Here is a 57671-nt window from a genome sequence, read left to right as displayed (position 1 = left end):
GCTGGCCACCGACATGAGCGGCATCCAGTTTCGCCGCCTCAATGCCAGCAAAGGCGCCGCCGTGCGCGCCACCCGTGCGCAGGCCGACCGCATTCTCTATAAAGCCGCCATCCGCGAAATGCTCGAAAACCAAGCCAATCTCGAGCTTTTCCAACAACAGGTAGACGACGTCACCCTCGAGGGCGACCGCATCAGCGGCGTCATCACCGCTATGGGCGTGGAATTTAAAGCCCGCGCCGTGGTGCTTACCGCCGGCACGTTTCTGGCCGGCAAAATCCACATCGGCTTGGAAAACTACGCCGGCGGCCGCGCGGGCGACCCTGCCGCACAAGGCTTATCCGGCCGCTTGAAAGAATTGCAACTGCCGCAAAGCCGCCTCAAAACCGGCACGCCGCCGCGCATTGATGGGCGCACGATTGATTTTTCCCAACTCACCGAGCAGCCCGGCGACACACCCGTGCCGGTGTTTTCCGTGCGCGGCCATGCCGCCATGCATCCGCAGCAAGTGAGCTGCTGGATTACCCACACCAACGAGCAAACCCACGATATCATCCGCTCCGGCTTCGACCGCAGCCCGATGTTTACCGGCAAAATCGAAGGCGTGGGCCCGCGCTATTGCCCTTCGATTGAAGACAAAATCAACCGCTTTGCCGATAAAGACAGCCACCAGATTTTCCTAGAACCGGAAGGGCTGTCCACCCATGAGTATTATCCAAACGGCATTTCCACCAGCCTGCCGTTTGATATCCAGCTCGCCCTTGTGCGCTCGATGAAAGGCTTGGAAAACGCCCACATCCTGCGCCCCGGCTATGCCATCGAATACGATTATTTCGACCCGCGCAACCTCAAAGCCAGCCTCGAAACCAAAACCATTGCAGGCTTATTTTTCGCCGGCCAAATCAACGGCACCACAGGCTATGAAGAAGCCGCCGCACAAGGCTTGCTGGCGGGTGCCAATGCCGTGCAATATGTGCGCGGGCAAGATCCGCTGCTGCTGCGCCGCGAGCAAGCCTATTTGGGCGTGTTGGTAGATGATTTGATTACCAAAGGCGTAAACGAGCCTTACCGCATGTTTACCAGCCGCGCCGAATACCGATTACAACTGCGCGAAGACAACGCCGATATGCGCCTCACCGAAGCCGGCCGCCAAATCGGCCTCGTTTCCGACGACCAATGGCAGGCCTTCGAGCAAAAGCGCGAAGCCATCGAGCGCGAAATCCAGCGTTTGCGCAGCACTTGGTACACTCCCGCCAAGCTGCCCGAAAGCGAGCAAGAGCGCGTGTTCGGCCAAAAATTGAGCCGTGAAGCCAATCTGCACGATTTGTTGCGCCGCCCCAATCTCGATTACGCCGCCCTGATGAGCCTGCCCCAAGCCGCGCCTGAGCAAGCGCTGGCTGCCGAAGTGGCCGAGCAAGTGGAAATCCAAGTGAAATACCAAGGCTATATCGATCGCCAAAACGAAGAAATCGAAGGCCGCCGCGATTTGGAAACCCTCAAACTGCCCACCGATATCGACTACAGCAAAGTGAAAGGCCTCTCCGCTGAAGCCCAGCAAAAGCTCAACCAGCACCGCCCCGAAACCGTGGGTCAGGCCGGCCGCATCTCAGGCATCACCCCCGCCGCCGTGGCGCTGTTGATGGTGCATTTGAAACGCGGCTTTAAAGAAGCCCGTCAAAATTAAAGCCGTAAACCAAAAGGCCGTCTGAAAAAGTTTCAGACGGCCTCTCCTTATATTAGGGTCTGTTCACAATTCATCTCGTGGCAATCTTTTGGCTCAAAAACGCGCCTGCCGCGTTGAAAATGCTCGCAAGGTGTCCAACCTTGCTGCGCTTTTCGCCTTGCAAGCGCGCTTTTGCGCTCAAAATCTTACGCACGGATGAAATGTGAACAGACCCTAGCGGAATGCATAAAAAAAGTGGCACAACGGGTAGGTTGGGTTGTAAACCCAACGTTTCAGCGGGTAGGTTGGGTTGTAAACCCAACAAATCTACAGGCCGTCTGAAACCTTGGCTTTAGCAACCCAAGCTACTCCGTTATAGAGTGTGGTTTTGCATCACTTTTTCTTGCATATCAATATATACATACGCTTACGGCTTTCGGCATCATGCCCGCTCAATGCTTGCGTTCGGTGATAAATTCGGCCAGGCTGCGCAAATGGGCGGCTTTTTCGCCAAACGGCGCGAGTGCCGCCACGGCTTCGGCCACCAGCGCTTCGGCATAAGCGCGCGCTTGGGGCAGGCCCATTAATTTCACATAAGTGGGCTTGTCGGCATCGGCATCTTTGCCGGCGGTTTTGCCCAGCGTGGCGGTGTCGGCTTCACAATCGAGCACATCGTCTATCACTTGGAAAGCCAGGCCTATCTTGCGGGCATAATCATCGAGCCGCGCCAGGCCTTCGTCATCTACATCGGGGCAGCTCAGCGCGCCCAGCGCCACGGCGGCGCGGATCAGCGCGCCGGTTTTGAGGCTGTGCATCTGTTCGAGCGCAGCCTGATTCATGGCTTTGCCGACGTTGGCCAAATCAATCGCCTGGCCGCCGGCCATGCCTAGGCTGCCCGAAGCCTGCGCCAGCGTAGAGAGCATGCGCAGCTGGCGCGCGCCCGGCAGGCTGGTGGGGCGGCTGAGCAGCTCGAATGCCAGCGTTTGCAAGGCGTCGCCAGCCAGCAGGGCGGCGGCTTCGCCGTATTGCACATGGCAGGTGGGCTTGCCGCGGCGCAGGCTGTCGTTGTCCATTGCGGGCATATCATCGTGCACCAATGAATACACATGAATGCATTCCACCGCCGCCATCGCCTGCGCCACCGCCGCTTCATCGGCTGCGCCCAATTCGGATGCAGCCAGCACCAGCAGCGGGCGCAAGCGCTTGCCGCCGCCGAGGGTGACATAGCGCATGGCTTCGTGCAGCCCTTCGGGGCTTTGCGTTTCGGGCGGCAGCGCGCGCGAAAGCACCAGCTCGGTTTGCGCTTGCGCGCGGGTTTGCCAGCTGTGCAGATTATTCGGCTTCAAGGCTGAGCTCCTTTAATCCGCCCTCATCGAGCACGTGCAATTTTTGCTCCACTTCGGCCAGCTTGTTTTGGCAATATTGCACCAGCTCGTTGCCTTCCTGATAGGCGGCCAGCGCTTCTTCGAGCGGCATTTCGCTGCTTTGCATGGCTTGGGTGAGTGCTTCGAGGCGCTTGAGGGCTTCTTCGAAAGATTTGGGGGTGGCTTTTTTCATGATCAGGGCTTGGGTTGAACAAAGGCTTGATTGTAGCATTTTTTGGCCGCGCTTTTTGCGGCGCAACTGCGTGCATAAAAATTTGCCGCCGCATAAAACACAAAGGCCGTCTGAAACTTTTTCAGACGGCCTTTGCTGCGCGGCGCATCAACGCTTGGCTTTAAAGCTGAGCAAATGCTGCTGTGTGGCAAGCCAGGCGCCGGAAATGCCCAGCGCGGTCACCACGGCGAGCACCATCAGAATTTCCCAGGCGTGGAAAAAGCGCCATTCGATGTTGAGGCCGTAGGGGCGGAAAATCTGATTGATCAACGGCTGGCTGGCGCGCATCAGCCAGGCGCACAGGCCGATGCTGATGGCGGCGGAAAGCAGGCTCTGCCAAGCGGCTTGATAAAGAAACGGGCGGCGGATAAACGAAGCGGGCGCGCCCAAAAGCTTGGTGATTTCGATTTCTTCTTTGCGGCTCAAAATCTGCAAACGGATGGTGTTGTGCGCCACCAGCACGAAAGCCACGCTCAGGGTGATGGCCAAAAACCAGAAAATCCGATGCAAAAAGGCATTAATCTGATAGAGCGTTTGCATCCATTCGGTGTCGAGCCGCGCGGCTTCCACCATCGGCAATTCGCTCAAATCCTGCTGCAAAATCTGCATGGCCTCGGGCGCGGTGCCGGCGTCGGGCGTAACGATAAACACATCGGGCAGCGGATTGTCATCGAGCATCGACACCAAATCCTGCGCGCCCATGCTTTGCTGCAATTCTTGCAGCCCTTTTTGCTTGCCGATAAATTCGCTTTTGCTGATGCGCGCATCTTCGGCGAGCAGGGTTTTTACTGCTTCGTTGTCGACTTCATCGGCGCTCAATTCCATATAAAGCGTGATTTGCGGCGCTTCGTTGAGCTTGCCGAGCACGGCCTGGCCGCTTTGCACGCCCAAATAAAGCGCCAAGGGCAGCGTCATCGCGATGGCGAGCATCAGCAAAATCAGCAAAGTGGCAAAAGGCTGACGGATAAAGTGGCGCGCGGCGTTGCGGGCGGATTCGAGGTGGAGCGAGAGATAATGTTTCATGCGGCAAACCTGCCTTCCTGCAGGCGCAAAATGCGGTGGCCGTAATCGGCCATCAGTGTTTCGTCGTGCGCGGCCACAATCACGGTGGTGCCCGCTTCGTGAAAGGTTTTGAATAATTCCATAATGTCGAGCGCATAGGCGCGGTCGAGGTTGGCGGAAGGCTCGTCGGCAATCAAAAGGCTGGGCTGGTGCACCACCGCGCGGGCGATGCACAGGCGCTGCTGCTCGCCGCCGGAAAGCGTTACCGGGTCGGCACCTTCGCGCCCGGCCAGGCCCACTTTTTCAATCGCCACGCGCGCCCGCTTTTCGGCCTGCGCCCGGTCGTAGCCGATGATGCGCAGCGGCAGCAGCACGTTTTGGATCACATTTCGGTCAAACAGGATTTTGTGGTCTTGAAACACAATGCCGATGTGTTGGCGCAAAAAGCCGATTTGGTTGTCGTTCAGGCTGCCGATATCTTGATTGTTCATCCACACCTTGCCGGTGGTGGGCTTGGTGATGCCGGCAATCAGCTTGAGAATGGTGGATTTGCCGGCGCCGGAATGGCCGGCCACGAAAATCATTTCGCCTTTGTCGATATTGAAACTGACATTTTTCAGCGCGTGAAAGCCGCCGGGATAGGTTTTGGAAACTTGCTCGAAACGGATCATGATTGTGCTCGGTGGGTGGGTTTCAGACGGCCTGTTGTTCGGACAAACAGGCCGTCTGAAATAAAGTGAGACCGATTATACAGAATATTGTTGCATGATTCAGCGGGCAATATCTGTATAATATGCACGATTATGCGCGGCGCTGTTGAGGCCGTCTGAACCATTGTTGAAAGAAAATTATGCTTACCCCCGAAGAAGTCAAACAAATGATTGCCGCCGTGGCGCCTTGCGAACACATCGAAGTAGAGGGCGACGGCCACCACTTTTTCGCCCACATCGTGTCGAGCGCCTTCGAGGGCAAAGCCCGGCTGGCGCGCCACCGCCTGATTAAAGACGGCCTGGCGGATAAATTGGCCAGCAACGAATTGCACGCGCTCTCCATCACCACCGCGGCTACGCCGGCGGAATGGGCGGCCAAGCAGGGCTAGGGTCTGTTCACATTTCATCACGCGGCAAGTGTTGGCTCAAAAGCGCGCCTGCTGCGTTGAAAATGCTCGCAAGGTGTTCAACCTTGCTGTGCTTTTCGCCTTGCAGCCACGCTTTTGCGCTCAAAATCTTATTCGCGGATGAATTGTGAACAGACCCTAATCATTTATCTGCGCAAGCGTTCAGACGGCCTGTGTGCATGCAGGCCGTCTGAATTTTACCTGTCACAAAAACGCAATCCGTTTAAAATCCATTATAATTTACCGTTTCATTTCCCCCATTTTTGTGCACAGGCCGTCTGAAAGCCTGCGCCGCGCTACGAAAGACATTCTGTGGACAAACTCAAAATTACCGGCAACGGCCCGCTCAACGGCGAAATCACCGTGTCCGGCGCCAAAAATGCCGCCCTGCCGCTGATGTGCGCCGGCCTCCTCACCGAGGGCACGCTGCGCCTGAAAAACGTGCCCATGCTGCGCGATGTGAAAACCACCCAAAAGCTGCTGCAAGGCATGGGTGCGCGCGTGCTCACCGACAATATCGCCGAATTCGAAATCAACGGCGGCACGGTGAACAACACCATCGCCCCTTATGAATTGGTGAAAACCATGCGCGCCTCGATTTTGGTGCTGGGCCCCACGCTGGCGCGCTTTGGTGAAGCCCAAGTGAGCCTGCCCGGCGGTTGCGCCATCGGTTCGCGTCCGGTAGACCAGCATCTTAAAGGCCTGGAAGCCATGGGCGCGGAAATCGTGATTGAGCACGGCTATGTAAAAGCCCGCGGCCGCTTGAAAGGCGCACGCGTGGTGATGGACATGGTCACCGTGGGCGGCACCGAAAATCTTTTGATGGCCGCCACCTTGGCCGAGGGCACCACCGTGTTGGAAAATTGCGCCATTGAGCCCGAAGTGGTCGATTTGGCCGAATGTTTGGTGAAAATGGGTGCCAAAATCAGCGGCATCGGCAGCGCCACCATGACGGTGGAGGGTGTGAAAGAATTGCACGGCGCCGAGCACAGCGTGGTGCCCGACCGCATCGAAGCGGGCACGTTTTTATGCGCCGTGGCGATGGCCGGCGGCAAAGTGGTGTTGCGCAACGCCGCGCCGAAAACCATGGAAGCCGTGCTCGACAAGCTGGCCGAAGCCGGCGCGATTATCGAAGCGGGCGACAACTGGATCGCCATCGACATGCAGCAGCGCCCCAAAGCGGTGGACATCCGCACCATGCCGCACCCGGGCTTCCCCACCGATATGCAGGCGCAATTTATGGCCATGAATGCCGTGGCAGAGGGCAGCGGCAAAGTGGTGGAAACCATTTTTGAAAACCGCTTTATGCACGTGCCCGAGCTCAACCGCATGGGTGCAGACATCGCCGCCGAGGGCAACACCGCCATCGTGAAAGGTGTGGCCACGCTCTCGGGTGCCACCGTGATGGCCACCGATTTGCGCGCATCGGCCAGCCTGGTGATTGCCGGCCTCGTGGCCGAGGGCGAAACCGTGGTGGAGCGTATCTACCACCTCGACCGCGGCTACGAGCATATTGAAGAGAAGCTGGGCAAAGTGGGCGCGAAAATCGAGCGCGTTGCCTGATTCAGGTGAAGTAAAACACACCAAACAAGGCCGTCTGAAAATTTTTCAGACGGCCTTGTTTTTTAACCCGCATCGGTACGGTTTAACCGTACACAGGCAAGCTTTCGGCAGCCCGTAGGTCGAATTCTCGAATCCGACGCTTGTTCTGATGGTGCTGTCGAACTGCTTTTATTTTGTCATACCAATCCAAAAAAATAACCTAACTTCGTTGTCTCGCCTTGCCGTACTATCTGTACTGTCGCAGGCTCGCCGCCTTGTTAGCTTACCTTTTTGAATGGGTATTACGCCGCTTTTGGCGGCTAATAGTACTGACGGCTTTCAGACGGCCTTGTTTTTGCCAAACCGTTAAGGCCGGTATTCCGGCAACACACCATTGGGCAGCAGCTGCCACACATAGCCCGTGTGTTTCTGCTTGCCGGCCACATTGCCCGCTTCGTCGCCATAGCCCCAGAAATAATCCACCCGCACCGCGCCTTTAATCGCGCTGCCGGTGTCTTGCGCCATCAAGAGGCGGTTGTGGGCGAAATTGCTCACGGGGTGGGTGGTGGCCACGAAAAGCGGCGCACCCAAGGTGATGTAGTGGCGGTCGACCGCGCCGGCATAGCCGCCCAAAAGCGGTGTGCCCAGCGCGCCGATGGGGCCTTCATCGTTGCCCGGCAATTGGCGGAAGAAAATATAGCTCGGGTTTTGCCCCAGCACTTCGGCCAGCTTTTGCGGGTTTTGCTGCATATAGGCTTTGATGCCCTGCATGGTGGTTTGCCCCAAAGGCAGATAGCCTTTATCGGCCATATAGCGGCCGATCGATACATAAGGATATTCGTTTTTATCGGCAAAGCCTAAGCGCACATATTGGCCGGAGGGCGTTTTCAGGCGGCCCGAGCCTTGAATGTGCAGGAAAAACAATTCCACCGGATCATCGGCATAGCCCAAAATCGGCGCTTTGCCGTTGAGCGCGCCGCCGTTGATTTGGGTGCGGGTGTAATAAGGCACAAATTGGCCGCCGGCAAAGCGGCCTTTGAGCGCGCGGGTGCGCTCGCTAATCGGAAATTTCGACAAATCGGCGCTATAAGCGCCGGCGGCATTGATGCTGCCGCTGTTGGGGCCGGTTTGCTGCACCCGCACCACGGCTTTGCTGTTGCGCAGATTGGCGGGCAGATCCACCGAAACAAAATCGTTGGGCACGCCGTAAATCGGGAAACGCGCTTTGGCCGTTTGCTTCACATCACCATGCAGCACCGGCTCGTAATAGCCGGTGATGGTGCCGCCGAGCTGGCCGTTGCCGCTCACTTGCCAGGGCGTGAAATATTGCTCGAAAAAGGCTTTGGCGGCGGCATCGTTGGCCGGGGTTTGCGCGGCTTGGGCGCACACATTCTGCCACGCCGGCTGCGCTTTCAAGCGGCCGCAGCCGAGCTGGAAGGCGCGCAGGCTGCTGCTGAAATTTTGCTGCGGCCATTGCGGCAGCGTTTGATGCGCCACCACTTTATAGGCCGCGCCGCCGCCGGGGGCGATGCTGTGCCCCAAAGGCAGCGGCGTGCCCGCAGGCAGGGGCGCGCCGGGTGTCACCGGCGGCACGGGCATGGTGGTGGGCGGCACGGTTTTTTTGGTGCCGCAGGCGGCCAGCACGGCGGCGGCCAGCCCCATCAGGGCAAAACGGTAAAATTTGGCAACATTCATATGGGTGTCTCGAGGCCGTCTGAAAAGCGTTCAGACGGCCTAAATAAAAAAAGAATAACGATTCAGAAAGACCGCGCCAAAGCGGCGCGGTTCCCTGCAGAAAGGCCGTCTGAAGCGCGGTTGGGCGCATTCTAGCATAGAATCAACACCCTAAAATCAGCCATCGCCAATCTTTGCACAAGCGTGCCTAGGCTAGCCTAGGGTCTGTTCACATTTCATCACGCGACAATATTTTGGCTCAAAAACGTGCCTACTGCGTTGAAAATGCTCGCAAGGTGTTCAACCTTGCTGCGCTTTTCGCCTTGCAGCCACGCTTTTGCGCTCAAAATCTTACTCGCGGATGAATTGTGAACAGACCCTAGCCGCCATTTGCTACAATAAGCGCTTTGTTTTCCGCAAGGCAAAGCCGCCATGAGCAAACCCGTTTCCCCGATGATGCAGCAATATCTCGGCATCAAAGCAGATCATCAGGATAAGCTCGTGTTTTACCGCATGGGCGACTTTTACGAATTGTTTTTCGATGATGCCATAAAAGCCGCCAAGCTTTTAGACATCACCCTCACCACCCGCGGCCAGCTCGATGGTGAGCCGATTAAAATGGCCGGCGTGCCTTATCACGCCGCCGAGCAATATCTGGCCAGGCTCGTTAAAATGGGCGAGAGCGTGGCCATTTGCGAGCAAACGGGCGAAGTGGGCGCCACCAAAGGGCCGGTAGAGCGCAAGGTTGTGCGCATCGTCACCCCCGGCACGCTCACCGATTCCGCCTTTCTGGAAGACAAAGAAACCAACCGCATCGTGGCCGTGTGCAGCGTGAAAAGCGACAAAAAACACATCGGCCTCGCTTGGGCTTCGCTGCAAAGCGGCGAATTCAAAGCCAAGCTCACCACGCCCGATAAACTCGCCGACGAATTGGCACGCCTGCAAGCGGCGGAAATCCTGCTGCCCGATGCCGCCAATGCCCCACCTATTCAAGCAGCCAACATCACGCGGCTGAACGCTTGGCAATTCGCGCCCGACAGCGGCACAAAGCTGCTCACCGACTATTTCGGCAGCCAAGATTTGCGCGGCTTCGGGCTGGACGAACAAACCCACGCTGCCGCCATCGGCGCCGCCGGTGCGCTGCTCAACTACATCCGCCTCACCCAAAGCCAATTGCCGCAACACCTCGACGGCCTTTCGCTCGAAACCGAAAACCAATACATCGGCATGGATGCCGCCACCCGCCGCAACCTCGAAATCACCCAAACCCTTAGCGGCCAAAAAGCGCCCACCCTGTTTTCCGCGCTCGACCAATGCGCCAGCCACATGGGCAGCCGTCTGCTCGCCCTATGGCTGCACCACCCGCTGCGCCGGCGCGAGCATATCCGCGCCCGCCAGCAAGCCGTGGCCGAGCTGCAAAACCATTATGCCGACTTACAAGGCCGTCTGAAAAACCTTGCCGACATCGAACGCATCGCCGCCCGCATCGCCGTGGGCAATGCCCGCCCGCGTGATTTGGCCGCTCTGCGCGACAGCCTGTTGCTGCTGGCAAATGAAATCGAATTGCCCCAAAGCCCTTCCGCGCTGCTGCACACCCTGCAAGCCGTGTTCCCCGCCACTTTGCCCATTGCCGAGCAGCTGCAAGCCGCCATCTTGCCCGAGCCGGCCGTGTGGCTGCGCGACGGCGGCGTGATTAATCACGGCTATCATGCCGAATTGGATGAGTTGCGCCACATTCAAAACCACGGTGATGAATTTTTGCTGGCGCTGGAAGCACGCGAGCGCGAGCGCACCGGCCTCTCCACCCTCAAAGTGGAATTCAACCGCGTGCACGGCTTTTACATCGAATTATCCAAAGTGCAGGCCGAGCAAGCGCCCGAAGATTATACCCGCCGCCAAACCCTCAAAAACGCCGAACGTTTCATCACGCCCGAGCTGAAAACTTTTGAAGAAAAAGTGTTGGCCGCGCAAGACACCGCGCTCGCGCTCGAAAAACAACTGTTTGATGAAATATTGAAAAACCTGCAAGCCGCCCTGCCACAATTGCAGCAAGCCGCCAAAGCCGCCGCCACGCTCGATGTGCTCGCCACCTTCGCCCGCCATGCCCAAGAGCGCGGCTACACCGCGCCCGGGTTCGCCGACTATCCCGTGATTGAAATCGAGGGCGGCCGCCACCCCGTGGTCGAGCAACAAGTGCGCCACTTCACCGCCAACCACACCGCGCTCGACCACAAACACCGCCTGATGCTGCTCACCGGCCCCAATATGGGCGGCAAATCCACCTATATGCGCCAAGTGGCACTGATTACCCTGCTTGCGCACACCGGCAGCTTTGTGCCCGCCGAAGCCGCCAAAATCGGCCCCATCGACCAAATTTTCACCCGCATCGGCGCTTCCGACGATTTGGCCGGCAACCGCTCCACCTTTATGGTGGAAATGAGCGAAACCGCCTATATTCTGCACCACGCCACCGAGCAATCACTGGTGCTGATGGACGAAGTGGGCCGCGGCACCTCCACCTTCGACGGCCTCGCCCTCGCCCAAGCCATCGCCGAGCATTTGTTGCAGAAAAACCAATCGTTCAGCCTGTTTGCCACCCACTATTTTGAGTTGACCAAATTGCCCGAAGCCCACTCCACCGCCGTGAATATGCACCTGAGTGCGCTTGAAGAAGGGCAAGACATTGTGTTTCTGCACCACATCGAGCCCGGCCCCGCCAGCAAAAGCTACGGCATCGCCGTGGCCAAACTCGCCGGCCTGCCCGCCCGCGCCCTCAAGGCTGCCCACAAGCATTTAGACGCGCTCGAGCAGCAAGCCGCTGCGAATCAGCCGCAAATGGATATTTTCAACACATGGCCGTCTGAAAGCGAAGAGAAAGAAGATGAAGCTGCAACCTACGCAGATGAACAAGCCGCCGCCGCGCCAAATCCATTGCTGCAAGCTTTGGCAGAAATCCAGCCGGATGAATTGTCGCCGAGGGAGGCGCTGGAAGCCTTGTATCGCTTGAAAGGTTTGGAAAAAGAATAAATAACAAAAAGGCCGTCTGAACGTTTTCAGACGGCATTGATTAATCATTCTATCCATTATCCTATGAATTTATATTTCAACACCGATTTGGCTAAAGGCTATAAAAGCCCCGCTCAAATTGCCCGCGTGCTCACCGAAAACTGGTTGGGCGAAAACGCCTATTGCCCCAGTTGCGGCTGTGCACACATCACAAAAGCGGCAAACAACCGCCCCGTTTTAGATTTTGACTGCCCCAATTGCGCCGAGCAGTTCGAGCTGAAAAGCAAACAGGCCAAATCAGCGGGAAAAGTCATTAACGATGGCGCTTATGCCACCATGCTGGCGCGCATTCAAGCGGCAGATAATCCCAATTTTTTCTTTTTAAGCTACAACAAAGCCGATTATTCCGTGCGGCAATTGATGCTGGTGCCGAAACATTTTTTCACGCCGGAAATGATTATCCGGCGCAAACCGCTGCCTGAAACCGCAAAACGCGCGGGCTGGATCGGGTGCAACATCAATATCGGCGCGTTGCCAAACAGCGGCAAAATCCTGCTGGTGGACAAAGGCATCGTGATGCCGTCTGAAACCGTGCATCGGCAATGGCAGCAAAACCTGTTTTTGCGTCAACAAAAAAACGAAGGCAAAGGCTGGTTGCTGGCGGTGATGCGCTGCGTAGAGGCGCTTCCCGAGCAATTCACCTTGGCGCAAATGTATGCTTTTGAAAATGTGTTGCAACAGCAATTTCCCGCCAACCGCCACATCAAAGACAAAATCCGCCAGCAATTGCAATGGCTGCGTAATCAAGGCATCATCGAATTTTCAGCGCGCGGGCAATACCGCAAAATTCCCCAATCCAAATCTTGAAGGAATCACCATGGCGCTTTTTCAAATTGAAATCCAAGAAACCCTTCGCCGTGTGGTCACACTGGAATCTGAATCACCGGCTCTTGCTTTGGCACAAGTCAAACAACGCTATCAGCAAGAAGAAATTGTTTTGGATTGGCAGGATTGGGTGGATACGCACATTCAAATCAGTCATGCAGATTGAAAGTAAAAGGCCGTCTGAAAGATCAATCTTTCAGGCGGCCTTGATTCATATTCTTATGCATATCTGTAAATATTCAATATATTCAAATAATTATTTATACCAATCCTAAAAAATAATATACAAACAGGCCGCTCGTAGGTCGGATTCTTGAATCCGACACTCGTCCGCAGAACAAGGCACGCACATCGCTTTGGCCGATGGCCAAACTACGCGGTTGGTGCTATCGAATTGCTTTTATTTTGTAAGGTTATTTTTTTGAATGGTTTTACTTCTCATAAACATGCAGCACCAGCTGCCCGTCCTGATATTCGCCCACATAAACATCTTGTTGTTTGATATTGGATGCATCGAGCGCGCCGGCCACCCAATCGCTGTCTTTGCCCACCAATTCGAGAATGTCGGTGTCGGGCCGGCCTTCGATAACCAGCGGGTAGCGCAGGCCTTGTTCGCCGTATTGGATGGCCAAGAGCTGGCCGTTTTGCTTGAGCACGGCGCGTTTGACGCTGTTGACGCGCACGCTTTTGGGCGGCACGTTTGGGGCGGCAGTGACGAAATCGAGGAAAACCACCATGCGCGAGGGGGTGTTGGCATAGCTTTGGCTTTGGGTGTAATAGGTGTATTGCATTGTTTTTAACATTGCAAATGCTTGAATAGGCCGTCTGAAAAGATTTTTTAATGGGTTGAAAGAAATTTTGTGCAAATATTTTCGAGATTGATAACTTGTTCATTTTTAATCGAGCACGGCTTTACAGCCCGGCGGCAATCTGTCAGGCTTGCGGCTGTGTTTGTTTGATTTTTTACCGTGATAGCGCCATGACCGACTCATCCAATAAATTTTATTCCCTTTTCTTTTCGGTGTTTTTCCTCTTTGCCGGCTTCGGCCTGTTTTTGAATTCGGCGGGGGTGAAGCTCGCGCAGATGGGGGTGAACAACACCGCCATCGGTGCGCTGAATGCGGCTTTTTTTGTGGGCGCGGCGCTGAGCGCGATGGCGGCGCACCGGGTGGTGTCGGGCGTGGGGCATATCCGCGCCTTCAGCGTGTTTGGTGCGGTGTTTGCCATTGCGGCGCTCGGGCATATGATGACCGACAACTTATGGGCATGGGGCGTGTTGCGGGTGGTGTTGGGCTTTTGCTATTACAGCCTGCTGATGATTGTGGAGAGCTGGTTTGCCGAGCGCAGCATGGCGGCGGCGCGGGCGCGGGTGCTGGCTTTTTACAATGTGGTTTACTATGTGGCCTTCACCGCGGGCATCGCGCTTTTGAGCCTGAAGCCTTCGAGCAATGATATTTTTACGCTGGCGGCGATTTTGGTGATGGCGGCGATGCTGCCGGTGGCGCTCACGCGGCTCAATGCGCCGCAGCTGCCGCCGCGCCAGCGCGTGAGCCTGCCGCGCCTGCTGGCGGTGGCGCCTTTGGCACTGGTGGGCAGCTTTATCGCCGGCCTGCTGGTAAACGGCTTTTTCACCATGGCTTCGGTATTTTTGCTGCAACAAGGCTTCAGCCTGCGCCAGATTGCGTTTTACCTGATGATTGCCATGATCACGGGCTTTGCGGTGCAGCTGCCGATTGCGCGCTTTTCCGACCGCTACGGGCGGCGGCGGGCGATTTTGGTGTGCGCGCTTTTGGCGGCCGCCGGCGCGCTGACGGGCTTGGGGCTGATGATGGCGGGCATTGAGGGGGCGTGGCCGCATTATGTGGTGGCCGCTTTATTCGGGCTGGGCTTGTTTGCGCTTTATGCCTTGAGCGTGGCGCGGGCCAATGATGAGCTGCCCAACGACATGAGCACGGTAGAGGTGAGCCGCAGCCTGCTTTTCAGCTACGGCATCGGCTCGCTGGCCGCGCCGCTCTTGCTCGGCATTGTGATGCAGGAAGCGCACCGCTATGGCTTTTATGTGTTTTTTGCGCTGAGCGCGGCGGTGCTGGCGCTGGTGGCGTGGCGGCAGAAAACGGTGCCGCAGGCGCAGCGCAGCGTGTATGTGAATATACCGGGCGATGCGGGCCCGATTATCGGCGACCTCGACCCGCGTAACAACGAGGGCGTGATGCGCCCCTTTGATGAGGCACAGGCGCAGGCTTATGCGGATGAGTGGACGCAGGAAAATCCGCAAGATTCGGACGATAAGCCGGGTTGATGCGGGTAATGCCTGTTTGTGTTTGATGGGTAAAACCCAAGGCCGTCTGAAAGAAAAAGGTTTCAGACGGCCTTGCTTATTTACCGATGCAAAAGCGCGAGAAAATCACGCCCAGCAGATCATCGGCGCTAAATTCGCCGGTGATTTCGCTGCAAGAAAGCTGCGCTAGGCGCAGGTGTTCGGCCAGCAATTCGATTTGGGTGTTGCTGCACAGGGCGGCGTTTTCCAGCTCGACTTGGGCGCTGTGCAGGGCGTTGAGGTGGCGGCTGCGGGCGAGAAACAGGCTTTCGCTCTCGCCCTGCCAGCCGATTTCGGCCAGCAACGCCTGCTTGAGCAAATCAAGCCCTTGATGCTGCTTGGCTGATAATTTAATCAGCGTGTCGGCGCCGCTGGCGGTTTGGATGCCGTCTGAAAGCATTGCGGCCGCTTCGCCGCTGAGGTCGATTTTGTTGTGGATTTCGATTTTTTTCAGCCCCGCCGGCAGGCTTTGTAAAATGGCGCGGGTTTTGGCGTTGATGCCTTCGCGCGGGTCGATCAGAATCAGCGCCACATCGGCTTCTTGCACGGCTTTGTGGCTGCGCTCGATGCCGATTTTTTCCACCACATCATCGGTGTCGCGCAGGCCGGCGGTGTCGATAATGTGCACGGGCACGCCGTCGAGCGTGATTTGTTCGCGCACGGTGTCGCGGGTGGTGCCGGCAATGTCGGTAACGATGGCGATGTCGTCGCCGGCCAGCGCGTTGAGCAGGCTGGATTTGCCCACATTGGGCGCGCCCACCAGCACCACATTCATCCCTTCGCGCAAAATCGCGCCCTGCTCGGCGCTGGCGAGCACGCTGTGCAATTGCGTTTGCAGGGCTTTGAGCTTGCCTTTGGCATCGGCCGCTTCGAGAAAATCGATGTCTTCTTCGGGAAAATCGAGCGTGGCTTCCACCAGCATGCGCAAGGTAATCAACTCATCAACCAAGGCGTGAATGTGCTGGGAAAACGCGCCTTTGAGCGAGCGCAGCGCCATGCGGGCGGCCGATTGGCTCGAGGCATCAATCAAATCGGCCACGCTCTCGGCCTGCGCCAAATCGAGCTTGTTGTTGAGAAAAGCGCGTTTGGTGAATTCGCCGGGCTCGGCCGCGCGCGCGCCCAATTCGAGGCAGCGTGCCAGCAGCATCTGCATCACCACCGGGCCGCCGTGGCCTTGCAGCTCGATGACGTCTTCGCCGGTGAAGCTCGCGGGCGCGGCAAAATAAAGCAGCAGGCCGTTGTCGATCGGCAGGCCGTGGGCATCGGAAAAATCGGTGTAGAGCGCGGTGCGCGGCACGGGCGTTTTGCCGCCGGCGAGGGTTTGCGCCAAGGGCAGCAAATGTGTGCCGGACAAACGAATCACGCCGACACCGCCGCGCCCGGGGGCGGTGGCAATGGCGGCAATGGTGGGGGCGGGGGCAGACATGGGGCTTTTCCGTGTAAACAATGCGGCATTATATAACAAGGCCGTCTGAAAAAGCGGTGCGGGTCGGAATGGCTGTGGGGATTTGAACTTAAAGCAAACAGGCCGTCTGAAAAGCGGTAGGTCGGATTCTCGAATCCGACATTTGGCCGTGAAGGCCAAAATATAGTGGAGTGCATAAAAAAGTGACACAACGGGTAGGTTGGGTTGAAAACCCAACAAGCCCACAGGCCGTCTGAAACGTTGGGTTTATCAACCCAACCTACACAGCTTAAAGCAAACAGGCCGTCTGAAAAGCAGCGGTAGGTCCGATTCTCGAATCCGACATTTGGCTATTGCGGCTTGAATTGAGAGATGCTATCTACGCGTTGCTATAACAAGGCCGTCTGAAAGGGTTTCAGACGGCCTGGCTTCAACTCAAGGGCAACACCCCCGAGCGCTCGAAAAACGCCCGATAAGCCGCCGCCTTGGCCGCCAGCGCCAGCGGATAAGCACGCGAGCTGGAGGGCAGGCGGCAGAGCTGCAAATGGCGGCCGTGATAATCAAAAGCCACGGCCTGATTGAGCGGCGGCATGGGCGGCGCGGGCTCGAGCAGGCTCAGCAGCGTTTCGGTGGCCTTGCCGCCGGTGGTAAACAGCCAGCGGCAATCGGGCAGCTGCGCCAGCACCGCGCCCAAATCCACCGGCTCGACAATGCGCAGAAATTTATCCGACGCATTGCCGCGTTCGCGCACGGCACGCCGCACGGTGGGGCATAAGGCAATATTGTGCGCCATCAGAAAATCGCGGATTTTTCCGGCATCAAAACGTTTTTCGCCGGCCACTTGGAAATGGCCGGCATCATTGAAAAACACCAGCCCGTAAATGCGCCACATATCGTTTTGGAAATTGGGGTAGTGAAACGCCATGCAGCGCTTGGCCGCAGCGGGCGGGAAAGTGCCCATCATCATCACGCGGGCGCGCGGCGGCAGCACCGGGGCGAAAGGGTGGGTTTCAATCGGAAAATCATTCATGGCATCAGCGGCCGTCTGAAACTGTATTTTTCAGACGGCCTTTCCAAAATAAAGTGAACAAACCGTATCTTACCTGCTTTTTGATGTAGCGCAAAAGAAAGACGGTTTTCATAATTTACTTGAATGACACCGATGTCAAACAATGATACGCTTGCGCCATCTTTTCATGCAAAGGCAAAGCCATGGCCACTATTTATGATGTTGCACAGCTTGCAGGCGTGTCACCCAAAACCGTCAGCCGCGTGCTCAACCGCGATGCCGCCGTGCGCGACAATACCCGCACAGCGGTGGAAAAAGCCATGGCTGAGCTTGGCTATATTCCTTCATCGGCAGCGCGCTCGATGCGCTCCAACCGCTCGGGGCTGATCGGCCTGATCACCGGCGCGATTTCGCGTGCGGGCGACACCTCCGTGCCCACTGGCCTGCCGGATATGTTTTTGATTCAGGGCGCGCAAAAAGTGATGGCCGCCGCCGGCAAAACCTTGATGATTGCCGACACCGGCGGCGATGCGGCGCGCGTTGAGCCCTTGATGCGCACTTTTATGCAGCACCGCGCCGAGGGCATGATTTATGTGGCCGCTTTTCATCAACGAGTGAGCCTGCCCGCGCCGCCGGCGCATTGCCCCTGGGTGTTGGCCAACTGCTTTGATGAAGCGGGCACGCCGGCGGTGGTGCCCGACGATGCCCACGGCCAAGCGCAGCTGGTGGCGCGGCTGATTGCCGCCGGCCATCGCCGCATCGCTTATCTGACGCTGCCGCCCGATGTGCCGGCCACCGCTTTGCGCGTGGGCGGCTATCGCGATGCGCTTGCGGCAGCGGGCATCATGTATGACGAAGCTTTGGTGGCGGCGGGCTATCCCGACCATCGCAACCGCAGCGAAGATTTATACGCCGCCATTGAAAAGCTGCTGATGCTGGCCGAGCCGCCCACGGTGCTTTGCTGCGGCAACGATGAAATGGCGCTGCGGGTTTACGGCATGTTGCGCAGCCGCGGCCTGCGGGTGCCGGAAGATATTTCCGTGGCCGGCTACGACGATCACCGTGCCATCGCCGAAACGCTTTATCCGCCGCTCACCAGCGCCGAGCTGCCTTATGTGCAGATGGGCACTCAGGCCGCCGTGCTGCTGCTCGAGCTGATCGAGCGCGGCCAAGCCGCCGGCAGCAATCCGCGCAAAGTACAGGGCGCTTTGGCGTGGCGCGATTCGGTTACGCAGCAGGCGCAATAGGATGGGTTTGTATTTCATTTTCAACAAAAATCCATTCCCAACACGGCATTCAAAACAAAGAACAATCAGGAGCTTTACATGAAAATCGACCCTCGCATCGCGATGACGCTGCGGCAGATTATGCTGATGAACTTTGGTTTTTTCGGCATTCAATACAGCTTCGGCCTGCAGCAAACCGCCATCACGCCGGTGTTCAGCTTTCTCAATGCCGACCCCGGCTCCATTCCGCTTTTACACATGGCAGGCCCCGTTACCGGCCTGATTGTGCAGCCGATTATCGGCGCTTTGAGCGACCGCACCTGGGTAAACGGCCTCGGGCGGCGGCGGCCTTATTTTTTAATCGGCGCCATCGGTTGCAGCCTGTGCCTGTTTCTCTACCCGCACGTTACCGCCTTGTGGATGGCCGTGCTGCTGCTGTGGATGCTCGACATCAGCAACAACACCGCCATGGAGCCTTACCGCGCCTTTATCGCCGACACCTTGCCCGAGCGCCAGCAGCCCACCGGCTTTCTGATGCAGAGCGTGTTTACCGGGCTGGGCATCACGCTGGCCAATGTGTCGCTTTATGTGTTTCAGCAATTTATCGGCGGCACCACTGAGTCGGGCATTCCTTATTGGGTGTTCGGCTCGTTTTATGTGGGCGCGGTCTGCTCCATCGGCTCGATTCTGATTTCGGTGTTTTCCACCCGCGAACACCGCCCCAGCGATGAAGAGCTGGCCGCCATGCGCGCGCAGCCGCGCGGCCTGGTTCCCGCCGTGAAAGACATCATCAGCGCCATCAAAGATATGCCCAAACCCTTGTGGCAGCTGGCTTTGGTGTATCTTTTCCAATGGTATGCCATGTTTATTTACTGGCAATACGTCACCCACAGCATCGCCAAATCGGTGTGGGGCGCCACGCCCGACAATAAAGCCGTGTATGAGCAGGCCGTGGGCTGGACCGGCTTGGTAAACGGCTGGTACAACATCGTGACCTTTATTTCCGCTTTCGGCCTGATGTGGCTGGCGCGCCGCTATTCGGCCAAGCAAGTGCACGCTTTTGCGCTCTCGCTGGCCGCCGCGGCTTTGTTAATCTTTCCGCACATCGGCAACAAATACCTGTTGTTTGTGCCGATGATAGGCTTCGGCATCGCCTGGGCCAGCATTATGGGCGTGCCGTTTCTGATTGCCGTGGCCGAAATTCCGAAAGCGCGCTATGGCGTGTATATGGGCATTATCAATATGATGATTGTGGTGCCTATGCTGATCGAAACCCTTACCTTCGGCTGGATTTACCGCACCTTTCTCGGCACCAACCCCACCCACGCCATTACCTTCGCCGGCCTGCTGATGGTGTGCGCCGCGCTGGCCACCTTGCGCATCCGCACCAAGCAAACCGCGCTGGGCACTTAACTGATATTGATGTGCAAATAAAGTGCACAGATAGTGGAATAAATGAAAAACTGATACAAGCCGTATGCAGCCAACCATACACACAAAAGCCGTTTAAAACGCGTGCGTGGCTGCGCCACACACCCTACACACGGTTTGAGATTTCTTGTTTTTGTATCCATTTTTTTGATTTCACTATATTTTGCAGAAAAGGCCGTCTGAAACGCTTTCAGACGGCCTTTTCAAGCAAGCGGGCACGCGCGTTAAGCCGCCGCACTTTCCTGCACTTTTTCCAACAAAAACGCCAACGCAAACTGCACAGCCTGTGCGCGCACTTCGCTGCGGCTGCCGCCAAAATGCGCCTGTCGCGCCCAAATATGCTGCTTGTCGGCCAAGCCGAACCACACCGTGCCCACCGGTTTTTCTTCGCTGCCGCCGCCGGGGCCGGCAATGCCGGAAATGCTGAGCGCGTAATCGGCTTTGGCGGCCAGAAGCGCGCCGATGGCCATTTCGCGCACCACTTCTTCGCTCACCGCGCCGTAAAAAGCCAGTGTGGCTTCGTGCACGCCCAGCAGTTGCGCTTTGGCGGCATTGCTGTAGGTGACAAAGCCCATGTCAAACCAGGCCGAGCTGCCGCTGGTGCGGGTGAACTCGGCCGCGAGCAGGCCGCCGGTGCACGATTCGGCGCAGGTAACGGTGCGGGCGTGTTGCAGCAGATATTCGGTGAGGGTGTCGAGCGTGTTCATATTGATTCTTTAAAATTCCATCAAATGGTTTCAGACGGCATGTTGGATAGGTTTCGCGGCCAACAAGGTTTCAGACGGCCTCTAATTTCGCAAAAGCCGTGTCCAATTCTTTAATGCCGGCTTTGCCGAAATTAATCGTGAGCCGCGCCGACTCGCCTTTGTTTACCGCTTCGATAATCACGCCGGTGCCGAATTTGGCGTGGCGCACGTTTTGACCGATGCGGAAACCCGCATAGTCTTGCGGCAAATCATAGCTTTCCACCACGCGGTTTTTGATTTTCGGCGCGTCGGCAAAGCTGTTGAAAGGCTTGATTCGGGCAGAGAGGCGGTGCAGCACGGCTTCGGGAATTTCATCCACAAAGCGCGACACAATGCCGAAATGGGTTTGGCCGTGCAGCAGGCGTTGCTGCGCCATGCTGATATAGAGGCGGCGGCGCGCGCGGGTGATGGCCACATACATCAGGCGGCGCTCTTCTTCGAGGCCGTCGCGCTCGGCCAGGCTGTATTCGCTGGGAAACAGGCCTTCTTCCATGCCGCTGAGAAACACGGCATCGAATTCGAGCCCTTTGGCGGCGTGCACCGTCATCAGTTGCAGCGCATCATCGCCTTCGCCGGCCTGATTCTCACCCGATTCGAGCGCGGCGCTGCTTAAAAAAGCCAAGATGGGAAACAGCGGATTATCGGCCGCGCCCTCGGGCAGGGTTTCGAAGTTGCTCTCTTCGGGCTTGAAGGCCACGGCGGCATTCACCAATTCGTCTAAGTTGTCCAAGCGGTCTTGATGCTCGCCTTTTTGGGTTTGGTAATATTCCACCAAGCCGCTGTCGCGGGTGACGGCCAGCATCATCTCCTGCAAAGACGACACCGCCGCCAGCGTGCCCAAGCCTTCAATCAGGCGCACGAAAGCAGCCACCTTGGCGGCTTTGGCGCCCATGCCGCAAGCGGCCTGCCACAGCGAGATGCCTTGCTCGGCGGCGGCTGCTTGAACATTTTCAATCGTGCGCGTGCCGATGCCGCGCGTGGGCATATTGATTACGCGCAGCAAGGCATTGTCGTCGTCGGGGTTCACCGCCAAGCGCAGATAGGCGAGTGCATGTTTGATTTCCTGGCGCTCGTAAAAGCGCAGGCCGCCGTAGATTTTATAGGGCAGGCCGGCGCGGAAAAGCGCTTGCTCGAGCACGCGCGATTGGGCGTTGCTGCGGTAGAGCACGGCCATTTGGCTCAAGGCCGTGCCTTCGCGTTGCAGCGCCTTGGCTTCATCGATAATAAACTGCGCTTCTTCAAAATCGGTGGGCGCGGCGATAAAGCGGATTTTGTCGCCCTCGGCCGCATCGGTGCGCAGGTTTTTGCCCAAGCGCTCGGCGTTGTGCTCAATCACGGCATTGGCAGCGAGCAGAATATTGCCCACGGAGCGGTAGTTTTGCTCGAGCTTGATGGGCGCTTCAATATCGAATTCGCGCATCAGCGCGGCCATATTGCCCACATGCGCGCCGCGAAAGCGATAGATGCTCTGGTCGTCATCGCCCACGGCAAACACGGCCGCGCCATCGCCCGCCATCAGCTTGAGCCAGGCATATTGCAGTTTGTTGGTGTCTTGAAACTCATCCACCAAAATATGATTGAAGCGCTGCTGGTAATGGCGGCGCAAAATTTCGTTGGCCTGCAGCACTTCATAGCTGCGCAGCATCAATTCGGCAAAATCCACCACGCCTTCTCGGTTGCAGATTTTGTCGTATTCGGCATAGCACTCAATCAGGCGCGTGGTGTGCGGGTCGGCCGCTTGCAGCGCGCCTGCGCGCAGGCCGCTTTCTTTTTGCGCATTGATAAAGCCTTGCAGGCTGCGCGGGGCGATGATTTCTTCGGCAATATTGAGCGCCTTGAGCATGCGCTTGATGAGCGCGAGCTGGTCGCCGCTGTCGAGAATCTGAAAAGCGGAAGGCAGGCCGGCATCTTTGTGGTGCATGCGCAAAAAGCGGTGGCAAAGCCCGTGAAACGTGCCGAGCCACATGCTGCGCACGTTTATCGGAATCATGGCCGAGAGCCGCGTTTGCATTTCTTTGGCGGCTTTATTGGTAAACGTTACCGCCATAATGCTGTGCACACTTGCTTGGCCGCTTTGCAGCAACCAGGCGATGCGGGTGGTGAGCACGCGGGTTTTGCCGCTGCCCGCACCGGCGAGCACCAGCGCCGATTGCGGCGGCCAAGTCACGGCGGCGAGCTGTTCGGGGTTAAGCCCCGAGAGTAGGGTGGTATTCATGGGCGCTATTGTAGCGTTTTTTAGCACAGTACAATGGCTTTTCAGACGGCCTTTGCAGAAGCCGGGGCGATAATCGGCAAATCAAAGCAATGGGTTTGATGGTGCTCAAGTGCGGCAAACAATCAAAAGTTTCAATTAAAATGACATTTTTAATTGCACGATTTAAACAAAACATCGGCTCCTATTCAATGCTCAACGCCGCAACAGGCCGTCTGAACGTTTTGCTTTCAGACGGCCTGTTGCTTTATGTAGTTTTTACTACTTTCTTTGCGGATAATCAGATAAATCCCCTTCTATTCGGTGCTAAGATGTGGCCTTAATTTATTAACAAACTCTTCTCATACACATAAGGAGCAAGTCATGGAAAGCAAGATCGGCTTCAAGCCGGTGCCTGCCGCCATTGCGGTGGGGTTGGCGCTGATTATCTGGTTTATCATTCCCGTGCCCGACGGGGTTACGCCGCAGGCTTGGCATTTGCTGGCGATGTTTGTGGGCGTGATTGCGGCGATTATCGGCAAGGCCATGCCCATCGGCGCGATTGCGATGATTGCGATTATGCTGGTGGCGCTCACCGGCGTGACCAGCGACAAGCCTGCCGACGCGGTGAAAGATGCGCTGAGCAGCTTTTCCAGCCCGCTGATTTGGCTTATCGGCGTGGCGATTATGATTTCGCGCGGCATTTTGAAAACGGGGCTGGGCGCGCGCATCGGCTATCTTTTTATCGCGGTGTGGGGCAAGAAAACCATCGGCATCGGCTATAGCCTGGCGCTGTCCGAATTGCTGCTGGCGCCGGTAACGCCGAGCAACACGGCGCGCGGCGGCGGCATTATCCACCCGGTGATGAAGGCGATTGCCTCGAGCTATGATTCCGACCCCGAAAAAGGCACGCAGGGGCGCATCGGCAAATATTTGGCGCTCGTGAATTACCACGGCAACCCGATTACCTCGGCGATGTTTATCACCGCCACCGCGCCCAACCCGCTGGTGGTGGATATTATTGCCAAAGCCACCAACAGCGATATTCATTTGAGCTGGGGCACTTGGGCCTTGGCCATGCTTTTGCCCGGCCTCGTGGCCATGCTGGTGATGCCTTTGGTGATTTATGCCGTTTATCCGCCCGAAATCAAGGAAACACCGAATGCGGCGCAATTTGCCAAAGAGCGCCTGCATGAAATGGGGCCGATGAACCGAGGCGAAAAAATCATGCTCGGCATTTTCTTTATTTTGCTGATGCTGTGGGCGGGCATTCCGGCGATGATTATGGGCGACGCGTGGAAAGTAGACGCCACCACCACCGCGCTTATCGGCTTGAGCCTGCTGCTGCTCACCGGCGTGCTTTCTTGGGATGATATTTTGAAAGAGAAAAGCGCGTGGGACACCATCACCTGGTTTGCCGCCTTGGTGATGATGGCCACGTTCCTCAACAAGCTCGGCCTGATCACTTGGTTTTCAGGCATGCTCGAAAGCGGCATCGGCCATTTGGGCTTGGGCTGGATGGGCGCATCGGCCTTGCTGCTCTTGGCTTATATGTATGCGCATTATATGTTTGCCAGCACCACCGCCCACATCACCGCCATGCTCGGCGCCTTTTATGTGGCCGGCATTTCGCTGGGCGCGCCGCCGATGCTGTTTGCGCTGATGATGGCCGCCGCATCAAGCATTATGATGACGCTCACCCACTACGCCACCGGCACTTCGCCCGTGATTTTCGGCTCGGGCTACACCACTTTGGCCGAATGGTGGAAAATGGGCTTTATCATGAGCGTGGTCAACCTGATTATCTTCGTGGTAATCGGCGGCATGTGGTGGAAGGTGTTGGGCTTTTGGTAAGCCGGGCGCCGCATCATATTAATATTCGATAAAAGCCCGAAGGCCGTCTGAAAGCGTTCAGACGGCCTTCGGGCTTTTATAACCATTCAAAAAAACAAGTTATACCCATTCAAAAAAGTAAGCTAACAAGGCGGCGAGCCTGCGACAGTACACCTATAGATACGCAATTAATTATTGAATATTCACATCCTCTTACCCGCAGCAGAAACCTGTTCCCTCTCCCGTGGGAGAGGGCAACAAGCCAAAGGCTTGTTTGCCGGCATCTGAAAATGTTCAACATTTAATTGCCGAATCAATAGGTTATTTTTTGGATTAGTATTAACAAGATAGCGCGCCCATGCAGCCGGGTTGCTTGATAATGTTTTATGATGCATGGTTTCAGGCCGTCTGAAAAAAAGCGGCATTTTTCCGTTACAATCAACCCACCCCCATTGAGCCGATTTGCGCCATGACCCTGCCCCGCCTGCCCGCCACTTTGCTGCTCTCGCTGCTGCCGCTCGGCTTTCTTGCCGTGATGGTGGTGGCGCCCTTGTTTGCGCTGGCGCGTTACGATGATGCGCCCTCGGCGTGGGCGTTGCTTGCCGATGATTATATGCAGTGGCGGCTGTTGTGGACGCTGTTGCAGGCGCTTATCACTTGTGTGCTGGTGCTGCTCTCAGGCGTGCCGGTGGCGTGGGCGCTGGCGCGTTTGGATTTTCGCGGCCGCCGCTTGGTGTTGCGGCTTTTGATGCTGCCTTTTGTGATGCCCACGCTGGTGGCGGGCATGGGCGTGCTGGCGCTGTTCGGGCCGCGCGGCGCGCTCTGGCCGGGCTGGCAGGACACGCCTTATCTGCTGCTTTACGGCAATGTGTTTTTCAATCTGCCGGTGTTGGTGCGCGCGGCTTATCAGGGCTTTTTGCAGGTGCCGGCCGGCCGCCTGCAAGCGGCGCAAACGCTGGGCGCGGGCGCGTGGCAGCGCTTTTTTCATGTGGAATGGCCGGTATTGCGGCCGTGGCTGGCCGGCGGCGCGTGTTTGGTGTTTCTTTACTGCTTCTCCGGCTTCGGGCTGGCACTCTTGCTCGGCGGCAGCCGCTATGCCACGGTGGAAGTGGAAATCTACCAATTAATCGCTTATGAATTGGATATGGCGCGCGCTTCGGTGTTGGTGTGGCTGGTGTTGGGCATCACCGCGCTCGCCGGCGGCCTTTATGCGCTTATCAGCCGCCGCAGCGCCGAGCGCAAAAGCTTGCGCCCGCCTCTGCCCGCGCCGGCGCAAGGATTCGGGCAAAAACTGCTGCTGGCTGCGGCCTTGCTGCTGCTTTTGCTTTGCTGCGTGTTGCCGCTTTTGGCGGTGGCGTGGCAGGCGGCGCTGGCCGGCGGCTCGTGGCGGGTGCTGCTTGAAGCCGACACTTTGCAGGCCGCGGGCAACACCTTGCGCTTCACTTTTTTGGCCATGCTGCTGGCGGTGGTGTTGGGCGTGAGCCATGCCGCGTTGGCGCGCCGCGCCGCTTGGGTGCGCGGCATCACGTTTCTGCCCTTTATGGTGTCGCCCGTGTGCGTGGCTTTCGGCGTGTTGCTGCTCTACCCGCAATGGACGGCTTCGCTGCCGCTTTTAATCGCCACTTATGCGCTTCTGGCTTATCCGTTTATCACCAAAGATGTGCTCGCCGCCTGGGATGCGCTGCCGGCCAATTATCAGGCTGCCGCGCGCAGCATGGGCGCTTCACCGTTTCAGACGGCCTGCCAAGTAACCGCGCCCTTGCTGCTGCCCGCGCTGCGGCGCGGCCTCACGCTGGCGGCCGCCACCTGCATCGGCGAATTTGCCGCCACGCTTTTTTTGTCGCGCCCCGAATGGCAAACGCTCACCACGTTGATTTACCGCTATTTGGGCACCGCCGGCGCCGACAACCACGACCGCGCCATGGTGATTACTTTGTTTCTGATGCTGCTCGCCTTGCTGGTGTTTGTGTTGCTGGATGCGGCGGAAAAGAAAAACGAGGCCGTCTGAAACGGTTTTTTGAATCGGTATCACAAGATAATGCTTTCAGACGGCCTTTCTTGATTGCAACAGGCTCTTGATTGCAACAGGCCGTCTGAACACACAACAGGAATCTTTATGCTCGCGCTCAAACACATCTGCAAAGCGTTTTCCGGCAAAACCGTGGCCGACAACATCAGCCTCAGCGTGGCCGACGGCAAGCTTTTGGCGGTGTTGGGGCCTTCGGGCTGCGGCAAATCTACTTTGCTCAACATCGCCGCCGGGCTCGTGGCCGCCGATAGCGGCGAAGTGTGGATAGGCGGCGAAAACCGCAGCCGCATGCCGCCTGAGCGGCGGCGCGTGGCGCTGATGTTTCAAGATTATGCTTTGTTGCCGCATCTGAATGTGTGGCAAAACGTGGCTTTCGGCCTGAAAATGCAGGGCGTGGGCAAACAAGAAGCGCGCCGCCGCGCCGAAGCGGCCTTGGCCGAAGTGGGGCTGGCCGCCGAACTTGGCCGCCGCATCGATGCGCTCTCCGGCGGCGAGCAGCAGCGCGTGGCGCTGGCGCGCGCTTTGGCGGTGCAGCCGCAACTGCTTTTGCTCGACGAGCCTTTCTCCAGCCTCGACACCGGCTTGCGCCGCCAATTGCGCGAGCAGACGCTGGCGCAAATCCGCCGCCAACACATCCCCGCTGTGCTGGTCACGCACGACCCGGAAGAAGCGTTGGCGCTGGCCGACCACCTCGCGCTGATGCAGGGCGGGCGCATTGTGCAATATGGCAGCGGCAGCGATATTCTTCAGCGCCCCGCCAATGCTTGGGTGGCGCGGCTGATGGGCGCAGACAATGTGTCAGCCGCGCGCTATATTCCGCAGCAGGCTTTGCAGTTTGGCCACCCGCAAGGCGAAAAATGCCGTATTTTGCAGCTGCTCGCCCTGCCCGAACATTGCCGCCTGCTGCTGCAACACCCGCACCACGGCGCTTTGGTGCTGCATTTGGGCTGGGAAACGGCCAAAGGGCTGGATTTGCACGAAGGCAGCGAATGGCCGCTGCGGGTGGATGAAGCGGCGGTGGTGCGTTTTGCCGAAAATAAGATGGTTTAGCACCCGCCCGCAGCATATAGTGGAATGCATAAAAAAGTGGCACAAAGGGCTTGTTGGGTTAACAAGCCGGCAAGCTCACAGGCCGTCTGAAACCTTAGGTTTCCAACCCAATCCACTCCGTTATTGTACGGGGTTTTGTATCCTTTTTCTTACATTCCGCAGGTGCAAACGCTGCGCTTTTTGTGGTGCAAAACCAAACAGGCCGTCTGAAACATCAAGGTTTCAGACGGCCTTTTGTTGAATGAAAAACGCATTCGCGGCTCTGCGGCTGCGCCCGCTTTACGGCATCGGCGGCTTGGCCAGCTTGGGGTTGGAATTGCCCCACACGGTGTATAAATCGGCCAGCAATGCGCCGTTGATGTCTTCGATTTCGCTCTGGCTGATTTCCGTGTTGCCTTGACGGCCAAACAGCACCGCTTCGTCACCGGCCTGAATATCGGGAAAATCGGTAACATCCACCATGGTGGTGTTCATTGAGGTTTTGCCCAGCACCGGCACTTTGTGGCCGCGTATCAGCACATGGCCTTTATTGGTAAACACGCGCCGGTAGCCGTCGGAATAGCCCACCGGCAGATTGGCCAGGCGCGAAGGGCGGCTGAGGGTGTAGGTGCGGTCGTAGCCCACGGTGCTGCCTTTGGGATAGGTGTTGATGCTGGCCACGCGTGATTTGAAGGCGAAGGTTTTGCGGTATTCGGTGCGCTCGGGAATGGAATCGCCATAAAGCAGACCGCCGGGGCGCACCATATCGAGGCGGGATTCGGGCACGGCCAAGGTGGCAAACGAATTGGCGGTGTGCAGGGTGATTTTGCTGCGGTCGAGGCGGGCGGCTTTAATCAACCAAGCGCTTTCCTGATTGAATGCGGCCAAGCCTTGGCGCACATCATCGGCATCTTCCACGGCAAAATGGGTCATGATGGCCACGGTTTGCAGGTGCGGCAGGCGGGTGATGGCCACAGCGGCGCGGCGGTTGGCACGGCTGCCCATATCGAGGCCGTTTCTATCCATGCCGCCGGAATTGAGCGCCAAATGAATGCGCACGGTTTTGCCGGCGGCGCGGGCAATTTCATCCACCCGCCGCGCCTGCTCGAGGTTGCCGATTAATTCTTCCATATCGTATTGCAGGCCGTCGCGGATTTCGGCATCGGTGGCGCTGCGCACACGCACCACTTTGCCGGCATAGCCGTGTTTGCGGATGATGCGCGCTTCTTCGTTGCTGGCAATGCCGATGCAGGGAATGCCGGTTTGCATCACCACAGGCATCAGCAAATCAATGCTGTTGCCATAAGCATCGGCTTTCATGATGGCGCAGATTTGCGATTTCCCGCCCAACTCGTTTTGCAGGGTGCGGATATTGTGTTCAAACGCCTGCGTGTCGATTTCCATCCACGCATTGCTGTTGGCGCGGCTCACGGCGGCATCGGCGGGTGTGCCCAAAATTGGCGCGGCCACGGTGGGCGCCGCGGCAAACAGCGCGGCAAGGCATAAGGCGAGCAGGGAATGTTGGCGGGGCATGGCGGGCTTTCTGATAAATGACAAAACCATAGCATACCCTAATGATTCGCCCGATTAAACGGGTGCGGCCGGCAAAAAAGCAATCCGGCGGCAGAAAATGCCGGTTACAACGGCCTACAAAAATAACATAATGCGGCACAAAAGCATTTATTTTGAAATTTTATTTTTATTATTGATAAGAGCAGAGCAATCATGCTCAAAATGCAAAATAAACCAACATATTCCGCTCTTTTAAGAAATGGCTGCAAATGCCTGTTCAGGCTAAGATAGCACCTTTTTACGCAGCCGCCGCCGTTTGGCGGCTCTATCGCTTATAAGGAAAACCATGCAAAACAATGTGCTATCGACAGAGTCGTCTACCTGGCGCAGCCGCTTGCGCGCGCTGGGGCCCGGTGTGTTGCTCGCCTCGGCCGCCGTGGGCGGCTCGCACCTGATTGCTTCCACCCAGGCCGGTGCACTTTACGGCTGGCAGCTGGCGGTGATTATTTTGCTGGTGAATGTGTTGAAATATCCGTTTTTCCGCTTCAGCACCCACTACACGCTCGACACCGGCAAAAGCCTGATTGAGGGCTATGCCGGCAAAAGCCGCGCTTATGTGTGGGTGTTTTTCTTGCTCACCGTGCCCTCGGCCACCATCAGCACCGGCGCGCTGGCGCTCATCAGCGCGGTGATTGTGAAAACGGCGCTGCCCGCGCTGCCTTTGTCGGTGAATGCATTATCAATAGGCGTGATGGCGGCCACGCTGGCTTTATTGCTGCTGGGGCATTACCGCGCGCTTGACCGCGTCACCAAGCTGATTATGATCAGCCTCACCGTGGCCACCGTGGCCGCAGCGGTGATTGCCGCCACACGCGGCCAGCAGATGCTGCCCGATTTTATCGAGTCCTCGCCGTGGAATATGGCTTCGCTGGGCTTTATCATCGCGCTGATGGGCTGGATGCCCGCGCCGATGGAAATCACCGCCATCAATTCGATGTGGGTTACGGTGAAGCAGAAAATCGCGCCGAGCAATTATAACGATGCCATGTTTGACTTCAACACAGGCTATGTGATGTCGGCGCTGCTGGCGCTGGTGTTTCTGGCGCTGGGGGCGCTGGTGCAATACGGCAACGGCGAAGCGGTGAAAATGGCCGGCGGCCAATACATCGGCCAGCTCATCGGCATGTATGCCGCCACCATCGGCGATTGGTCGCGCTTGTTGGTGGCCTTTATCGCTTTTGCCTGCATGTTCGGCACCACCCTCACCGTGGCCGACGGCTATGGCCGCATCAATGCCGAAGCGCTGCGCCTTTTGATGCGCCAAAAACAGCGCAGCAACCGCGCCGTGGGCATTTGGACTTGCTGGTCGGTGTTTTCCGGCTTGGCGGTGATTTTGTGGTTTAACAGCGCCTTGGGCGAAATGCTGCGCTTTGCCATGATTTCGGCTTTCCTCACCGCGCCGGTGTTTGCCTGGCTCAATTATTCGCTCGTGCGCAGCAGCCACCGCCATGCCGTTTCACCGGCGATGAATGCGCTGGCCATTGCCGGCTTGATTTATTTAATCGGCTTTGCGCTGGTGTTTGTGCTGGATTTGGGCGGCGTGTGGGCTTGATAGATGATGATAAGAGAGAGGCCGTCTGAAAGTTTTTCAGACGGCCTCTCTCTTTTTAATCTTCATTTGAAATGCAGCAGCATCTGGGCAGGCAGCATCATTTTGGCTGCAAAAGCCAAGCTGGTAGAATGGCCCGGAAACGCGTATAATCCGCCCACGTTGTGCTTCAGACGGCCTTTGCGGGTGTGATGTAGTGGTAGCATAACTGCTTCCCAAGCAGTTCGGACGGGTTCGAATCCCGCCACCCGCTCCAAATCCATTCAGATTTATCTTGTTTTCTGTATTATCTTCCGATTACCCTCCCCATTTATGAACCGCCCTCCTGCTCATTTTGCGCTTTACCGGCTGCGCGCCCATCTGCGTCGCGGCGGCATTGTGGCATATCCCACCGAATCGAGCTACGGCTTAGGCTGTTTGCCCACGCATCCGCGTGCCTTGCAAAAAGTAATCTGGCTCAAAAAAAGGCCGCAGGGCAAAGGGCTGATCAGCATCGCCGCCGATTGGCCGCAGCTCGCGCCATTGCTGCGGCCGCTGCCGGATGATGAGCGCACGCGGCTGCTGGGCAACTGGCCGGCCGCCAAAACTTACCTGCTCGATGCGCGCGCCCGCGTGCCGGCGGCGCTGCGCGGGCGCGGGCGCAGCAAGCTGGCAGTGCGCATTCCCGCTCATGAGGGCGCGCGCGCGTTGTGTCGCCGCATCGGTTCGGCGCTGGTGTCCACCTCGTGCAACCGCTCAGGCAAACGCGCCTGCCGCAGCGAACGCGAAGTGCGCCGCCAATTCGGCCGCGCAGTGCTTGTGATCGGCGGGCGCACCGGCGCGCGCAAAGCGCCGAGCCGGATTATCGATTGGGCAAGCGGGCAGGTGTTGCGCTGATAAAGGAGGCTCTGAAAATTCAGCGCATCAATTCATCGGTGATGCGCTGCAAAAAAGCCAGCCGCTCCGCACGCACGCTGCCCGCTTCGGCGGCCGCTTTTACGGCGCAACCGGGCTCGGCGCGGTGGCTGCAATTGTGAAAGCGGCAAAGCCCCGCCAAATGGCGTAGGTCGGGGAAATAAGCCAGCAAGCCGGCGGCATCGAGGTGATAAAGGCCGAATTCCTGCAAGCCGGGCGAATCGATCAGGCGGGTGTCGGCATTTAAGTCATACAATTGCGCGTGGGTGGTGGTGTGGCGGCCGGAATCGAGCGCAGTGGAAATGTCGCCCACGCGCGCAGCCTGATTACCCAAAAGGGCATTGGTGAGGGTGGATTTGCCCATGCCGCTTTGGCCGAGAAAAATATTGGTGTGCCCTTGCAGCACTGGCCTGAGCGCTTCGGCATTTTCCAGCGCGCTCACTTCGCACACGGGATAGCCCAAGGTTTCGTAAAAGCCCAGCTTTTCGCGCCATGAAGCGGTTTCGGGCAAATCGGCCTTGTTGAGCACGATAACCGCGCCTATGTCGGCCGCTTCTGCCGCCAGCAAAGCGCGCTGCAACAGCATTTCGCTGGGCGAGGGCACGGCGGCGAGCACAATTAGCAATTGCGTCACATTGGCGGCAATCAGCTTGGTTTTCCAGGCATCTTGCCGGTAAAGCAGGCTTTGGCGCGGCAGATAATCTTCAATCACCACTTGCTCATCGTTAATCGGTGCAATGCGCACATAATCGCCGCAGGCGAAATCAACGCGTTTTTTGCGGGTGGTGGCGTCAAACGTGCGCCCTTCGGCGGTGCGCACAATATAGCGGCGGCCATAGCTGGTGATGATTTGGGCGGTGTCGGTCATATGGTTAAGGCCGTCTGAAAGGATTGATTTTACAAGAAAGGCAGGCGCTGCGCCGATTTTTCAGACGGCCTTTTTCAAAGCCGCAATGCGCGCCTGTGCGCCCGGGTGCGAAGCGTAAAAGCGCTCATACCATTTATCGGCCACCAAGCTGGCGGCGTTGCTGCGGTAAAGCTTGGTGAGCGCGGCGGCCAAATCTTGTGCCGAAGCCGTTTCGGCGGCAAAGCGGTCGGCCTCGAATTCGTTTTTGCGCGACATCATGCTCAAAAGCGGCGAGAGCGGAAAAGCAAACACCGGCAACACCAGCATAAACAGCAACAAAGCCATGGCGTGGCTGGGATAATGCACACCCAGCCCCAAATAAAAAGCCGGGCTCTTCATCAGCAGATTGAGCACAAACAACACCGCCAAACCCAGCGCAAACGTGAGCGCCATCTGTTTGATGATGTGGCGGTGTTTGAAATGCCCCAATTCGTGCGCCAGCACCGCTTCCACCTCATCGGGCTGCATATCTTTGAGCAGCGTGTCGTAAAACACAATGCGTTTATTCGCACCCAAGCCCGTGAAATAAGCATTGCCGTGGCCGGAGCGCTTGCTGCCGTCCATCACAAAAATGCCCTTGCTCTGAAAGCCCGTGCGCGCGAGCAAATCTTCAATCTGCGCTTTCAGACGGCCTTCGGGCAGCGGCTCGAATTTGTTGAACAAAGGCGCAATCCATTTCGGAAACGCCCACAGCATTAAAAGCGAAAAGCCCAGCCACAAAGCCCACACCCACAGCCACCACCACGCGCCGCCGATGCCCATCAGATAAATCGCCGCATACAAAAGCGGCACGCCGATAAGCGCGCCCAGCAATAAGCCCTTGAGGCGGTCGCCGAAAAAAGTGGCTGCGCTGCTGCGGTTGAAGCCGAAGCGCGCTTCCAGCCGAAACGTGGCATATAAATCAAACGGCAGCGAGAGCAAACCGCTCACCAGTACAAACAACACCATCAACCACACGCCTTGCGTAATCAGGCCGTCTGAAAGCTTGGCGCTCAAAGCCGCCAGCAGATTCAGGCCGCCGCCCAGCGTAAACACCAGCAGCAGCAAAGCATCAAACCAAATGCGCCAGCGCGAAAGCCGCTGCTTGGCCAGCGTGTAATCGGCGGCGGTTTGGTGCTCGGACAGGCTCACCGCAGCGGCAAAATCGTGCGGCACTTCGGCGCGGTGGCGCAACAGCGCCCGGCTCTGCCGCAGCGAGAGCCAAAGCTGCAAAGCCGTGGAAAACACAAAGAAAAACAAAAATATCTGATAAACCGCCTGCGCACTCATCGCCTGATTCCTTCTCTATCAACAGCCGCCATTGTAGCGCAAAGCCCACAATCCCGCCGCCGATTGCCGCCCAAAGCTGGCACAGCCGCGCCAAGCTGCCTATAATAAGCCCAGCAACTTTTCATACCACTTCTCTGTTTCGGGAAGTTTGTGAATTCACGCCCTTGTTTACAAGGGCTTTTTTTTGGCCGCTTGAAAGGCAGCGAGCATGCTGGAAATTCTCTATCACGATGCCGATTGCATTGCCGTCAACAAACCCGCCGGCATGCTGGTGCACCGCAGCTGGCTCGACCGGCACGAAACCCGCTTTGTGATGCAGACCCTGCGCGACCAAATCGGGCAACACGTTTACCCCGTGCACCGGCTCGACCGCCCCACTTCGGGCGTGTTGCTGTTTGCCCTGGGCAGCGAATCCGCGCGCGCCTTATCGCAGCAATTCGAGCAAAAAAGCGTGCAGAAAAATTATTGGGCGGTGGTGCGCGGCCATCTGCACGGCGCCGGCCGCATCGACTATGCCCTGAAAGAGCCGCACGACAAAATCGCCGATGCCCTGGCCGATGCCGATAAGCCCGCACAAAGCGCACTCACCGATTGGCGCGCCCTTGCGCACACCGAGCAGCCTTTTGCCGCCGCCGCGCGCTACCCCACCTCACGCTATTCCTGGCTCGAGCTCACCCCGCACACCGGCCGCAAACACCAATTGCGCCGCCACATGAAGCATATTTTCCACCCGATTGTGGGCGACACCACTTATGGCGACAACGCCCAAAACCGCGCCGTAGCGGCCCACACCGGCTGCACCCGCCTGCTGCTGCACGCACGGCAATTGGCGTTTGCGCGCCTGAGCGACGGCGCGCGCGTTAACGTGGCGGCCGATGGCGGCGAAGCATGGCAGGCGCTGATGCAGGCTTTTGACTGGGCGGAATAATACCCATTCAAAAAAGTAAGCTAACAAGGCGAGCCTGTAGGTCGGATTCTCGAATCCGACACTTGTCCGCAGAACAAGGCACGCACATCGCTTTGGCCGTTGGCCAAACGTCGGATTCAAGAATCCGACCTACGCAGATGATGCTGCCGAACTGCTTTTATTTTGTAAGGTTATTTCTTTGGATTGGTATAAAACGGCGGTTTACGTATATTGAAAGGCCGTCTGAACGCTTTCAGACGGCCTCAAATTGGCAGGCAGGCAGGCTTAACGTACAATAGCGCTTTTCCCCCATTATTCTTTATCGGAGCCGAATCTCATGACCATCCGAACCCGTTTCGCCCCCAGCCCCACCGGCTATCTGCATATCGGCGGCGTGCGCACCGCCCTTTTTTCATGGGCATTTGCCAAAAAGCACAAAGGCGAATTTCTGCTGCGCATCGAAGACACCGACCTTGAGCGCTCCACCGCCGAATCGGTCAACGCAATTTTCGACGGCATGCATTGGGTGGGCTTGGATTACGACAATAAAGACCATGTGGTGTATCAAACTCAGAATTTCGACCGCTACCGCCAAGTGATTGCCCAATTGCTCGAGCAAGGCCACGCTTATCACTGCTATTGCAGCAAAGAAGAGCTCGAAGCCATGCGCGAAAAAGCCGAAAAAGAAGGCACCGCCACATATGATCGCCGCTGGCGGCCGGAGCCGGGCAAAGTGCTGCCGCCGCTGCCCGAAGGCCGCGAGCCGGTGGTGCGCTTCAAAACCCCGCTCGAAGGCCACACCACTTGGCAGGATTTGGTGAAAGGCGAAATCAGCATACCCAACGAAGCGCTCGACGATTTGATTATCGCCCGCGCCGATGGCACGCCCACCTATAATTTCTGCGTGGTGGTAGACGATTTGGACATGGGCATCACCCATGTGATTCGCGGCGACGATCATGTGAACAACACGCCCAAACAAATCAACATCTTAAAAGCCATCGGCACCCAATTACCGCAATACGGCCATCTGCCGATGATACTCAACGAGAGCGGCGCCAAAATGAGCAAGCGGCGCGATGCCGTGAGCGTGGTGGATTACGACCGCCAAGGCATTTTGCCCGCAGCGCTGCTCAACTATCTGGCGCGGCTGGGCTGGGCGCACGGCGACGATGAATTTTTCAGCATGGCGCAATTTGTGGCTTGGTTTGACCTGAAAGACGTTTCCCCCTCGGCCAGCCGCTTCGACCACAAAAAGCTTTTGTGGATCAACGCCGAGCACATCAAAATCACCCCCGACGAGCAATTGGCCGCGCTCATCAAGCCGCGCCTGGCCGTGCGCAACATCCACGAAACCGCCAAACCCGCTCTGGCCGATGTGGTGGCGCTGGTGAAAGAGCGCGTGCAGGATCTCAACCAATTGGCCGACGAATGCGTGTATTTCTATGAAAAAAGCGTGCCCGCCGAAGCCGATGTGGCCAAGCATTGGGACGATGAAGCCGCCGCACGCATGCTGCGTTTTGCCGACAAGCTCGAAGGCCTGGCCGACTGGAATGCCGAAGCCATCCACGATTTGTTCCAGCCTTTTTGCGAAGCCGAAGGCATCAAAATGGGCAAGCTCGGCATGCCGCTGCGCCTGGCCGTGGCCGGCACCGCCAAAACCCCGTCGGTAGACGCTGTGCTCGCCTTAATCGGCAAAGAAGAAGTGCTCAAACGCATCCGCAGCTGATTGTGAAACCGTATCAAAAGGCCGTCTGAAAAGTTTTCAGACGGCCTTTTCAATAAACGCATCTACGCATTGCAAATTGTTCAGACGGCCTGCGGCGCTGCGGCGGGCACGGCTTCGCGCTGGCGGTTGAGCGCATCGAAGCAGGGCTCGAGCTGGCGCACAATCATGCTCAGCTGCTGCCACAGCACGCTGCGTTGTTGGTTGTCGCTGCTGCTCTCGGGCTGAAGCTGCGCCAATTCGCTGCCGATTTGCGCCAATTCGTTGTGAAAAGCGGCGGCATCGGGCTGGTTGATGTGGTCGAGCAGGTCGGCCACGCGGTAGGCGAGCCGGTAGAAAGGTTGGCTGAATTCGGCATCGCTGTTTTTGTTCATATGGCTGCGGTAAGCGCCGAGCGCGGAAATATAGCTGATCAGGGTGTAGTTGAGCTTGAGCAGGTGAAAGCCGTCGGGCAGGCGGTGGGCGTATTTTTTCGGCTCGCTGCTCATGTCGGACAAGGTGCTGCTCAGCGCGGCGGCGCGCTCATGGGTTTGGCGGCGCGCGCTGCGGTAGGCGATGTCGTCGATGCTGCCGTTTTGCAGCTGGTCGAGAATCACGCGCAGATAAGCGCCGTTGTTGGCGATGGCGCGCCCGGCGGTGCGCTCGAGCGTGAGGTAGCGCCAATCGGGCCATAAATACGACACCGCCACCCAGGCAATGGCCGCGCCGATGAGCGTGTCGATAATGCGCAGCGGCATGGCGGCATACACATCCAGCCCGGCGAGTGAAAAGCTGGTGAGCGCCTGAATGGTGATGAAAAAGGTGGAAAAACTGTATTTATTGGTGCGGAAAAAGAAAAAAAGCGTGGTGGAGGCAATCACAATCCACAATTTGGTTTCCACCGAGGGCGTGAAATAAGGCACCAACGAGCCCACCACCACACCCAGCACGGTGCCGACAATGCGCTGGTTGACGCGGCTTTTGGTGGCCGAATAGTTGGGCTGGCACACGAAAAGCGCGGTGAGCAGAATCCAGTAGCCCAAATGCAGATGGAACACTTCCACAATGGTGCAGCTCACCAGCACCACAATCGCCAGCCGCACGGCATGGCGGAACACGGCCGATTCAAGGTTGAGCTGGCTGCGCACGGTGCGCCAGGCGTTTTTCAGGCCGCCGTGCTCGGTGGCGGCGATGCGGGCGTCGGCCACGGTGCTTTCGTGTTCATCGCCGCCCTCCAGATGGGCGAGCTGGTAATCCACGCTGCCCAAGTTGTCGAGCAGGCGCTGCAAAGCGTGCACATCGGCGCCGGTATGCTGTGCGGCATAAAGCTTTAGCGATTGGCGCGTGCCTTTGATGGCTCGTTGCAGCCGCTCGCTGTAAACATAAGGCTGGCCGCTGCGCAGGCTCTCGGCCACATCGCGGCAGGCTTGCGCCTGCAATTCGAGCAGGCGCTGGATGCGGAAAATCAGGTCGGTGTTTTGCAGGCGCTCTGCCAAGTCGCGATAGTCGAAATGCGCCGAGCTGATGCGCTCGTGAATATCCTGCACGGTGAAATAATAGCGCAGCATGCGCTCGGTGCGCGGGTGGCGGTGTTGGCCCCTCATGCGGTAAAACAAGGCGCTGCGGCATTGGTTGAAGGCTTCGATAACGGCGGCGTTTTTCATTGCCAGCCCGATTTGGCGGCTTTCCAAAAGCTCGGTTTCATCGGGGTCGAAAAACACCGATTTGGCATCGAAATAGCTGCCCAGCGCGGCATAGGCATCGGCCACGCGCTCCTGCACCGGCCGGTGCGGGAAAATAATGTGAAAGAGCAGCGTCATGGTGCTGTAGAGCAGCGTGCCCAGCAGAATCATAAACGGGTTCACAAACCAGGGCATCTCGGGCGTGTAGGTGAGGGTGGTGTAGGTGGCCACGGCCAGCGTGCCGAAAGCAATGGTGCGGTAGCGCAGCCCCACCGCGCCCAGCAGGGTAAAGCCGAAAGTGAGCGCCGTCATTGCCAGCATAAACGGCAGCCCCTTGCCCACCGTCAGTTGCACGCTCAACGAGGCGATGGAAAAAGCGCACACGGTGAAAACGATGTTTTTCAAACGGCCGGTGAGGCGGTTGTCCAAATCCACCAGGCCGCCGGCGATGATGCCCAACACAAACGGCATGGATAATTTGGGCACGTTGAAATACCACACCAGCGATGCGGCGATAAACACGCTGAAAAAAATCGGCAGCGTGGCCATGATTTTGGCATTGATGGGCGGTGTTTTCATGAGGCTCGGGGTGCCGACGGCGGGCAGATTGAATTGTGGACAATTGTAGCAGGGTTTGACGGCAAACCGAATACACAGGCCGTCTGAAACTTTTCAGACGGCCTGTGTATCAACGTATCAAAACGTTAACTGCGCAGCTTCCAGCCCGATTTCAACACCAAAAGCACAGCGGCGGACAGAGCGGCGGTGAAGGCGCCCACCACGGCGAGCGAGAGCCAGGGTGAGGTGTCGCTCACGCCGAAAAAGCCGTAGCGAAAGCCGTCTATCATGTAAAACACGGGGTTGAGGTGGCTGAGATTGCGCCAGAATTCGGGCAGGCTGTTGATGGAATAAAACACGCCCGATAAAAAAGTGAGCGGCATAATCAGAAAGTTTTGAAAGGCGGCGAGCTGGTCGAATTTTTCCGCCACAATGCCCGCCAACAGGCCGAGCGCGCCCATCATGGTGCAGCCGAGCAGGGCGAAAACGGTTATCCAGATGAAATTGTGCGGCAGCGGCAGGCCGAACCAGGCAGTGGCGGCAATCACGCCGGCGCCCACCAGCAGGCCGCGCACCACCGAGGCGCCCACATAGGCGGAAAAAAACGCGCTCACCGATAAAGGCGGCAGCAAAATAAACACCAAATTGCCGGTGATGCGCGATTGAATCAGGCTGGAAGAAGAATTGGCAAACGCGTTTTGCGTCATGCTCATCATCGCCAGGCCGGGAATCAGAAAGGCGTTGTAGGCCACATCGGGCAGCGCTTCCACCGATTTGCCCACGGCGTGCGAAAAAATCAGCTGATACAGCAGCGCGGTGATCATCGGCGCGGCCAGCGTTTGGAAGCCCACTTTCCAAAAACGCAGAATTTCTTTTTTAAACAGGGTGTAAAAGCCTATCATGGCGGGTGGTTCCTTAAGATTTCTTTATGGTTATTGCGTCTGAATCTGCGGCAACAGATAGCAGGCCGTCTGAAAGATTTCATGCTCGCTCAAAGCCGGCGGGCTGCGTTTGCCCGCATCGCCGTTTTATTTTCAGACGGGCATCAGATGATTTAACGGTTTCAGGGCGTGTTTGATGTTTCAGACGGCCTTATTTGCGCATGATTTTCACAAACACGTCTTCCAAATCGGTTTCCGGCAGCTGCATGTGTTTTACTTTCACGCCGGCATATTTCAGCGTTTGCAGCACAAAAGCGAGCTGCTCGTAGTCGTCGAGCTTGAGCAACACGGTGTCGTCGTTTGAGGGCTGCTGCCAGGCGCGCAGATTGTCGGGCAGCGCACCCTCGAGCAGCAATTCCACGCGCAGGCCTTTTTCGGCGTGCAAAAGGTGTTCGGTGGAATCGAGCGCCACCAGCACGCCCTGTTTCATCATGGCAATGCGGTCGCACAGGCTTTGCGCTTCTTCCAGATAATGGGTGGTGAGAATGATGGTGTGGCCTTGGCGGTTGAGGTTTTGGATAAATGCCCACAGGCTTTGGCGCAGCTCCACATCCACTCCGGCGGTGGGCTCGTCGAGCACAATCACCGGCGGGCGGTGCACCAGCGCCTGCGCCACCATCACGCGCCGCTTCATGCCGCCGGAAAGGTTGCGGGTGTTGGTGTCGGCCTTATCGGCTAGGCCAAGATTGGTGATGATTTCATCTATCCAATCATCATTATTTTTCAGGCCGAAATAGCCCGATTGAAACTGCAAAGCTTCGCGCACGCTGAAAAAAGGGTCAAACACCAATTCTTGCGGCACCACGCCCAAACTCATTCGTGCGGCATAAGCATCGGCCTCTACATCGTGCCCCATCACGCGGATACGGCCGGAAGTGAGTCGGCTCAAGCCCGCCATGGCGGAAATCAGCGTGGTTTTGCCGGCACCGTTGGGGCCCAAAAGCGCGAAAAATTCGCCCTCGGCCACATCGAAGCTCACGCCGCGCAAAGCGGTGAAGCCGTTGGCATAAGTTTTCACGGCGTCTTGAATATGAAGGGCGGGCATAGCTATCCTTGAAAAGAAAAGTTTCAGACGGCCTGCCGGTTTTTGAGGCCGTCTGAAAGCAAAAAGGCAAAGTGTTTATTATAACCCTTTTCTTTCACGGCAAGCTTGGCGGATTCAAGGCGGAAGATTATCTTGGTTTGTGATGGATAAAGGCCGTCTGAAACGTTTCAGACGGCCTTGTTTTGATGCGGTTGCGTTATCAAAAAGCTAAACGCTTACAAAACACGCTCCAGCAAATTGAGCATATTCTGCCAGCTTTGGGCGGCGGCTTCTTCGTTGTAGGCAAGATCCACGCCGTTTTTCTCGCCGTTGTGGGTGGCTTGCGGGTTGGTGAAGCCGTGTTTGGCGTCGAAAATATCCACATGGTAGCGCACTTTGGCGGCATTCATTTCCTGCTCAAACGCAGCCAAATCGGCCATGCTCACCATGCTGTCCTGCCCGGCGTGTTCAACTAAAAGCTCGGCTTTCACCACGCCTTCCAGTGCGGGCACGGCCGGGCTGAGGTTGCCGTGAAAGCTCACCACGGCTTTTAAATCGGCGCCGCGCCGTGCCATATCGAGCACCACTTTGCCGCCGAAGCAAAAGCCGATGGCGGCGGTGCTCAGCGGGCTGATTTGCTGCACCGAAGCCAAGGCCTGCTGCGCCAGATGGGTGCGCTCGGTGAGCACGGCCGAGTCGGAGAGCGCTTCCATCATCCATTCGTTGGCTTGCGCCGCTTCATCGGTGAGGCGGGCTTCGCCGTATAAATCCATCGCCAGCGCGGCATAGCCGGCTTCGGCCAAGCGCTCGGCCGCGTGTTTGGCGTGGTCGCTCAAGCCCCACCATTCGGGGGCTACCAACACGCCGGAAAGCTCGTTTGGCGCCTCTTCAGGCAGGCACAAATAACTTTGCAGGGTGAGGCCGTCGGCGGTGGTGTAGCTGAGGGTGCGGGTGGTGATGCGCATAATAAGCTCCTTGGGTTGTGGCGTTAATGGCATTTCAGACGGCATGTGAAGATTAGGGCGTCCTGACATTTCGATTTACGGGTGTATTTTGTTCCTGAAAACGCATCTGCTGTGTTAAAAAGCCTCGCAAGGTGTCCAACCTTGCTGCGTTTTTTGCCTTGCATCTGCATTTGCAGGAACAAAATCCCCCTCATAAACGAATTGTCAGGATGCCCTGAGAGGCCGTCTGAACATTATTTCAACACGGTTTGAATCCAGCGGCTCACCCAATGCTTTTGTTGCAGGGCGATTGCGCTTTGGCCGGGGGTGTCGCTCTCGGCGGGCGCTTGGGCGAGGGCAAACACTTTGGGCTGCGGCGTGTTTTTCACCGCAGGATACACCCACATTTCCGCCGGCAGTGCGCGCTGCACTTCGGGGCTTTGCAAAAAGCGCACCAATTGCAGCGCCAAATCAGGCTCGCGCGCTCCGCTCAGCACCGCCGCGCCTTCCACTTGACGGAACACGCCGCCTTTCAGAAAAAGATTGCCGCTGGGTGGCGTTGTGTATTTGCCCTTGCTGAAAAACACTTCGGCGGCCGGGCTTGTGGCATAGCTCACCACCAGCGGGCGCTCGCCGCCATAAAGCGTGAACGCGGTGTAATAGGCATCGCTCCAGCTGTTGGTGGTTTTCACGCCGTTGCGGCGCATGGCGGCCCACCATTCAAACGCGTTCTCTTCGCCCATCGCGCCGATATTGGCCAGCAAAAAAGCCAGCCCGGGGCCGGATGTGCCCGGGTTGGGCACCACCAGCAAATCTTTATAGGCCGGTTTGGCCAAATCTTGCAGCGATTGCGGCAGCGGCAGCTTGCGTTGTGCAAACCAGTTTTTATCGTAATTGATGTTCACATAAGCATAATTCACCGCCAGCGCCCCGGCCAGCCCGGCATCGGCCGGCAGCGAATGCGGCTGGCGCGCCGCCAGAATGCCGCTTTGGTCGGCTTTGCCGATATTGGCATTATCGAGCCCGTAAACCGCGTCGGCAATCGGCTGGGCGCGGCTCAAAATCAGCTTGTTGAGCATTTCGTTGCTGCTGCCCACTTTAATCACCGACACTTTGGCATCGTGCTTGCGCTCAAATTGCGCCAACACGTCCAGCGGCAGGCTGAACGATTTGTGCACCGCCAGCCGAACTTCGGTTTGTGCCTGTGCCGTCAGGCTCAGCAGCAGCACGGCGAGGCCGGAAAAAAAGCCCTGTTTCATCAGACATTACCCTGTATTTTATTGATATTCGCGTTATCATACCAAGCGCACCCCGCAAATCATACCCATTCAAAAAAATAATACCCATCCAAAAAACCGTGCATGCGCATCGTTGCCGGTTTGTTTTTTTTGAGCACTCCCTATTCCGGCGCTGATGATGATTTCCCACCCCGTTTGGCTTTTCGACCTCGACAACACGCTGCACCATGCCGATGCCGGCATTTTCCGGCTGATCAACCAACACATGACCGCCTATCTGGCGCAACAGCTCGCACTCACGCCCGAAGCCGCCGGCCGGCTGCGCGAAGATTATTGGCACCGCTACGGCGCCACGTTGGCGGGCTTGCAGCAGCACCATCCCGAAATCAGCGTGCCGCATTTTTTGCAGCAAAGCCACCCCTTGCCCGAATTGCTGGCCGTTTTGGTGCCGATGGCGGGTGCAGCGGAAACTTTAGGCCGTCTGAAAGGTCGTAAAGCTGTGTTTTCCAACGGCCCGTCGTTTTATGTGCGCGCGCTGGTGCAGGCGATGGGCATTGCACACCATTTCGAAGCCCTCTTGGGCACCGATGATTTCGATTTCACCTACAAGCCCGCTGAAAAAGCCTATTTAACCGTTTGTCGTATACTTAATGTGCCGCCCGAACAATGCATTATGATAGATGATAGTGCCGCCAACCTGCATGCCGCCAAAGCCTTGGGCATGCGCACCGTGTGGTATGGGCAGCAAACGCATGATTTGCCTTTTGTGGATTTTGCCGCCGCCGATATGGCCGCCCTGTGTGCATGGGCTGCGGAAGATTGGCAAAAATCATACTATGAAGCGGGTGATGATTTGATTACAATAGGCCGACATCCGGAAATTATGACCAATCAATAAGGAAACATCATGCGCTACCTCGCCCTGCTGCTTGCCGGCACCGCCCTTTTCGGCTGTTCTTGGGAAACCTATCAAAAAAACGACGGCCACACCGGCCTGCGCCAGAAATACGAAAAAGGCACCCGCGTGTATTACGAAGACGGCTCTTATTCACGCAATATGCAATACAACCAATACCGCCCCGAGCCGCACGCAGTCAAGCCGGGCATGAGCGAGCCGGCCGAAGTGCGCGGCGCCAATTGGGACGAGCCGCAAAGTTCGGCGCAATAACACCACACCACACATTCAATAAACCTTCCGCAAGGCAGGCCGTCTGAAAGCTTTCAGACGGCCTGCCCGCCCATATGATTGATTTCAGCGAAAAGATTTTATCCATGAGCCCACATTCCCTGCATATCGTGATTCTCGCGGCCGGCAAAGGCACGCGCATGTATTCCAAGCTGCCCAAAGTGTTGCACGAAATCGGCGGCGAGCCCATGGTGGCGCGCGTAATCGACACCGCGCAGCAGCTAGAGCCCCAAAGCACCGTTGTGGTGATAGGCCACGGCAAAGAAAAAGTGCGCGAGCGCGTGGCGCGCAATGTGGCTTGGGTGGAACAAACCGAGCAGCTGGGCACCGGGCATGCCGTGAAAGTGGCGCTGCCGCACCTGCCCGCAGAAGGCCGCACGCTCGTGCTCTACGGCGATGTGCCGCTGATTGACGCGCCCACCCTGCAAACCCTGCTCGACGCCGCCGGCGAAGAAGTGGGCCTGCTCACCGATGTGCTGGAAAACCCCACCGGCTACGGCCGCATCATCCGCGAGGGTGGCAATGTGGTGGCGATTGTGGAAGAAAAAGACGCCGATGCCGCCCAAAAAGCGGTGCAGGAAATCAACACCGGCATTTTGGTGCTGCCCAATGCCAAGCTCGAGGGCTGGCTGAATGCCTTGCAGAGCAACAATGCGCAGGGCGAATATTACCTCACCGACTTGATTGCGCTGGCCAATGCAGATGGCATCAAAGTGCATCCGGTGCAGGTGCGCGCCAGCCATTTGGCCGCCGGCGTAAACAATAAAGTGCAGCTGGCTGAATTGGAACGCATTTTCCAGCGCGATCAGGCAGATGAATTATTGAAAGCCGGCGTCACCCTGCGCGATCCTGCCCGTTTTGATTTGAGAGGCCGTCTGAAACACGGCCAAGATGTGGTGATTGATGTGAACTGTGTGTTTGAAGGCGATGTGGTGCTGGGCGCCGATGTGGAAATCGGCCCCAACTGCGTGATTCGCAACGCCAAAATCGGCGAAGGCAGCAAAATCGAAGCGTTTTCGCATTTGGAAGATTGCGAAATCGGCGCACGCGCCCATATCGGCCCCTATGCCCGCCTGCGCCCGAATGCCAAATTGGCCGATGAAGTGCATATCGGCAATTTTGTGGAAGTGAAAAACACCACCATCGGCAAAGGCAGCAAAGCCAACCACCTCACCTATTTAGGCGATGCCGAAATCGGCAGCAAAACCAATATCGGCGCCGGCACCATCACCGCCAACTACGATGGCGTAAACAAACACAAAACCGTGATTGGCGATGAAGTGCGCATCGGCTCCAACTCGGTGCTGGTGGCACCCGTTACCATCGGCAGCCGCGCCACCACCGGCGCGGGCAGCGCGATTACCAAAAATTGCCCCGACAACCAGCTCGCGCTTGCCCGTGCACGCCAAACCGTGATTGAAGGCTGGGTGCGCCCGGAAAAGCCGGCCAAAAAATAAAAATTGCTTTCAGACGGCCTGATTCAAAACAGTAAGGCTGTCTGAAAGCTTTTCCCGCCTGTTTGTCCGAGAGTCGGCCAAACAAGCATTTTTTTAAAACTTTGATACTAAGGAACTTTTATGTGCGGTATCGTAGGCGCCATTCGCGCCCACCACAATGTTGTGGATTTTCTCACCGACGGCCTCAAACGCTTGGAATACCGAGGCTATGATTCATCCGGCATCGCCGTGCAAACCGGCAACAAAATCACCCGCGTGCGCCGTGTCGGCCGCGTGCAGCTGATGGAAAACGCCGCCCGCGAAAAAGGCGTGCACGGCCACATCGGCATCGGCCACACCCGCTGGGCCACCCATGGCGGCGTAACCGAGCCCAATGCCCACCCGCATATTTCCGGCGGCCTGATTGCCGTGGTGCACAACGGCATTATCGAAAACTTCGAAGAAGAGCGCGCCCGCCTGCAAAGCTTGGGCTACACCTTTGAATCACAAACCGACACCGAAGTGATTGCCCACAGCGTCAAACACGAATATGAGCGCAACGGCCACGATCTTTTCGCCGCCGTAGAAGCCGCCTGCACCCGTTTTCACGGTGCATATGCCATCGGCGTGATTGCCGACGACAACCACAAAGAAATGGTGGTGGCGCGCATGGGCTGCCCGCTGCTGGTGGCTTTCGGCGACGAAGAAACCTTTATCGCATCCGATGTGTCGGCCGTGATTGCCTTCACCCGCAACATCGCCTATCTCGAAGACGGCGACATTGCCCTTTTGAATGCAAATGGCATTGAAAAGCTGCTCGACAAAAACGGGCAGGCCGCCGAGCGCAAAGTGAAAGTGTCTGAATTATCGCTCGCCTCGCTGGAGCTTGGCCCCTACAGCCACTTTATGCAAAAAGAAATCCACGAGCAGCCGCGTGCCATTGCCGACACCGCCGAAGTATTTCTCGACGGCGGCTTTGAGCCTGAAAATTTCGGCACAACCGCGCGCGAAGTGTTTGCCGGCATCGACAGCATCAAAATCCTCGCCTGCGGCACTTCTTATTATTCCGCCCTCACCGGCAAATACTGGCTCGAGAGCATCGCCAAAATCCCCACCGATGTGGAAATCGCCAGCGAATACCGATACCGCGATGTGATTGCCAACCCCAAACAATTGGTGATTACCATTTCCCAATCCGGCGAAACGCTCGACACCATGGAAGCGCTGAAATACGCCCAATCGCTCGGCCAAACCCACAGCCTTTCCATTTGCAACGTGCTGGAATCGGCGCTGCCGCGCGAGAGCGAATTGGTGCTCTACACCCGCGCCGGCGCAGAAATCGGCGTGGCTTCCACCAAAGCCTTCACCACCCAATTGGTGGTGTTGTTCGGCTTGGCCGTTACCTTGGGCAAAATGCGCGGCCATGTCGGCGAAGAGCAGGCGCGTGCCTACACCGAAGAATTGCGCCAGCTGCCCGGCAGCATCCAGCATGTGATGAATCTCGAGCCGCAAATCGCCGCGTGGGCGCAAAAATTCGCCAAGAAAGCCAGCGCCCTTTTCCTCGGCCGCGGCATTCACTATCCGATTGCACTCGAAGGCGCGCTGAAGCTGAAAGAAATCACCTATATTCATGCCGAAGCCTATCCCGCCGGCGAGCTCAAACACGGCCCCTTGGCGTTGGTGGATGAAAACATGCCGGTGGTGGTGATTGCACCCAACGACAGCTTGCTGGACAAAGTGAAAGCCAATATGCAGGAAGTGGGCGCACGCGGCGGCGAATTGTTTGTGTTTACCGATTTGGATAGCAATTTCCACGAAAGCGAAGGCGTGCATGTGATCCGCACCCCGCGCCACGCCGGCGTGCTCTCTCCCATCGTGCACACCATTCCCGTGCAGCTTTTGTCTTACCACGCCGCTTTGGCACGCGGCACCGATGTGGACAAACCGCGCAACCTGGCCAAATCGGTAACGGTGGAATAAGTTTTACCGATTTGTAATGGCAAAGGCCGTCTGAAAGGTTTTCAGACGGCCTTTTTGTATTTTTATTGATACGGCGAAGTTTGCGGGCATTTTTCAGACGGCCTTGTTGATAAAATGCTAAAATAGCCGCTTGTTTTCTCATGCCGTTTTGATACGGCCTCAAACCGATTCTCATGCTCACCGACCTCGAAAAAAACGCTATCCGCGACCATTATCAAAACATCGGCAAAAGCCTGCCTGGCTTTCGGCCGCGCGCCGCCCAGCGCGAAATGATTGCGGCGATTGCCAACGCTTTTTCGCGCAGCCAAAGCCGCGTCGAGGGCGAAGAAGCGCCCAAGCGCGAGGGTGAGAGCATTGCTGTGATCGAAGGCCCCACCGGCGTGGGCAAAAGCCTGGCCTATTTGCTGGCAGGCGGAATTATGGCGCAAACGCGGGGCAAGCGGCTGGTTGTGTCGAGCGCCACCGTGGCTTTGCAAGAGCAATTGGTGCACCGGGATTTGCCTTTTTTGGTGGCGCATTCGGGGCTGGAAATGACGTTTGCGCTGGCCAAAGGGCGCGGCCGCTATCTGTGCCCCTATAAGCTCTATCAGCTCACCCAGAGCAACGCCCAGCAAAACTTACTCGGCATAGAAGCGCCCACGGTGCTGTGGGAGAGCAAGCCCCGTCCGGAAGAGCTGCAAATGCTGCGCGATTTGGCCGATGAGTTTGCCGCGCGCCGCTTCAACGGCGATCGCGATACTTGGCCGCAGAAAATCGACGATGCGGTGTGGTTTAAAATCACCAACGACCGCCACGGCTGCCTGAAAGCGGCCTGCCCCAACCGGCCGGAATGCCCGTTTTATCTGGCGCGCGACACGCTGGAGAGCGTGGATGTGGTGGTGGCCAACCACGATTTGCTGCTCGCCGACATCGGCATGGGCGGCGGCGTGATTCTGCCTGCGCCTGAAAACAGCTTTTATTGCATCGACGAAGCGCACCATCTGCCCAAAAAAGCCTTGAGCCAGTTTGCCGCCGAGCATTCGTGGAACCAGGCCGTGTGGACGCTGGAAAAGCTGCCCGCCATCAGCGACAAAATCGCCGCCGTGGCCGATAAAGCCGAAGCGGCCAATCTGGCCGACGAGGCCGCTGCTTCTTTGCTGGAAAGCCTCAACGAATGGTCGTTTCAGCTGGCCGACGAGCCGGCGCTGGCGCCTTCGGAGGGCAGCGAATCGGTGTGGCTGTGGCAAGACGGTAAAATCCCCGAATCGCTCGAATTATTGGTGTCCAACACCGCCGTGGCCGCCCGCAGCCTGCTCAAACAGCTCTACACCCTCAACGATGCGCTCGCCGCCACTCGCCGCGACAAAGACCAAGACAGCGCCTTGATCGACCGCTTGAGCGGTGAATTCGGCATGTTTATCGCCCGCGCCGAGCAAATCAGCGCCGTGTGGGATTTATTGTCCACCGTGCCACCCGAGGGCGAAGCGCCGCTGGCCAAGTGGATTACGCGCCGCATCAGCGATAAAAACGATTATTTTTTCAACGCCAGCCCCATCAGCAGCGCCAGCCACTTGGCCAACGGTTTGTGGCGGCGCGCCGCCGGCGCCGTGCTCACCTCGGCCACTTTGCAATCGTTGGGCAGCTTCGATTTGCTGCTGCGCCAAACCGGGCTGGTGTGGCTGCCGGCCACCACCACGCTGGCCTTGCCCAGCCCGTTTGATTTTGATGCTCAGGGCGAGCTTTATATTCCGCCCTTGGCCGCCAGCCCGAAAGATGCGGCCGCCCACACCGATGCTATTGTGGAATGGCTGCCGCGCCTGGTTTCCGCCGAAGAGGCCATCGGCACGCTGGTGTTGTTCAGCTCGCGCAAGCAGATGCAGGATGTGGCGCTGCGCTTAGCCGCCGATTATCTGCCGCTTTTGCTGGTGCAGGGCGAAGTGCCCAAAGCCGTGCTGCTGCAAAAACACCACGATGCCATTGCCGACGGGCGCGCCAGCATTATTTTCGGGCTCGACAGCTTTGCCGAAGGGCTGGATTTGCCCGGTGCGGCCTGCGTGCAGGTAATCATCGCCAAGCTGCCGTTTTCCATGCCCGACAACCCTATCGAAAAAACGCAAAACCGCTGGATCGAGCAGCGCGGCGGCAACCCTTTTATCGAAATCACCGTGCCCGAAGCCAGCCTCAAGCTGGTGCAGGCGGTGGGGCGGCTGATCCGCACCGAAAGTGATTACGGCCGCGTGACCATACTCGACAACCGCGTGAAAACCCAGCGCTACGGCAAGCAGCTGCTCGCCTGCCTGCCACCTTTCAAACGCATCGGATAAGGCCGTCTGAAACCATGTCTGCCCGAATAAACGCCTTGCTGCAACAATTAAGCGCGTATTTTAACTGCGCTGTGGCACCCGGCTGGGGCAACACGGCGGCCGATATTGTGTTTGTGGCCGATGCACCGGGCAAGCGCGAAATCGAAGCCGGCGAGCCTTTTTCGGGCGTGAGCGGGCGCTTTTTCGATGAGTTGCTCGCTTCGATAGCGCTGCCGCGCGATGAAATCTACCTGACCAATGTGGTGAAATTCCGCCCCCAAGGGCGCGACCCCAACCGGCAGGAAATCGCCGCCTGCCGCGAGCTGCTGCAAGCCGAATTGCAAGCCGTGCGCCCGCGCATCGTGGTCACGCTCGGCCGCATTGGCCTCAACGAATTTCTGCCGTTGATGAAAATCAGCCAAGTGCACGGGCAAGATTTCCGCCTGCAGGCACACGGCCTCGATTTCACTCTGTTTCCCCTCTATCACCCCGCCGCCGCCATGCACAACGGCAAAATGCGCCCCTTGCTCAAAGCTGATTTTCTCAAGCTCGGCGCATGGCTGGCGCAAAATCTGCCGCACGGGAAAGGGCGGGAGGCCGTCTGAAAAATGGCGGCAACGGCCATTTGTGCCCAATATGATGCGGCGCAAGCGCATGCATGCAAAGGCCGTCTGAAAATCTTTTATACCAATCCAAAAGAATAACCTAACTTCGTTGGCTCGCCTTGCCGTACTATAGTGGAATGCAGGAAAAAGTGACACAACGGGTAGGTTGGGTTGAAAACCCAACAAGCCCACAGGCCGTCTGAAACGTTGGGTTTGGCAACCCAACCTACCTGTTATAGTGCGCAGTTTTGTATCACTTTTTCTTACATTCCACTATATCTGTACTGTCGCAGGCTCGCCGCCTTGTTAGCTTACTTTTTTGAATGGGTATTGTTTTTAGGTTTGGTATGAAAACTTCATTTCGAATCATGCCCGCGATTAGCCTGCACCCGGCGTCCGCTACTATACAAGCCGGCAGCGGCGGCCTATGATGGCGCTTTTCCCAACTCGGCCTGCCATGACACCTGCCCGCTCTTCAGACGGCCTGACTGAAAATCAAAAAGGCTTGCTCTATGCCCTTTGCTGCTATTTGCTTTGGGGCCTTTTTCCGCTTTATTGGTATCCGCTCACCCACAGCGGCATCGATGCCGGCCAGCTTTTGGCGCAACGCATTGTGTGGTCGGCGCTGTTTTCCGTGGTGTTGGTGGCGGTGTTCAAGCAAACCCATGTGCTGCTCGATGCGCTGCGCCGCCCCAAAATCTTGCTGGTGTTCACTTGCTCCGCCACTGCCATCGGCTTGAACTGGCTGATTTTCTTGTGGGCTATTGGTAATAATCATGTACTTGAGGCGAGCTTGGGCTATTTTATTTCGCCTTTGTTCAGCATGTTGTTGGGGCGGCTTTTTTTCAACGAGCATTTCAACCGCATTCAGTTGGCGGCAATTGTGCTGGCCGCCATCGGCATTTTTTGGTTGGCGCTGCCGGCCGGCCAAGTGCCGTGGGTGGCGCTGCTGCTCACACTCACGTTCGGCCTCTACGGCCTGCTGCGCAAAACCGCACCGCTTGATGCGCTGCCGGGGCTGGCGCTGGAAACCTTGTTGCTGCTGCCTTTTGCTTTGGCTTATCTGGGCTGGCTGGCGCAACAGGGGCAGCTTGTGTTTGTCAGCCTGCCGCCGCTGCTGCTTGCCACGCTGATCGGCTCGGGCATTGTCACCACCGTGCCGCTGCTGCTGTTTGCCGCCGGTGCACGGCGCATTTCAATGAGCGATTTGGGCATTATTCAATATGTGTCGCCCACTATTCAATTTTTGCTGGGGCTGTTTTTATTCGGCGAGGCTTTTGATGTGTCGCGTTTTATCGGCTACGGCTGGGTGTGGTTGGGTGTGGCGGTGTATTTGTTTGGTATTTGGCATCAGCAGCGCAGCAAACGTATGCCGGTGGAGTGATTGCCAATCTCAAAATAATCTATAGTGAAATGCAAGAAAAAGTGACACGAAACTGCATGCTGCAACAGCGTAGCTTGGGTTGGTAAACCCAAGGTTTCAGACGGCCTGTGGGTAGGTTGGGTTTGCAACCCAACCTACCCGCCGTGTCACTTTTTTATACATTCCACTTTTATACATTCCACTATAAAACGATAAAACCGTGCATAACCGCATGCATAAAAAGGCCGTCTGAAAATGTTTCAGACGGCCTTGATGATGGGTGCGGCTGTGCGTTTAAGACATTAAATTCAAATCGCTGATGCGGTCAAACAAGCGTTCGGGTTCGCCGCCTTCTTCGTAAAGCTGGATGCGCAGGCGCAAGTCGTTGGCCGAATCGGCTTGGCGCAGGGCTTCGTCGTAATCCACCTGGCCGGCCACATAAAGCTCAAACAGGTTTTGGTCGAAGGTTTGCATGCCTTCTGTGCCCGAGCGCAGCATGATGTCTTTGATGCCCATCAATTCGCCTTTGAAAATCAAATCTTGCACAGCGGCGTTATTGATCAGCAGGTCGATAATGGCGGTGCGCCCTTTTTTGTCTTTTTTCACCACCAGCCGCTGGCCGATGATGCCGACCAGATTGAGCGCCACGTCCATCAACACTTGGTGGCGGCGGTCTTCCTGATAAAAGTTCATGATGCGCTCGATGGCCTGGTTGGCGGTGCTCGCGTGCAGGGTGCAGATGCACAAGTGGCCGGCTTGCGCCAGCTGCAGTGCGTATTCCATGCTGTCTTCATTGCGCACCTCGCCGATACACACCACATCGGGCGCTTGGCGCATGGCGTTTTGCACGGCCAGCTTCCAGCTGGGGGTGTCGATACCGATTTCGCGCTGGGTGACGATGCAGCGGCGCGGCTGGTAGATGTATTCAATCGGGTCTTCGATGGTTACGATGTGGCCGGGCATTTTGTGGTTGCGGTGGTTGACCATGGCCGCCATCGAGGTGGATTTACCCGAGCCGGTGGGGCCGGCCAAAATCAGGAGGCCGCGCGATCTGAGCGCCAAATCGTGCAACACCGGCGGCAGCGACAGTTCTTCCACGGTGGGAATCACTTGGTTGATGCGGCGCAACACCAAGCCCACGCGTCCTTGGTCGTGATAGGCGTTCACGCGGTAGCGGGTGTTGCTGCGTGATTGTACGGCGTAGTTTAAATCTTTGTTTTTGTTGAATTCTTCTAGCTGCTCGTCGTTCATGGTGGAGGTGACGATGTCGGCGGTGTCTTGCACGCTGAGCGATTTGTGCGGCACGGGTGTGAGCGTGCCGTTTACTTTCAGCGAGGGCGGAAAACCCGCGCTGATGAAAATATCGGAAGCGCCGCGCTGCTCGGCATCGGCGCACATATGGTCGAGAATCGGGTGCAAATGGGCGCCGATTTCGGCCGGCGTGGGAATGTGGGGCGCTTTTTTGCTGGAATATGCCGCCACCATGTCGCTCAAAAGCGCGTGCAGCTGGTTGGTTTCACTCATGATTGTAGCCTCTGCTTCTCGTTATGAAAATGTCGAATCAACGTGTTGCCCCTTGCTGCGGGCCACATCGGGGCTGATTACGCCCTGGCGCACCAGCGCCTGCAAAGATTGGTCGAGCGTTTGCATGCCGTGGGTTTGGCCGGTTTGCAGGGTGGAGTTGATTTGGGCGATTTTGTTTTCGCGAATCAGGTTGCGCACGGCCGGGGTGGAAATCAGAATTTCATGTGCGGCCACGCGGCCGTTGCCGTCGCGGGTTTTGAGCAGGGTTTGCGAAATTACCGCGCGTAAGCTCTCGGAGAGCATGGAGCGCACCATTTCTTTTTCGCCGGCGGGAAACACGTCCACAATCCGGTCCACCGTTTTGGCCGCACCGGTGGTGTGCAAGGTGCCGAACACCAAGTGGCCGGTTTCGGCGGCGGTGAGCGCCAGGCTGATGGTTTCCGGGTCGCGCATCTCGCCGATCAGAATCACATCGGGGTCTTCACGCAAAGCCGAGCGCAAGGCGTTGGCAAAGCTGTGGGTGTGTTGGTGCAGCTCGCGCTGATTGACCAAGGCTTTTTTGCTTTGGTGTACAAATTCAATCGGGTCTTCGATGGTGAGGATGTGGGAAGGCTGGGTGTCGTTGATATAATTGATCATCGCCGCCAGTGTGGTGGATTTGCCCGAGCCGGTGGGGCCGGTAACCAGCACAAGCCCGCGCGGGTGGTCGGCGATTTTCTGAAAAATGCGCGGGGCTTTTAAGTCTTCCAAGGTGAGTACGGTGCTGGGCACGGTACGGAACACGGCGGCCGGACCACGGTTGGAGGTGAAGGCGTTCACACGGAAGCGCGCCACATTGGGCAGCTCGAAAGCAAAGTCGGTTTCCATGTTTTGCTGATAGAGCTTGCGCTGCTGGTCGTTCATCACCGAGGTAATCATCTGGCCGACTTCTTCGCTGCTCATTTCGGGCAGGTTGATGCGGCGGATGTCGCCGTGCACGCGTATCATCGGCGGCAGGCCGGCGCTGAGGTGGAGGTCGGACGCTTTGTTTTTCACGCCGAATGCGAGTAAGTCGGTAATTTGCATAATGTGATTCCGTTTTTTAGAATAGAATTTTTGTTAAAAATAGAAAACTTGTGTATTTTAAATAAGTAAACACATTCCAACCAAGCGAAAAATCAATTATTTTTTCAGACGGCCGCAATGAAAGGGCTGAAATGAATATCTTGCAACACAATTACCAACAGGTTAAAGCCGCCATCGCGGCGGCCGAAGCCGCTGCCGGCCGCCCCGCCGGCAGTGTGGCGCTGGTGGCGGTGGGCAAAACGTTTCCCGCCGCCGATATCCGCGCAGTGTATGCCGCCGGCCAGCGCGATTTCGGTGAAAACTATATTCAGGAATGGGCGGCCAAGGCCGATGAATTGGCCGACTGCGCCGATATTGTGTGGCATATTATCGGCCAAGTGCAATCCAATAAAACCCGGCAAGTGGCCGAGCGCGCGCATTGGGTGCACACCATTGAGCGCCTGAAAACGGCGCAGCGCCTGAGCGATCAGCGTCCGGATGATATGCCGCCTTTGCAGGTTTGCATCGAAGTGAATATTGCCGCCGAGCCGAACAAACACGGCGTGGCGCCTGAAGAAGCAGTGGCTTTGGCTTGCGCCGTGGCCGCGCTGCCGCGCGTGCAGGTGCGCGGGCTGATGTGTGTGGCTGAAGCCGCCGCCGGCGAAGCGGCTTTGCGCGCGCAATTCGGGCAAATGCAGCAATTGTTGGCGCAATTGCAGGCAAAAGGCGTGGCGGCGGATGTGCTGTCGATGGGTATGTCGGCCGATATGGCCATCGCCGTGGCCAGCGGCGCCACCCATGTGCGCGTGGGCAGCGCCATTTTCGGCGCACGCGATTATCCGCAGCGCTGAGGCCGTCTGAAAGGCATTTGTGTGTTCAGACGGCCTTGGTGTAAAAATCACTTTACAGCAGTTAAATGATTCAATTGCGTTTCATTTTTCTTTTATAAACATCAGGCCGTCTGAACACATAAAGTGCCTTTCAGACGGCCTGGCAAAACCTTTATATATAGGGCAAAAAATGACTGTGTATTTTCTCGGCGGCGGCAATATGGCGGCCGCAATTGTGGCCGGTATGGCTGCTGAGGGCGACTGGCAGATTCATGTGGCCAACCGCGGAGCGGAAAAACGGGCGCAGCTGGCGCAGCAATTCGGTGTGGCGGTGTCGGAAAAGCTGCCGCCGTTGGGCGCCGATGATATTTTGGTGCTGGCGGTGAAGCCGCAAGACATGCAGGCGGCGCTGGCCGGTGTGCAAGCAAACGGCGCGCTGGTGTTGTCGGTGGCCGCTGGCTTGAGCGTGGCCACCTTAAGCCGCTATCTGGGCGGCACGCGCCGCATTATCCGCATCATGCCCAACACGCCCGGGCGCATCGGCTTGGGCGTGGCCGGCATGTTTGCCGCCGATGGAGCAAATGAAGCCGACCGGCAAGCCGCAGATGCGATTATGCGCACCAACGGCAGCACCGTGTGGCTGGGCGATGAAGCGCAAATGCACGCCATCACCGGCATCAGCGGCAGTGGCCCGGCTTATGTGTTTTACCTGCTCAATGCTTTAAAAGAAGCCGCACAAGCACAAGGCTTTGATGAAGCTACCGCCCGCAGCCTCAGCTTGGCCACCTTTAAAGGCGCAGTGGAATTGGCGGCGCAAAGCGGAGAAGATTTCGCCCTGTTGCAGCAAAATGTCACCTCCAAAGGCGGCACCACGCACGAAGCCATCGAAACTTTTAAAACACACGGCGTGGCTGAGGCCATCGGCGCCGGCGTGGCGGCATGTGTGGCGCGCTCGCAGCAAATGGCGCAACAGTTTGACACTTAAAACGAACCGCAAAGGCCGTCTGAAATGATGATTAAAATTATTCTGTTGCTGGCTGATGTGTTGGCGATTGTGTGTTTGGCGCGCTGCCTGCTGCAATGGGCGGGGCTGCCGTTTGAGCACCCGTTGGCGCAGTTTTGCACACAAACCACCAATTGGCTGGTGCGGCCGCTGCGCAAAGCCACGCCGCCCTTGGGGCGCTGGGATTTGGCCTGCGTGCTCGCTTGTGTGCTGGTTTATTATCTGGCCTTCACGTTGGTGCTGTTGCTGGCGCTGCCCGGCGGCTTCGGCATGCGGCTGATGGCCGCCAACCTGCTTTTTACCGTGCTAAATCTCTTCAAAGCGGCGGCTTATGTGCTGCTGCTGGGTTTGTTGCTGCGCATGGTGCTCAGTTTCAGCAAGCCTTATTCGCCTTTATTGCCGGTGCTGCATCGGATTTTCGAACCTTTGTCGCGCCCGTTTGTCTTCTTAAAGATAGGCCGCTTTGATTTTTCCGGCAGCGTATTGGTGCTGGTGTTGTGGTTTTGGCTCAGCGCCATCTTGCCGCAAATGATCAGCCGGCTCAATTTGTGGCTGCTCGGCTGAAGTGCGATGCCGCCTGAACCCAAATCCCTGCGGGGCGGCAGAAAAATACGCACAAACAAAAAATCATGTTATGATTCGGCCTTCTTGAAAAGACGACAATATGGTTCAGAATCAACAATAAGCAGCCCGGCAGCTTATCTGCCGGTAATCCGACAATAATTCACTGTGGAAGAATCATTATGGCAAAGCTGACGGAACAAGACATCCTGAATTGGAACGGCCCGGAAGAAGATTATATGAATGCCGACCAACTGGCCTTTTTTAGAGATTTGCTGGTGAAGCTTCAAGACGAGTTGATTGAAAACGCTTCCGCCACCACCGGCCACCTGCAAGAGCACGAATCGGCACCCGATCCGGCCGACCGCGCCACGCAAGAAGAAGAATACGCGCTTGAGCTGCGCACCCGTGATCGCGAGCGCAAGCTGCTCACCAAAGTGCAAGGCTCCATCCGCAAGATTGACGAGGGCGATTACGGCTTCTGCCAAGATACCGGCGAGCCCATCGGCCTCAAGCGCCTGCTGGCGCGCCCCACCGCCACCTTGTCGGTAGAAGCGCAAGAGCGCCGCGAACGTCTGAAAAAACAATTTGCCGATTAATCGGTAAATATCAAACAGCCCCCGAATGTTCGGGGGCTGTTTGATATAAATTATAGTGAAATCAAAGAAAAACTGATACAGAAATAAGAAATCTCAAATCGTGTGTAGGGTGTGTGGCGCAGCCACGCACGCGGGTTAAACGGCTTCTGCATGTATGGCTTGCTACATGCGTCTGTATAAGTTTTTCATTTATTCCACTATATAACTAAGGCCGTCTGAAAAGTTTTTTCAGACGGCCTTAGTCGTTTTATTGGAAGCGGGGATTGGAAATTGCTATAAAAAATACCCAGCTAAAACAATCGGGTGATATTTTATTGTAAATATTTTTGCAGATAGATGTTGACGGGTTTTGGTGGTTTGGGTATAGTTC

49 protein-coding genes and 1 tRNA gene (1 of these 50 running past the window's edge) are annotated in these 57671 nt (G+C 57.2%); 29 read left to right on the top strand and 21 right to left on the bottom strand.

Annotation, left to right across the window (positions count from 1 at the left end; genetic code table 11):
• A protein-coding gene (gene mnmG / locus EV680_RS01875) for a tRNA uridine-5-carboxymethylaminomethyl(34) synthesis enzyme MnmG (RefSeq protein ID WP_424580105.1) crosses the window boundary here: on the top strand, positions 1 to 1681 show its 3' portion. 215 nt of this gene lie to the left of the window's left edge; only the last 1681 of its 1896 coding nucleotides appear in the window; its start codon lies beyond the left edge, outside the window; it ends in the stop codon at positions 1679 to 1681.
• A gap of 431 nt (positions 1682 to 2112) precedes the next feature.
• On the opposite strand, the gene EV680_RS01870 is transcribed toward mnmG, so the two are convergent.
• The 4 genes from EV680_RS01870 to ftsE form a co-directional block, all read right to left on the bottom strand.
• Entirely contained in the window at positions 2113 to 3006 is an 894-nt protein-coding gene (locus EV680_RS01870) for a polyprenyl synthetase family protein (protein ID WP_132952634.1), read from the bottom strand.
• On the bottom strand, positions 2993 to 3217 hold the full coding sequence (locus tag EV680_RS01865) for an exodeoxyribonuclease VII small subunit (protein WP_132952632.1): 225 nt from the start codon (positions 3215 to 3217) through the stop codon (positions 2993 to 2995). The genes EV680_RS01870 and EV680_RS01865 overlap by 14 nt, the downstream gene beginning before the upstream one ends.
• Positions 3218 to 3364: 147 nt before the next feature.
• Entirely contained in the window at positions 3365 to 4279 is a 915-nt protein-coding gene (gene ftsX / locus EV680_RS01860; RefSeq protein WP_132952630.1) for a permease-like cell division protein FtsX, read from the bottom strand.
• Positions 4276 to 4929 (bottom strand): cell division ATP-binding protein FtsE, encoded by a 654-nt coding sequence (gene ftsE, locus EV680_RS01855; protein ID WP_132952628.1) that lies wholly within the window; start codon positions 4927 to 4929, stop codon positions 4276 to 4278. Before ftsE ends, ftsX begins: the two co-directional genes overlap by 4 nt.
• A 179-nt stretch (positions 4930 to 5108) precedes the next feature.
• Here ftsE and EV680_RS01850 point away from each other — a divergent pair, with 179 nt between their 5' ends.
• Both EV680_RS01850 and murA read left to right on the top strand, forming a co-directional pair.
• Positions 5109 to 5357, top strand: a complete 249-nt coding sequence (locus EV680_RS01850) for a BolA family protein (RefSeq protein WP_132952626.1) — start codon at positions 5109 to 5111, stop codon at positions 5355 to 5357.
• A 330-nt stretch (positions 5358 to 5687) separates the two neighbouring features.
• Positions 5688 to 6938, top strand: coding sequence for a UDP-N-acetylglucosamine 1-carboxyvinyltransferase (gene murA / locus EV680_RS01845; protein ID WP_132952624.1), 1251 nt, complete (start codon positions 5688 to 5690; stop codon positions 6936 to 6938).
• A gap of 345 nt (positions 6939 to 7283) precedes the next feature.
• Here murA and mltA read toward each other — a convergent pair whose 3' ends face one another.
• Entirely contained in the window at positions 7284 to 8612 is a 1329-nt protein-coding gene (gene mltA / locus EV680_RS01840) for a murein transglycosylase A (RefSeq protein ID WP_132952622.1), read from the bottom strand.
• A 411-nt stretch (positions 8613 to 9023) separates the two neighbouring features.
• Here mltA and mutS point away from each other — a divergent pair, with 411 nt between their 5' ends.
• The 3 genes from mutS to EV680_RS01825 all read left to right on the top strand — a co-directional run bounded on the left by mutS (position 9024) and on the right by EV680_RS01825 (position 12648).
• A complete protein-coding gene (gene mutS, locus EV680_RS01835; protein ID WP_132952620.1) occupies positions 9024 to 11618 on the top strand; it encodes a DNA mismatch repair protein MutS in 2595 nt (864 codons plus the stop codon).
• 63 nt (positions 11619 to 11681) lie between these two features.
• Positions 11682 to 12464 (top strand): DpnI domain-containing protein, encoded by a 783-nt coding sequence (locus tag EV680_RS01830; protein WP_132952618.1) that lies wholly within the window; start codon positions 11682 to 11684, stop codon positions 12462 to 12464.
• A gap of 10 nt (positions 12465 to 12474) precedes the next feature.
• Entirely contained in the window at positions 12475 to 12648 is a 174-nt protein-coding gene (locus EV680_RS01825) for a DpnD/PcfM family protein (protein ID WP_132952616.1), read from the top strand.
• A 265-nt stretch (positions 12649 to 12913) separates the two neighbouring features.
• On the opposite strand, the gene EV680_RS01820 is transcribed toward EV680_RS01825, so the two are convergent.
• Complete coding sequence (locus tag EV680_RS01820; RefSeq protein ID WP_132952614.1) at positions 12914 to 13285, bottom strand: YetF domain-containing protein; 372 nt, start codon at positions 13283 to 13285, stop codon at positions 12914 to 12916.
• A gap of 176 nt (positions 13286 to 13461) precedes the next feature.
• Here EV680_RS01820 and EV680_RS01815 point away from each other — a divergent pair, with 176 nt between their 5' ends.
• Positions 13462 to 14781 carry an MFS transporter gene (locus EV680_RS01815; protein WP_132952612.1) on the top strand — a complete coding sequence of 440 codons (1320 nt, stop codon included), beginning with the start codon at positions 13462 to 13464 and terminating at the stop codon, positions 14779 to 14781.
• Between the two features lie 76 nt (positions 14782 to 14857).
• On the opposite strand, the gene mnmE is transcribed toward EV680_RS01815, so the two are convergent.
• Both mnmE and EV680_RS01805 read right to left on the bottom strand, forming a co-directional pair.
• Complete coding sequence (gene mnmE, locus EV680_RS01810; RefSeq protein WP_132952610.1) at positions 14858 to 16225, bottom strand: tRNA uridine-5-carboxymethylaminomethyl(34) synthesis GTPase MnmE; 1368 nt, start codon at positions 16223 to 16225, stop codon at positions 14858 to 14860.
• A 409-nt stretch (positions 16226 to 16634) separates the two neighbouring features.
• Positions 16635 to 17234: a DNA glycosylase gene (locus EV680_RS01805; RefSeq protein ID WP_132952608.1), complete on the bottom strand. Its 600-nt coding sequence runs from the start codon at positions 17232 to 17234 to the stop codon at positions 16635 to 16637.
• 182 nt (positions 17235 to 17416) lie between these two features.
• On the opposite strand from EV680_RS01805, the gene EV680_RS01800 reads away from it, so the two are divergent.
• Positions 17417 to 18460 carry a LacI family DNA-binding transcriptional regulator gene (locus EV680_RS01800; RefSeq protein WP_132952606.1) on the top strand — a complete coding sequence of 348 codons (1044 nt, stop codon included), beginning with the start codon at positions 17417 to 17419 and terminating at the stop codon, positions 18458 to 18460.
• Positions 18461 to 18538: 78 nt separating this feature from the next.
• Positions 18539 to 19852 carry an MFS transporter gene (locus EV680_RS01795; protein WP_132952604.1) on the top strand — a complete coding sequence of 438 codons (1314 nt, stop codon included), beginning with the start codon at positions 18539 to 18541 and terminating at the stop codon, positions 19850 to 19852.
• A 242-nt stretch (positions 19853 to 20094) separates the two neighbouring features.
• Here EV680_RS01795 and pncC read toward each other — a convergent pair whose 3' ends face one another.
• Together pncC and EV680_RS01785 are read right to left on the bottom strand one after the other, a co-directional pair.
• Entirely contained in the window at positions 20095 to 20577 is a 483-nt protein-coding gene (gene pncC, locus EV680_RS01790; RefSeq protein ID WP_132952602.1) for a nicotinamide-nucleotide amidase, read from the bottom strand.
• A 70-nt stretch (positions 20578 to 20647) separates the two neighbouring features.
• Positions 20648 to 22831 (bottom strand): UvrD-helicase domain-containing protein, encoded by a 2184-nt coding sequence (locus EV680_RS01785; protein ID WP_132952600.1) that lies wholly within the window; start codon positions 22829 to 22831, stop codon positions 20648 to 20650.
• Positions 22832 to 22926: 95 nt separating this feature from the next.
• Between EV680_RS01785 and EV680_RS01780 the strand changes: the two genes are divergently transcribed.
• The 4 genes from EV680_RS01780 to EV680_RS01765 all read left to right on the top strand — a co-directional run bounded on the left by EV680_RS01780 (position 22927) and on the right by EV680_RS01765 (position 27719).
• Entirely contained in the window at positions 22927 to 23151 is a 225-nt protein-coding gene (locus EV680_RS01780) for a hypothetical protein (protein WP_132952598.1), read from the top strand.
• Positions 23152 to 23191: 40 nt separating this feature from the next.
• The gene (locus EV680_RS01775) at positions 23192 to 24661 is read left to right on the top strand and encodes a DASS family sodium-coupled anion symporter (RefSeq protein ID WP_243650319.1); all 1470 of its coding nucleotides are present in this window, start codon (positions 23192 to 23194) and stop codon (positions 24659 to 24661) included.
• Positions 24662 to 25109: 448 nt separating this feature from the next.
• Entirely contained in the window at positions 25110 to 26648 is a 1539-nt protein-coding gene (locus EV680_RS01770) for an ABC transporter permease (protein ID WP_132952596.1), read from the top strand.
• A 108-nt stretch (positions 26649 to 26756) separates the two neighbouring features.
• Positions 26757 to 27719: an ABC transporter ATP-binding protein gene (locus EV680_RS01765; protein ID WP_132952594.1), complete on the top strand. Its 963-nt coding sequence runs from the start codon at positions 26757 to 26759 to the stop codon at positions 27717 to 27719.
• Between the two features lie 279 nt (positions 27720 to 27998).
• Here the strand turns inward: EV680_RS01765 and alr are convergent, their stop codons facing one another.
• The gene (gene alr / locus EV680_RS01760; RefSeq protein WP_132952592.1) at positions 27999 to 29231 is read right to left on the bottom strand and encodes an alanine racemase; all 1233 of its coding nucleotides are present in this window, start codon (positions 29229 to 29231) and stop codon (positions 27999 to 28001) included.
• 325 nt (positions 29232 to 29556) lie between these two features.
• Here alr and EV680_RS01755 point away from each other — a divergent pair, with 325 nt between their 5' ends.
• On the top strand, positions 29557 to 30822 hold the full coding sequence (locus EV680_RS01755) for an NRAMP family divalent metal transporter (protein WP_132952590.1): 1266 nt from the start codon (positions 29557 to 29559) through the stop codon (positions 30820 to 30822).
• Between the two features lie 62 nt (positions 30823 to 30884).
• Here the strand turns inward: EV680_RS01755 and EV680_RS11895 are convergent, their stop codons facing one another.
• Entirely contained in the window at positions 30885 to 31025 is a 141-nt protein-coding gene (locus tag EV680_RS11895; RefSeq protein WP_165870887.1) for a hypothetical protein, read from the bottom strand.
• Here EV680_RS11895 and EV680_RS01750 point away from each other — a divergent pair.
• Positions 31002 to 31075 (top strand) — tRNA-Gly (locus tag EV680_RS01750). The two genes, EV680_RS11895 and EV680_RS01750, sit on opposite strands and share 24 nt — an antisense overlap.
• 56 nt (positions 31076 to 31131) lie before the next feature.
• A complete protein-coding gene (locus EV680_RS01745; RefSeq protein ID WP_132952588.1) occupies positions 31132 to 31695 on the top strand; it encodes an L-threonylcarbamoyladenylate synthase in 564 nt (187 codons plus the stop codon).
• A gap of 19 nt (positions 31696 to 31714) precedes the next feature.
• On the opposite strand, the gene rsgA is transcribed toward EV680_RS01745, so the two are convergent.
• Both rsgA and EV680_RS01735 read right to left on the bottom strand, forming a co-directional pair.
• Positions 31715 to 32581, bottom strand: coding sequence for a ribosome small subunit-dependent GTPase A (rsgA, locus tag EV680_RS01740; protein WP_132952586.1), 867 nt, complete (start codon positions 32579 to 32581; stop codon positions 31715 to 31717).
• 60 nt (positions 32582 to 32641) lie between these two features.
• Entirely contained in the window at positions 32642 to 33889 is a 1248-nt protein-coding gene (locus EV680_RS01735) for a M48 family metallopeptidase (protein WP_132952584.1), read from the bottom strand.
• 208 nt (positions 33890 to 34097) lie between these two features.
• Between EV680_RS01735 and truC the strand changes: the two genes are divergently transcribed.
• Positions 34098 to 34817, top strand: a complete 720-nt coding sequence (gene truC / locus EV680_RS01730) for a tRNA pseudouridine(65) synthase TruC (protein ID WP_132952582.1) — start codon at positions 34098 to 34100, stop codon at positions 34815 to 34817.
• Between the two features lie 316 nt (positions 34818 to 35133).
• Entirely contained in the window at positions 35134 to 36525 is a 1392-nt protein-coding gene (gene gltX, locus EV680_RS01725; RefSeq protein WP_132952580.1) for a glutamate--tRNA ligase, read from the top strand.
• Positions 36526 to 36605: 80 nt separating this feature from the next.
• Here gltX and yccS read toward each other — a convergent pair whose 3' ends face one another.
• The 5 genes from yccS to EV680_RS01700 form a co-directional block, all read right to left on the bottom strand.
• Positions 36606 to 38762, bottom strand: coding sequence for a YccS family putative transporter (gene yccS, locus EV680_RS01720; protein WP_132952578.1), 2157 nt, complete (start codon positions 38760 to 38762; stop codon positions 36606 to 36608).
• A 125-nt stretch (positions 38763 to 38887) separates the two neighbouring features.
• Positions 38888 to 39643: an ABC transporter permease gene (locus EV680_RS01715; protein WP_132952576.1), complete on the bottom strand. Its 756-nt coding sequence runs from the start codon at positions 39641 to 39643 to the stop codon at positions 38888 to 38890.
• 190 nt (positions 39644 to 39833) lie between these two features.
• Positions 39834 to 40727, bottom strand: a complete 894-nt coding sequence (locus EV680_RS01710; RefSeq protein ID WP_132952574.1) for an ABC transporter ATP-binding protein — start codon at positions 40725 to 40727, stop codon at positions 39834 to 39836.
• 215 nt (positions 40728 to 40942) lie between these two features.
• The gene (locus EV680_RS01705; RefSeq protein ID WP_132952572.1) at positions 40943 to 41671 is read right to left on the bottom strand and encodes a dienelactone hydrolase family protein; all 729 of its coding nucleotides are present in this window, start codon (positions 41669 to 41671) and stop codon (positions 40943 to 40945) included.
• A 233-nt stretch (positions 41672 to 41904) separates the two neighbouring features.
• The gene (locus EV680_RS01700; RefSeq protein ID WP_132952570.1) at positions 41905 to 42909 is read right to left on the bottom strand and encodes a thiamine ABC transporter substrate-binding protein; all 1005 of its coding nucleotides are present in this window, start codon (positions 42907 to 42909) and stop codon (positions 41905 to 41907) included.
• A gap of 154 nt (positions 42910 to 43063) precedes the next feature.
• On the opposite strand from EV680_RS01700, the gene EV680_RS01695 reads away from it, so the two are divergent.
• The 7 genes from EV680_RS01695 (at position 43064) to rarD (ending at position 51761) form a co-directional block, all read left to right on the top strand.
• Positions 43064 to 43786 (top strand): pyrimidine 5'-nucleotidase, encoded by a 723-nt coding sequence (locus tag EV680_RS01695; RefSeq protein ID WP_424580104.1) that lies wholly within the window; start codon positions 43064 to 43066, stop codon positions 43784 to 43786.
• Between the two features lie 9 nt (positions 43787 to 43795).
• Positions 43796 to 44056, top strand: a complete 261-nt coding sequence (locus tag EV680_RS01690; RefSeq protein ID WP_132952568.1) for a spore cortex protein — start codon at positions 43796 to 43798, stop codon at positions 44054 to 44056.
• Between the two features lie 104 nt (positions 44057 to 44160).
• On the top strand, positions 44161 to 45531 hold the full coding sequence (gene glmU / locus EV680_RS01685) for a bifunctional UDP-N-acetylglucosamine diphosphorylase/glucosamine-1-phosphate N-acetyltransferase GlmU (protein WP_132952566.1): 1371 nt from the start codon (positions 44161 to 44163) through the stop codon (positions 45529 to 45531).
• A gap of 120 nt (positions 45532 to 45651) precedes the next feature.
• Complete coding sequence (gene glmS, locus EV680_RS01680; RefSeq protein ID WP_132952564.1) at positions 45652 to 47490, top strand: glutamine--fructose-6-phosphate transaminase (isomerizing); 1839 nt, start codon at positions 45652 to 45654, stop codon at positions 47488 to 47490.
• Positions 47491 to 47663: 173 nt separating this feature from the next.
• On the top strand, positions 47664 to 49793 hold the full coding sequence (gene dinG, locus EV680_RS01675; RefSeq protein ID WP_132952562.1) for an ATP-dependent DNA helicase DinG: 2130 nt from the start codon (positions 47664 to 47666) through the stop codon (positions 49791 to 49793).
• 14 nt (positions 49794 to 49807) lie between these two features.
• A complete protein-coding gene (locus EV680_RS01670; protein ID WP_132952560.1) occupies positions 49808 to 50377 on the top strand; it encodes a uracil-DNA glycosylase in 570 nt (189 codons plus the stop codon).
• 457 nt (positions 50378 to 50834) lie between these two features.
• Positions 50835 to 51761 carry an EamA family transporter RarD gene (rarD, locus tag EV680_RS01665; RefSeq protein ID WP_207894263.1) on the top strand — a complete coding sequence of 309 codons (927 nt, stop codon included), beginning with the start codon at positions 50835 to 50837 and terminating at the stop codon, positions 51759 to 51761.
• Between the two features lie 273 nt (positions 51762 to 52034).
• On the opposite strand, the gene EV680_RS01660 is transcribed toward rarD, so the two are convergent.
• The gene (locus tag EV680_RS01660) at positions 52035 to 53264 is read right to left on the bottom strand and encodes a PilT/PilU family type 4a pilus ATPase (protein ID WP_132952556.1); all 1230 of its coding nucleotides are present in this window, start codon (positions 53262 to 53264) and stop codon (positions 52035 to 52037) included.
• A gap of 21 nt (positions 53265 to 53285) precedes the next feature.
• Complete coding sequence (locus EV680_RS01655) at positions 53286 to 54329, bottom strand: type IV pilus twitching motility protein PilT (RefSeq protein WP_132952554.1); 1044 nt, start codon at positions 54327 to 54329, stop codon at positions 53286 to 53288.
• Positions 54330 to 54460: 131 nt separating this feature from the next.
• Here EV680_RS01655 and EV680_RS01650 point away from each other — a divergent pair, with 131 nt between their 5' ends.
• The 4 genes from EV680_RS01650 (at position 54461) to dksA (ending at position 57301) form a co-directional block, all read left to right on the top strand.
• A complete protein-coding gene (locus EV680_RS01650) occupies positions 54461 to 55159 on the top strand; it encodes a YggS family pyridoxal phosphate-dependent enzyme (protein WP_132952552.1) in 699 nt (232 codons plus the stop codon).
• Between the two features lie 169 nt (positions 55160 to 55328).
• Positions 55329 to 56123: a pyrroline-5-carboxylate reductase gene (gene proC / locus EV680_RS01645; protein WP_132952550.1), complete on the top strand. Its 795-nt coding sequence runs from the start codon at positions 55329 to 55331 to the stop codon at positions 56121 to 56123.
• A 24-nt stretch (positions 56124 to 56147) separates the two neighbouring features.
• Entirely contained in the window at positions 56148 to 56705 is a 558-nt protein-coding gene (locus EV680_RS01640; RefSeq protein WP_132952548.1) for a YggT family protein, read from the top strand.
• Between the two features lie 179 nt (positions 56706 to 56884).
• Positions 56885 to 57301, top strand: a complete 417-nt coding sequence (gene dksA / locus EV680_RS01635) for an RNA polymerase-binding protein DksA (RefSeq protein WP_132952546.1) — start codon at positions 56885 to 56887, stop codon at positions 57299 to 57301.
• Positions 57302 to 57671: the final 370 nt, after the last annotated feature.

The sequence above is a fragment of the Uruburuella suis genome, from assembly GCF_004341385.1.
Classification (GTDB): Bacteria; Pseudomonadota; Gammaproteobacteria; order Burkholderiales; family Neisseriaceae; genus Neisseria; species Neisseria suis.
Note: the sequence above shows the minus strand (reverse complement) of the source record. Positions and strands in the feature narration are given on the sequence as shown.

Bases quoted from the DNA above. Each gene is read 5' to 3' on its own strand.
- EV680_RS01865 (WP_132952632.1), bottom strand. From the start codon at position 3,217: ATGAAAAAAGCCACCCCCAAATCTTTCGAAGAAGCCCTCAAGCGCCTC.
- ftsX (WP_132952630.1), bottom strand. From the start codon at position 4,279: ATGAAACATTATCTCTCGCTCCACCTCGAATCCGCCCGCAACGCCGCG.
- ftsE (WP_132952628.1), bottom strand. From the start codon at position 4,929: ATGATCCGTTTCGAGCAAGTTTCCAAAACCTATCCCGGCGGCTTTCAC.
- EV680_RS01850 (WP_132952626.1), top strand. From the start codon at position 5,109: ATGCTTACCCCCGAAGAAGTCAAACAAATGATTGCCGCCGTGGCGCCT.
- mltA (WP_132952622.1), bottom strand. From the start codon at position 8,612: ATGAATGTTGCCAAATTTTACCGTTTTGCCCTGATGGGGCTGGCCGCC.
- mutS (WP_132952620.1), top strand. From the start codon at position 9,024: ATGAGCAAACCCGTTTCCCCGATGATGCAGCAATATCTCGGCATCAAA.
- EV680_RS01830 (WP_132952618.1), top strand. From the start codon at position 11,682: ATGAATTTATATTTCAACACCGATTTGGCTAAAGGCTATAAAAGCCCC.
- EV680_RS01825 (WP_132952616.1), top strand. From the start codon at position 12,475: ATGGCGCTTTTTCAAATTGAAATCCAAGAAACCCTTCGCCGTGTGGTC.
- EV680_RS01820 (WP_132952614.1), bottom strand. From the start codon at position 13,285: ATGTTAAAAACAATGCAATACACCTATTACACCCAAAGCCAAAGCTAT.
- EV680_RS01815 (WP_132952612.1), top strand. From the start codon at position 13,462: ATGACCGACTCATCCAATAAATTTTATTCCCTTTTCTTTTCGGTGTTT.
- mnmE (WP_132952610.1), bottom strand. From the start codon at position 16,225: ATGTCTGCCCCCGCCCCCACCATTGCCGCCATTGCCACCGCCCCCGGG.
- EV680_RS01805 (WP_132952608.1), bottom strand. From the start codon at position 17,234: ATGAATGATTTTCCGATTGAAACCCACCCTTTCGCCCCGGTGCTGCCG.
- EV680_RS01800 (WP_132952606.1), top strand. From the start codon at position 17,417: ATGGCCACTATTTATGATGTTGCACAGCTTGCAGGCGTGTCACCCAAA.
- EV680_RS01795 (WP_132952604.1), top strand. From the start codon at position 18,539: ATGAAAATCGACCCTCGCATCGCGATGACGCTGCGGCAGATTATGCTG.
- pncC (WP_132952602.1), bottom strand. From the start codon at position 20,577: ATGAACACGCTCGACACCCTCACCGAATATCTGCTGCAACACGCCCGC.
- EV680_RS01785 (WP_132952600.1), bottom strand. From the start codon at position 22,831: ATGAATACCACCCTACTCTCGGGGCTTAACCCCGAACAGCTCGCCGCC.
- EV680_RS01775 (WP_243650319.1), top strand. From the start codon at position 23,192: ATGGAAAGCAAGATCGGCTTCAAGCCGGTGCCTGCCGCCATTGCGGTG.
- EV680_RS01770 (WP_132952596.1), top strand. From the start codon at position 25,110: ATGACCCTGCCCCGCCTGCCCGCCACTTTGCTGCTCTCGCTGCTGCCG.
- EV680_RS01765 (WP_132952594.1), top strand. From the start codon at position 26,757: ATGCTCGCGCTCAAACACATCTGCAAAGCGTTTTCCGGCAAAACCGTG.
- alr (WP_132952592.1), bottom strand. From the start codon at position 29,231: ATGCCCCGCCAACATTCCCTGCTCGCCTTATGCCTTGCCGCGCTGTTT.
- EV680_RS01755 (WP_132952590.1), top strand. From the start codon at position 29,557: ATGCAAAACAATGTGCTATCGACAGAGTCGTCTACCTGGCGCAGCCGC.
- EV680_RS11895 (WP_165870887.1), bottom strand. From the start codon at position 31,025: ATGCTACCACTACATCACACCCGCAAAGGCCGTCTGAAGCACAACGTG.
- EV680_RS01745 (WP_132952588.1), top strand. From the start codon at position 31,132: ATGAACCGCCCTCCTGCTCATTTTGCGCTTTACCGGCTGCGCGCCCAT.
- rsgA (WP_132952586.1), bottom strand. From the start codon at position 32,581: ATGACCGACACCGCCCAAATCATCACCAGCTATGGCCGCCGCTATATT.
- EV680_RS01735 (WP_132952584.1), bottom strand. From the start codon at position 33,889: ATGAGTGCGCAGGCGGTTTATCAGATATTTTTGTTTTTCTTTGTGTTT.
- truC (WP_132952582.1), top strand. From the start codon at position 34,098: ATGCTGGAAATTCTCTATCACGATGCCGATTGCATTGCCGTCAACAAA.
- gltX (WP_132952580.1), top strand. From the start codon at position 35,134: ATGACCATCCGAACCCGTTTCGCCCCCAGCCCCACCGGCTATCTGCAT.
- yccS (WP_132952578.1), bottom strand. From the start codon at position 38,762: ATGAAAACACCGCCCATCAATGCCAAAATCATGGCCACGCTGCCGATT.
- EV680_RS01715 (WP_132952576.1), bottom strand. From the start codon at position 39,643: ATGATAGGCTTTTACACCCTGTTTAAAAAAGAAATTCTGCGTTTTTGG.
- EV680_RS01710 (WP_132952574.1), bottom strand. From the start codon at position 40,727: ATGCCCGCCCTTCATATTCAAGACGCCGTGAAAACTTATGCCAACGGC.
- EV680_RS01705 (WP_132952572.1), bottom strand. From the start codon at position 41,671: ATGCGCATCACCACCCGCACCCTCAGCTACACCACCGCCGACGGCCTC.
- EV680_RS01700 (WP_132952570.1), bottom strand. From the start codon at position 42,909: ATGAAACAGGGCTTTTTTTCCGGCCTCGCCGTGCTGCTGCTGAGCCTG.
- EV680_RS01695 (WP_424580104.1), top strand. From the start codon at position 43,064: ATGATGATTTCCCACCCCGTTTGGCTTTTCGACCTCGACAACACGCTG.
- EV680_RS01690 (WP_132952568.1), top strand. From the start codon at position 43,796: ATGCGCTACCTCGCCCTGCTGCTTGCCGGCACCGCCCTTTTCGGCTGT.
- glmU (WP_132952566.1), top strand. From the start codon at position 44,161: ATGAGCCCACATTCCCTGCATATCGTGATTCTCGCGGCCGGCAAAGGC.
- glmS (WP_132952564.1), top strand. From the start codon at position 45,652: ATGTGCGGTATCGTAGGCGCCATTCGCGCCCACCACAATGTTGTGGAT.
- dinG (WP_132952562.1), top strand. From the start codon at position 47,664: ATGCTCACCGACCTCGAAAAAAACGCTATCCGCGACCATTATCAAAAC.
- EV680_RS01670 (WP_132952560.1), top strand. From the start codon at position 49,808: ATGTCTGCCCGAATAAACGCCTTGCTGCAACAATTAAGCGCGTATTTT.
- rarD (WP_207894263.1), top strand. From the start codon at position 50,835: ATGACACCTGCCCGCTCTTCAGACGGCCTGACTGAAAATCAAAAAGGC.
- EV680_RS01660 (WP_132952556.1), bottom strand. From the start codon at position 53,264: ATGAGTGAAACCAACCAGCTGCACGCGCTTTTGAGCGACATGGTGGCG.
- EV680_RS01655 (WP_132952554.1), bottom strand. From the start codon at position 54,329: ATGCAAATTACCGACTTACTCGCATTCGGCGTGAAAAACAAAGCGTCC.
- EV680_RS01650 (WP_132952552.1), top strand. From the start codon at position 54,461: ATGAATATCTTGCAACACAATTACCAACAGGTTAAAGCCGCCATCGCG.
- proC (WP_132952550.1), top strand. From the start codon at position 55,329: ATGACTGTGTATTTTCTCGGCGGCGGCAATATGGCGGCCGCAATTGTG.
- EV680_RS01640 (WP_132952548.1), top strand. From the start codon at position 56,148: ATGATGATTAAAATTATTCTGTTGCTGGCTGATGTGTTGGCGATTGTG.
- dksA (WP_132952546.1), top strand. From the start codon at position 56,885: ATGGCAAAGCTGACGGAACAAGACATCCTGAATTGGAACGGCCCGGAA.